Here is a 43,129-nt window from a genome sequence, read left to right as displayed (position 1 = left end):
AGAAATTAAATCCGCTACAGCTTCTGCCTGTGATAAATCTAATTTACCGTTTAAAAAAGCTCTTAAGGTAAATTCACCTGCTTGAGCCATTTTAGCTCCTTTACGAAGCAATAATTGAATGATTTGTTGTTGAATAAAGATTGATCCATGACAAGAAATCTCAACCACATCTTCTCCGGTGTAAGAATTTGGATTTTTAAAGATGGAAAGTAAGACTTGATCGTATATTTTACCAGCATCAACAATATGTCCCAAATGAATGGTATGTGTTTTTTGAGTAGCAATATTTTTTCCAGAAACGGATTCAAAAACGGAAGAAGCAATGGTTATGGCCTCGTTTCCAGATAATCGAATAATGGCAATGGCACCAGATCCTGATGGTGTAGCTAAGGCGACAATGGTTTCTTGTGGAATCATTTATAATGAATTGACTATTTAGTTTGCAAAGATAATAAGTTTTTTGGGTTATAATTTAATGGGAGCACAATGTTTCTCAAAGTTAAACACTAAGTTTCACAGTGCTTTTAGGTTTATTGTCCTTTTTGGAACACAGATTAAATAAATTAGAGAAATCTTTAAAATCTTCTTTATACTGTGCGAAAAACTTTGTGGGCTTTGCGTTAAAAAAATAGATGCTGAATCAAGTTCAGATGACAATAATCAAGAAAAAAAAGCCACAAATCAAATGACTCATGGCTTTATTATATTTTAGTTGCTTATAATTAACTATTCAACATTACTGGCATGACTAGCATTGTAACCGTTTCACCTTCATCTAATCCATCAATAGGAGTTAGGATTCCAGCTCTGTTTGGCATTGACATTTCTAATTGAATTTCATCTGATGTTAAGTTGGTTAACATTTCTGATAAAAATCTAGAATTAAAACCAATTTGTAGATCATCTCCTTGATAATCACAAGTCAAACGTTCATCTGCTTTATTAGAATAATCAATATCTTCGGCAGAAATATTTAATTCAGTACCTGCAATTTTTAATCGAATTTGATGCGTTGTTTTGTTCGCAAAAATAGCTACACGTCGCACAGAATTTAAAAATTGAGTTCTGTTGATCATTAGTTTATTTGGATTCTCTTTTGGAATAACAGCTTCGTAATTTGGATATTTTCCATCGATTAAACGACACATTAACACATAGTTTTCAATGGAAAATGTAGCATTAGAATCGTTATATTCAATTTTAACTTCGTTATCAGATGTTCCTAAAATACCTTTTAAAATATTTAAAGGTTTTTTAGGCATTATGAATTCAGCAACTTCAGAAGCTACTACATCAGTTCTTGTATATTTTACTAATTTGTGTGCATCGGTTGCCACGAAAATTAAGCTTTGTGGTGAAAATTGGAAGAAAACACCACTCATTACAGGTCTTAAATCGTCATTTCCAGCAGCAAAAATAGTTTTGTTAATAGCAGTTGATAATACTTCTGCAGGAACAAGAGTAACCGAAGGATCTTCTAATGCAATAGATTTTGGGAATTCTTCACCTGGTGCAAAAGCCAAGGCATATTTACCTGAATTAGAACTTATTTCTACAGTATTGTTATCTTCAACAGTAAATGTTAGAGGCTGCTCTGGAAATGTTTTTAATATTTCTAATAATAATTTCGCTGGAATAGCAACACTACCCACACTTTTTGATTCAATATCTAAAGTAGCAGTCATTGTAGTTTCTAAATCTGAAGCAGAAACTTTAAGCGCATTATTATCTAATTCAAATAAAAAATTATCTAATATTGGTAAGGTATTGCTGTTGTTAATTACACTTCCTAATACTTGTAATTGCTTTAATAAATAGGAACTTGATACTATAAAATTCATTTCGTTGTTTTTTTATTCAAAATTGATTGGACTACAAATATATATCTAAATTTTGAAATTTTTGTCTTTACTATAATTTAATTAGATTATTCTTGCATGCTGTGATATACGTTCATAACGTCATCATCTTCTTCAATTTTTTCTAATAATTTTTCAACATCAGCTACTTGATCAGGTGTTAATTCTTTGGTTACTTGGGGAATTCTTTCAAAACCTGAAGATAATATTTCCATATTTCGGCCTTCAAGTTCTTTTTGAATTGCTCCAAAACTTTCAAATGGGGCATACATTAAAATGCCGTCTTCATCTTCAAATATTTCTTCTACACCAAAATCTATCATTTCTAATTCTAATTCTTCTACATCAATTCCTTCTGCTGGAATTCTAAAATTACAAGTGTGATCAAACATAAATTCAACGGAACCTTGCGTTCCAAATGTTCCATTGCATTTGTTGAAATAACTTCTTATGTTGGCTACAGTTCTGTTGTTATTGTCGGTTGCTGTTTCAATTAAAACTGCAATTCCGTGAGGTGCATACCCTTCAAAAAGTACTTCTTTAAAGTTGGCAGTGTCTTTATCAGATGCTTTTTTTATGGCTCTTTCAACATTATCTTTAGGCATGTTGGCCGACTTTGCATTTTGAATAACTGCTCTTAATCGTGAATTGGTTTCTGGATTTGGTCCACCTTCTTTCACGGCCATTACAATATCTTTCCCAATTCTAGTAAACGTTTTTGCCATTGCTGACCAACGTTTCATTTTTCTAGCTTTTCTAAATTCGAATGCTCTTCCCATTTCTTATTTTTTTAATCGTTGCAAAAGTAAGAATTTTTAATTTTTTTACAACTAAAATGCGTAACCAAGTGAAATTCCTACACGTGGTTTTATTCCTTCCACATCATCAGTGTTTAAAGTTCTGGGTGCATTTACAAAATAATTGCTTAATCCCAAGTTTAAATCCAATAAAAACCCTTTGTTTTTTTTGTTTTGAAAAATCCATTGATAGCCTGTAATTGCCCCAAAACCTACAAGATTTACCCTTTCGCTTGTTGATTTTCTATCTGCCGTTGCATAAGTACCCACAGGAGCAATATAATACCCTTCAAAAGTTGTCCGGTCTTTTTTAAAGAAAAATTTATATTTAATTTCTAAACCCATCGATTTAAAATCATCTTTATTATCATTAACATCAAATTGACTGTAGGCAAATACAATTTCAAAACTATTGTTATTTTCAACCGCAGTTTCATAACTTGCCTCAAAACCTTTTAAAGCAAATCCAACAGGATTAATTTTAAAGGCATGCTCTTGGCCATAAAAGCTTGATGAGCAAACCATAACTAATAAAAAAAGACACTTTTTCATAATTTTAATTTCAAATTTAATATTTATGTTAGTTATCGATACAGTTAAGATTGTCTATAAAAAACAGACTTGGATTTACCGTTTTGTTTAAAATTTCTGATTTTAATTCAGTTCTAACGGCATAATCTTTAGTTTCACCTACATATTTTATTCGCATTAATGAAATTGGTGATGTTTTTAAATCTTGATAATTTTCGGAAACAAAAACAAAATAATTGGTGATGACTTTAATATTGTTTTTAGTTTCAGTATCGAATGAATTTGAAGCACAAGTATCTTCGCTAACGTTAAGTAAAGTAATGATTTTACCGTTATTTAATTGAAAGTAAATTTTAGAGCTTTTATCAAAACAAAACGCAGGAATAAATTCAGGACTTTTTTGAATCATTTGAAGACTTAATAGTACGGTTCCATTATTGTTTAAAATGGAAGCCATGACCAGTTCAGTAGCATTTCCAAAAACTTTTTCGTGCAACATAAAATCAGTTGTTTTTTTTATGTACGTTGAATCTGTTTTTTCTTCAAAATCTATAGAACAATCTTTGTTTTGAGCCAAAGAAACTAGGTTTAAACTAAAAACTAGAAGTACGACGATTTTTTTAATCATGATTTTTAAATTTTGGTGCAAAGTAAAACTATTTTTTCATTATTTAATTGTGTTGTGAAAAATGCAAAAACTATTCCACCATCATTAATTTTATATTTTTTCTTAATTTCATCAACCGTTAAAGGAAAATTTCGAGTGCTACAATTCATTTTTTGTTTGGCTATTTTTTTTAAAGCTTCTTTTTGAAAAGGAATAATTTCATCGATTGCAAATCGTCTTCCTGGAAAATCAATAAGTTTGTCAGATGTAAATAAATGCGAATGTTGGTGCAATTTATCCAAATTAAATGCCTTTGACAAAGCATCCATATTTCCTGATTTCATAATCGAACTATTGGGTTCGTACAAATACTTTTTTGGTGCTGCGAAAGTGCTTAGATATTCTTCTCTGTATTTGGTTTCGAAATGAGTAACCTTTTCATTTTCAATATTTACAGATGATATTTCAATAGTTTCAAGATGTCCTTTTTCAATTTCCCAAAGCAATTCTTTAATCTCATTTTTAACGGCTACAATGTGAATTTTTTTCACAAATTTTAATTCATTAAGACCTGAAGTTATGTCTAAAATAGGAGCTGTTTTAATCAAGATTTTGTGGCTGAATTTAAAATAATCTTCCAATAAATCCGGTACATTTGGAATACAATCTTTTAATAAAAAAACTTTCCCTTTGGTTTCACTTCTTCTGGAAGGATCAATAAAAATCCAATCTATTTTTTTATTTAATTGTTTTAAAATGACCAAGCTATCTCCTTGCAAACAAGTAATATTATCTTGTTGCAATACATTGAAATTGTGTGCTACTATTTCGGATAATTCGGCATTCATTTCACAATGAAAAACTTGTTTGAAATGCTTTGCAAAATAGAAAGTATCAATTCCAAAACCACCTGTTAAATCAATCAACGATTCACCATCAATTAAAGAAGCTTTATAGGCTGCTGTTGTTTCAGAAGAAGTTTGTTCAATTGAAATTTTAGCCGGAAAAATGATGTTTTTTGTTTCAAACCAAGTAGGTAATTTTTCTTTAGACTTTTTTTTAGCCACAACTTGATTCATCAAAAAAGGATAATCAATGCTAGGGAAAGGGTTTTTCTTTAAAGCTAATTGTGTGGTATTAACATCCAAGTTTTCTTGAATAAATTGCTGAACTTCAGGATTCAATAAGGCTTTAAAATCCAAAATTACGTTGTTTTGGTTAGTAATTTTACAAATGTATTGTTAGGAAAAAATTGTTTTGCCATCACTTTTAATATCGTGTAAGTAGGCACTGCGATTATCATTCCAATGATTCCAAATAACGATCCAATAATTAGAATGATAAGAAAAATTTCTAAAGGATGTGAATTGGTACTTTTTGAAAAAATTAGGGGTTGACTGATCATGTTGTCAATAAATTGTACAATAATAAATCCTATAATTACGTAAATAGTTGTAGGAATTATTTCTGTAGAAAAATCGCCATTTAAATTACTAATCATGGTTAAAATCGCCGCGAAAAGAATTCCGATAAGTGGTCCAATATAAGGAATGATGTTTAAAACAGCACATAACAAGGCAATAATGAAAGCATTGTCAACTCCAAAAATCAATAAAACGATGTAATACAAAATAAAAACAATCAATAATTGAAGAATTAAACCAATAAAATATTTTGATAATAATTCTTTACTTTCTTTAACAGAAGAAATGATTTTTGTTTTTTTAGATTTAGGTAAAATACTTTTGAAACTTTCAAAATAATACGTTTTATCTTTCAGTAAAAAGAAGGATATAAACAGAACAGAAATTAATCCAACACTGATGTTTCCTAAAATATTTATCAAGCCATTTACAAAACTAGGAATGAAATTAAAATCTATACTTTTGATTAAGCTTGAACTGTCTAAAAGGCTGGATAAATTGACATTATAGTTACTTAAATAAGTGGATAATTGCTCGATTACAGCAGCATAATTTTGTCTGAGTGAATCAATATCTAATAAGGATAATTTATCCACTTGATTGATTATTAATGGAACAAACAACAATACAAAACCAGTTATAAATAATAAAAAAACAAATAGAGTAGTGGAAACCGCAAGCGTGTTTTTGAATTTGAATTTTTCTTTCAAAAAACGAACTAATGGAGAAGCTATTAAAGTAAAAAGGATAGCAACTATTAAATAAACAATAACCGTTGAAATTTTAAATATAATGAATAATCCAATAGCAATTGAAGCTAAAATAGCTAAAGTTCTTAATATGCCGTTAGAGAGTTGTTTTGGAGTCATTTATTAATTTTTGAATACAAAATTTATAATATTTGCTCCCATTTTTAAGGCATTTTCCCTAACAGAATCGGGATCATTATGTACTTCTTTATCTTCCCAACCGTCACCCAAATCACATTCAAAAGTGTAAAGTAAAACTAGTTTATTTTCAATGAAAATTCCAAAAGCTTGTGGTTTTTTATTTTCATGTTCATGAATTTTAGGTAATCCGTTTGGAAAATTAAATGGTCCTTTAAATATGTCATGATTAGCAGGAATTTCAATTAAATCCTCATTAGGGAAAATTTTTTTGATTTCTTTTCTAACATATTCATCCATTCCAAAATTATCATCAACATGAAGAAATCCTCCAGAAGTTAAGTAACTGTTCAAATTTTCAACATCGTTTGGACTAAAAACAACATTTCCATGTCCAGTCATGTGAACAAATGGGTAAGAGAATATTTCAGCACTTCCAACTTCAACAGTAGGAATTTTTGTGTTTAGCTTTGTACCAATAGTTTGGTTACAATATTTCACCAAATTAGGTAGAGAAGTTGGATTTGCATACCAATCGCCTCCACCAGAATATTTAGCCAAAGCAATCTCTTGTGAAAACCCTAAAGTACAAAGTAAAAAAACACTAAAAATTACAATCTTTTTCATACTATTCGTTTATAAGTGCAACAGTATGACAGCCTACAATGCCCGCAGTTTCTGTTCGTAATCTATTGCTTCCCAAAGATACAGGAATAAAATTATTTTTCAAGGCTAATTGAATTTCTTTCACAGAAAAATCACCTTCTGGACCAATCAAAAGTAGAATGTTTTGATTGGCTTTTATACTTTTTTTCAATAAATCTTTCTGATTTTCTTCACAATGAGCAATAAACTTTTCGGTAGTATGTTCTTTTTTTAAAAACTCGTTATACGAAATAGGCTCATTTATCTTAGGTAAAAAATACTGATTGGATTGTTTCATAGCCGATTGCATAATTTTTTCGGCTCGATCAATTTTATAAACTTTTCTTTCTGAATGTTCGCAAATTATTGGAGTAATTTCATTGATTCCTATTTCGGTAGCTTTTTCTAAAAACCATTCAAACCGATCGTTGAGTTTTGTTGGAGCTATCGCAATATGTAGATGATACTTTTTAGCTTCAAATTTGGTGGTTTTTGTGATGGCTATTTCGCATTTTCTGTCGGATTCTACTTGTATTGTTGCTTCAAATAAATCGCCTTTTCCGTTGGTTATAAAAATGGTATCACCTTCTTTTTTTCGCAAGACTTTAATCATGTGTTTGCTTTCTTCTTTATCAAATTGAAAAGAAGTTAAAGAAGTCGTTATTTCTGAATTATAGAATAATTGCATGTTAGTGTTTTAAAATTCAATTCGTGCTTTAGAAACAATAGAAGCATCGCTAAAATTTTGTTCTAAAAAGTTGTAATAGCCAACAATACCAATCATTGCAGCGTTATCCGTAGTATATTCAAATTTTGGAATATAAGTCTTCCAACCGTATTTTTGTTCTGCTTCTTTTAATGTTTTTCGTATGCCAGAATTTGCCGAAACTCCACCACCAATTGCAATTTGATTAATTCCAGTTTGATGGACAGCCATCTTTATTTTTTCCATCAAGATGTTGATAATAGTATATTGAATGGAAGCGCAAATATCAGCTTTATTTTCTTCAATAAAATTAGGATTTAAAGCAACATTTTTTTGAATAAAATATAAAATTTGAGTTTTCAAACCGCTGAAACTAAAGTTTAAACCGTCCACTTTTGGTTTTGTAAAAGGAAAAGCTTTAGGATTTCCTTCTTGAGCAAATTTATCAATCAATGGTCCACCTGGATAAGGAAAGCCTAATATTTTGGCACTTTTGTCATAAGCTTCTCCAACAGCATCATCTGTAGTTTCGCCAATCACTTCTAAATCAAAAAAGCTATTTACTTTAATGATTTGTGTGTGTCCGCCACTAATAGTCATTGCTAAAAAAGGAAAAGTAGGCTTATCAAAACCCTCTTCCTCAATAAAATGAGCCAAGATATGCGCTTTCATGTGATTTACAGCAATCAAAGGAATGTTCAAAGCACTACTCATTGATTTAGCAAAAGAACCTCCAACTAAGAGTGAACCCATTAATCCAGGACCTTGCGTAAATGCTATGCAATTTAGTTCGTTTTTAGAGATTCCAGCTTTTTTTAAAGCTACATCAACCACTGGAACAATATTTTGTTGGTGTGCTCTTGAAGCTAATTCAGGAACCACTCCACCATATTCTTCATGAATAGCTTGACGCGCTACAATATTTGATAAAACTTTATCGTTTTTTAAAACAGCTGCAGACGTGTCATCACAGGAACTTTCAATAGCTAATGTAAAAATAGGTTTATTTATCATAAAAGAGGCACGAATTTTGATTTAATGTAAAGAATATCTTTCAAAAATAGTTATTTTTGTTTTTGAAATTTATCATTTGTAATTGATTTAGCAAATTTATAACATTTTTTCGTATCAAAAGATTTAAAAAAATAGTACTTCGAGCGTTATTGGCATTGGTTTTACTTTTGCTAGTTTCAGGTATCTTGTTATCCATGCCATCGGTACAAACAAAAATTGCTCATTATTTAACAGCTACAATTAATAAAGATTTTGGTACTAATATTTCAATTGAAAAAGTTGCTATTACTGTTTTTGGGAGTATAAAATTAAAAAATGTAACTGCAAAAGATAAAAATTATAAAAATATATTTGAAATCAAGCGTTTACAAACTTCAATTTTAGATTTCAATAAATTATACAATGAAGGTCATCCTTATTTAGGTGATTTAACTATTGATGGTTTACATCTTAATATGATTCAAGAAAAAGGAGAAACTTCAACCAATTTGGATGCTTTTATTGATGCTTTTGATGATGGAACTCCAGGTTCAGGAAAATTCAGAATGGTAATAAAATCAATGGAACTTAAAAACAGTAAGTTTTCTTACCATGATTATAATTTAGAAAATCCAAAAATAGTTGAATTTACATCGCTAAACGGTAAGGTTTCTAATTTTGCCATCAAAGGAAGTGATGTTACAACAAAAATACAGTCTTTAACTTTTACAGATCACAGAGGTATTAAAGTTAACGAGTTTGCTTCTGATTTTACGTACACAAAAAAGAATATTTTATTAGATAACTTAAAACTTAAAACTGAAAATTCTCAAGTGAATGGAAATGTAGCTTTACGTTATAAAATTGAAGATTTTAAAGATTTTAATAACAAAGTTGTTTTTGAAGTTCAGTTTGATAAAGCAAGTATTTCTTCTAACGACATGAATTATTTTTATAATGAGTTTGGAAAAAATAATATGTTTTATGTTGATACCTATCTCAAAGGAACTTTAAATAATTTTACTACTAAAAATTTAACTTTCACGGATAAGTTTGGAACAGAAGTCATTGGAACTGCTTCGTATAAAAATTTATTTTCTAAAACACCCAATTCGTATCAAATACTAGGAGATTTTGATCGAATTAACTCTAATTATCAAAGTTTAAAAAACATGATGCCAAGAGTTTTAGGAGATAGATTACCCAATAAATTAGCTGTTTTAGGAACTTTTGATTTAAATGGATCAATGGATTTGACTTATGAAGAAATCACTGTCGATGTGACTTTGATTTCAAAATTAGGTTATGTTAAATCCGATTTGTACATCAATAAATTGTATGACATTGATAAAGCTTCCTATAATGGTAATATTCAATTAGATCAATTTGATTTGGGTACATTAATTGGTGATGCTTCCTTTGGAACGGCAACTTTAAATTTAGATGTTAACGGAAAAGGTTTTAGTAAAAAGTATTTAGACACCAATATTGATGGAACAATTAGCGAATTTTATTTTAATGAGTATGTTTATCATGATATTGATGTTGATGGTGAGGTTAAAATGCCTTTCTTCAAAGGATATTTCAACAGTAATGATAAAAATCTTAAAATGGATTTTGATGGTTTAGTTGATTTGAGTTCTAAATCAAGAAAATATGATTTTAGCGCAACTATTGATTATGCCAATTTAAAAGCTTTAAAGTTATTTATTAATGACAGTATTTCAATTGTAAAAGGTAACATTAAAATTGATGCTATTGGAAATTCTTTTGATGAAATTTATGGTGATTTAACATTGAAAAATTTGTATTATCAAAATCATAAAAAAGAGTATTTCTTTGAAGATTTTAATCTGCAATCTTCCTTTGATATCAATAAAGAAAGAACCATTAAAGTTAATTCTACCGACATTATTGATGGTAAAGTTGTTGGAAAATACCGCTTTAATCAAGTCATAAAGTTAGTAGAAAATGCCGTTGGAAGTTTGTATGCCAATTATGCTCCAAATAAACTGCAACCCAATCAATACATGAATTTTGATTTTAACATTTACAATAAAGTTGTGAGTGCTCTTTTACCTGACATTGAAATTGCTGAAAACACAAGAGTTAAAGGTAAAATAATTGCTGATGAAGAATTATTTACTTTAGATGTAAAATCACCTTTTTTAAAAATTAATGCAAATAAAATCAGTGGCATTACACTTGATATAGATAATAAAAATCCTCTTTATAACACTTATATTGAATTGGATAGCATCTCTACAAAGTTTTACAATGTTTCTGAATTTAATTTAATTAATGTTACACAAAATGACACCTTATTTTTTAGAACAGAATTTAAAGGTGGAAAAAAACAAGAAGATAAATATGATTTAAACCTTTTTCATACCATCAATGAAGATAAAAATTCGGTAGTTGGATTTAAAAAATCAGAAGTCTTTTTTAAAGATAATTTATGGTTTATTAATGAAAATGAAAATTTCAAGAATAAAGTAGTTTTTGATAAATTCTTAAAAAACTTTGATATTGAAGAATTGTCATTTTCAAATAATGACGAGTCTTTTGCTTTTAAAGGACAAATTAAAGGAGATAATTACAAAGATTTACAGCTAAATTTTAATGATTTAGATTTGAATAAAGTCACACCAGCTTTAAATAATTTGACTTTTGATGGTAAAATTAACGGACTTATTGATTACAAGCAAGACGGCGAAATTTACAAACCCATTTCCGATTTAAAAGTAGCTGATTTAAAAATAAATAAGTTTGCGCTTGGCGATTTAAATGTAAAAGTTTCTAGTGATGAATTTTTTAGAAAATTCAATGTCAATACCAATATAGTTAAAGATGGTGTTGAAAATTTTTATACCAAGGGAATTATTGAATTTGTAAACAAAAAACCTATTTTATCTTTAGATACCAAATTTGAAAATTTCGATATTCAGGCACTTGGCCCTTTGTTAAGTTCTGTTTTTTCTGACATGAGAGGAAATGCAACCGGTAGAGCTAATATTGTTGGTAACGCCTCAAATCCAGAAATTGATGGTGTCATTTATCTTGAAGATGCAGGAATGAAAGTTCCTTATTTAAATGTGGATTATGATTTAGAAGATAGAGCTAGAATTGATCTTACTGAAAATCAGTTTTTCTTTAGAAATTTTCAAATTGAAGACACAAAATACAAAACAAAAGGAATAGTTTCTGGAACCATTAAACACAAAAATCTTGATAAATGGGTTTTAGATGTTAAAATAGAATCAGATAATATTTTAGGATTAGATACACCACCATCAGAGGATTCTTATTATTATGGCACTGCTTTTATGGATGGATATGCTACAATCAAAGGACCAGTTGAAGCTTTGTCCATCAATGTTAAAGGAGAATCAAAAAATGGAACAGTGATTAAAATTCCTGTAAAAGAAACAGACGATTATGGTGCCGTTTCTTACATTAATTTAATTGATGAAAATGCTCCTATAAATGAAGTTCAGCAAGATGTTACAACTAACGGAATTAAATTAGCTTTAGATTTTGATATAAAACAAAATGCCGAAATTGAAGTAATCCTCAATAAGGAAACAGGTCATGCCATGAAAGGTAAAGGAGAAGGAATTTTGTTTATGGATATAAATACCAACGGAACTTTTCAAATGTTTGGAGATTATACCATTTATGAAGGAGAGTACAATTTTAAATATGGAGGCATTATATCAAAAAAATTCAATGTTGAAAAATTAGGAACTATTGTTTGGAGAGGCGATCCTTTGAAAGCAGAATTAGATTTAAGAGCGATTTATACAGCACAAACTAATCCTTCAGTTTTACTTGAAAGCTCTTCTATTTCCAACAGAAAAGTAGAAACACAGGTTATAATTGACATTACAGGAGATTTAGAAAATCCAAACACAGAATTTTCATTAGATTATCCTAATGTTGGATCAGTTTATAAGTCAGAAATTCAGTATAAATTATCAGATAGAGATACCAAACAACGTCAAGCATTATCTGTTTTAGCAACCGGTAGTTACATTGCAGCAGGTGGAGCAGCAAGTGATTACTATGCTACAACTTTATCTGAAACAGCACAAAGTTTATTAGACGGAATCATTTCAAGTGAAGATGATAAGGTTAAATTTAATTTATCATATAATTCGGGTTCAAGAGCCAATGAAATATCAGATCAATTGGGTTTTAATATTAGCTCTCAAATCAATGAAAAGTTATCTATAAATGGTAAAGTTGGAGTTCCTGTTGGAGGTTTAAGTCAATCGGGTATTGTTGGTAATGTAGAACTTCAATATCAGTTAAATAAAGATAATTCATTGAGAGCTAGAGCTTTTAATAAAGAAAATGAAATTAGTTATATAGGTATTGGAACGGGATACACTCAAGGAATTGGATTGTCTTACAATGTAGATTTTGATAATTTTAATGAATTGTGGAGAAAAATATTCACACCAAATCAGATTGAAAAAGACAAAAATAACGATCCTTATAAAGAAAATATACCACCAGATTCTGAACTAAATCCTGAGTATATTTATCTAAATTCGAATGATAGAAAAAAGAAAGAAGAATCCAAAAAAACGGAAAGTAAAAAACCAATTGAAGTTCCAGAGGTTGAATAAATTTTATTCAACCTTTTTTTTGATAGAATAGCAATTAATGTCCACTTTTACTATTATTTATCAACGAAAACGTTTGAAAAATTAAATATTCAATAATTTTTTATCAAAAAAACGGATATAAACTAACAAATAATATAATTTTACATTTAAATAATCATAATATGTCAAAAAACATTGTAAAGATAGGAGTGCTAACTTCAGGTGGTGATTCTCCAGGAATGAATGCTGCAATACGATCAGTGGTTAGAACTTGTGCTTTTCATAAAATCGAATGTATTGGTATTTACAGAGGATATCAAGGAATGATAGAAGGTGATTTTAAAGAAATGGGACCTCGTTCTGTAAACAATATAGTTAATAAAGGGGGTACCATTTTAAAATCGGCCCGTTCTGCAGAATTTAGAACTCCTGAAGGAAGAAAAAAAGCTTTTGATAAATTAAAAGAAGCCGAAATCGATGCTTTAGTGGTTATTGGTGGAGATGGAACTTTTACTGGAGCTGAAATTTTTAATGCGGAATATCATTTTCCTGTAATGGGAATTCCTGGAACAATTGATAACGATATTTTTGGAACAAGCCATACTCTTGGATATGATACTGCTTTAAATACTGTAGTTGAAGTTATTGATAAAATTCGTGATACGGCAAGTTCGCACAACCGATTATTTTTTGTTGAAGTAATGGGAAGAGATGCTGGTCATATAGCTTTAAATGCCGGAATTGGAGCAGGAGCAGAGGAAATACTTATTCCTGAAGAAGATTTAGGTTTAGAGCGTTTGTTAGAATCACTTCAAAAAAGTAAAGCTTCAGGAAAATCTTCAAGTATTGTTGTGGTTTCTGAAGGCGATAAAATAGGTAAAAGCGTATTCGAATTAAAAGATTATGTAGAAGAGCATATGCCAGAGTATGATGTTCGTGTATCTGTTTTAGGTCACATGCAAAGAGGAGGATCACCGTCATGTTTTGATAGGGTTTTGGCTTCCAGATTAGGAGTTAAAGCCGTTGAATCTTTATTGGAAGGAAAATCTAACTTTATGGTTGGAATTTTAAATGATAAAATAGAATTAACACCTCTAGAACAAGCCATTAAAGGAGAATCAGAAATTGATTTAGAATTAGTTAGAGTTTCCGATATAATGTCAACTTAAAATAAAAATGGGTTGGTAATAAATGGGTAATGGTTTATTCTATTATCAAAAAGTAACTAACCTTAAACATAAACTATAAACAATTAACATAAAGAAAATGTCAAAAGTAAAATTAGGAATAAACGGTTTTGGTAGAATTGGTAGAATCGTATTTAGAGAATCTTTCAACAGAGATAATGTAGAAGTTGTAGCAATTAATGATTTATTAGATGTAGATCATTTGGCTTATTTATTAAAATATGATTCAGTTCACGGTCGTTTTGATGGTAAAGTAGAAGTTAAAGAAGGTAAATTATTCGTTAACGATAAATTTATTCGTGTAACTGCTGAGCGCGATCCAAAATTAATTCAATGGGATGATAAAGAAGTTGATGTAGATATCGTTGCTGAATGTACTGGTATTTTTACAACTTTAGAAACCGCTCAAGCTCACATTGATGGTGGTGCTAAAAAAGTGGTAATTTCTGCTCCATCTGCAGATGCTCCCATGTTTGTTATGGGTGTAAATCACGATAAAGTTACTGCTGCTGATACCATTGTTTCTAACGCTTCATGTACTACAAATTGTTTAGCTCCTTTAGCAAAAGTAATCAATGATAATTTTGGAATTGTAGAAGGTTTAATGACAACTATTCACGCAACAACTGCTACTCAATTAACAGTTGATGGTCCTTCTCGTAAAGATTTCCGTGGTGGTCGTTCAGCATTATTAAACATGATTCCTTCTTCAACGGGTGCTGCTAAGGCTGTAGGAAAAGTTATTCCAGAATTAAATGGAAAATTAACTGGAATGTCAATGCGTGTTCCAACGGCTGACGTTTCTGCGGTTGATTTAACAGTTAAAGTTGCTAAAGAAACTTCTTACGAAGAAATTATGGCAGTTTTAAAGAAAGCTTCTGAAAATGAATTAAAAGGAATTTTAGGTTATACTGAAGATGATGTAGTTTCTCAAGATTTTGTTTCGGATTCTAGAACTTCAATCATTGATGCTAAAGCTGGAATTGGATTGAACAGTACGTTCTTCAAAATCATGTCTTGGTATGATAATGAATATGGTTATTCAAGTAAATTAATTGATTTAGCTGTACATATTTCTAAAGTATAATTTGGATTTTGGATATTGGATTTTCAGGTAATGGATTATAATTAATCTTTAAAATCTGAAAATCCAGTTTCTAAAAATCTAAAAATCTAAAAAAAATGAAATTACTTGTAGATAGTGGTTCCACTAAAGCCGATTGGATGGCAATTGATGAAAACGGTAAAGTTTTGTTTACTACACAATCATTGGGTTTAAACCCAGAAGTGCTAACAAAAGAAGAAATTATTCAGCGTTTAGATGATAAATTTGATATTTATCAAAACAAAAAAAACGCTACGCATTTATATTTTTACGGAGCAGGTTGTGGTACAGATAGAATGAAAATCTTTTTAAAAGAAATTTTTAAAGACTATTTTTCGAATGCTAGTATTACTGTAGAAGAAGATACTTACGCAGCAGTTTATGCAACAACACCAAAAAATGAAAAAGCAATAGTTTGCATTTTAGGAACAGGTTCTAATTGTAGTTATTACGATGGAGAAGTTTTACATCAAAAAGTACAATCGTTAGGTTATATCGCCATGGATGATGGTTCAGGAAATCGTTTTGGTCGTCATTTGTTAAGAGGTTATTATTTTAATAAAATGCCAGCTGCTTTGGCTAAAGAATTTGAAACTGAATTTAATCTTGATGCCGATTTCATAAAGAATAAGTTATACAAAGAGCCCAATCCAAATGCATATTTAGCAACTTTTGCCAAGTTTTTAATCAAAAATAAAGACAACGAGTTTTGCAAAAAAATAATTAAAAAAGAACTGAAATCTTTCGTAAAAAACTATGTAATGCAATTTGAAGAACACAAAGATGTTCCTGTAAATTTTGTGGGTTCTATAGCTTTTTATTTAAAAGATGAATTAAAAGTAGTTTTAGAAAAATACGGTTACAAAATGGGCAATGCACTTAGAAGACCAGCCGATGGTTTAATTGCTTTCCATTCCAATTAATACCTTTGAAAATGAATCCTGATATTTTTGTCAGGATTTTTTTTTACATTTGAACTACTAAAAAACAATGATGGAAATAGCAATTATTGCTCATGATGGAAAAAAAGCCGATATGGTTCAATTCATCAATAAAAATAAAGACATTTTAATTCGTGAAAACATCAAACTAATTGCCACTGGAACAACAGGTAGAAAAGTGGAATCGGTTGGCTTAAAAGTAAAAAAAATGCTTTCTGGACCTTTAGGAGGAGATGCTCAAATTGCGGCAAGAGTTGCAGAAGGCAAAACAAAAATGGTCTTGTTTTTTAAAGATCCAAATTCAAGTCACCCACACGAACCCGATATTTCAATGTTAATTCGTATTTGTGATGTTCACAATGTACCTTTAGCTACCAATGAAGCTACTGCCCAAATGCTTTTATTAGCGTTAGACGATTTGCATTAAACCCCAAATTGTTTTAAATGATGATCTAAATGCATGGTTTGCAGCCGACTCCATTCAGAATAAGTTAATTTACCAAAAAAAGGATGTTTGAAATTTTTAATAGCCGTTTCTTTTTGAAGCGAGAAGGTATTTATTTTTTGAATTAATTCTCGTCTTGCCAAATCAAAAGAAACAGTTTCTTCGGAAATAAATTCTTTGACAGTTGGACTATTCTTTTTAAACTCGTTACTTTTTATAATTGAATTTTTAAATAGTTTTCCCATTAAACTCATTACAAAATTCATTTTAAGTTCTAAGGTTCCAAAGGCCACATCCATTGGTCCTTGGCAATGCATCAACATTTGTTCCACAGTCATTTTTCCCCATAAAGGCTTCGAGTTTGGAGTTAAATGGTTAATTCTGTCAATCAACTCGTTGTTATCAGTAGCGTTAAAAATGCTTTTCATTATTAATAAATTGTAATGTAAATTTATATTTTTTTGGCTTTCAAGCTGTACATCATTGGAATTTTATTTTCTAAATGTTTAATTCTGAATTTATTTGGTTCAAATTCAATCATTTCATTAAAACAATTGTAATTAGAATAATCGTATTCCTCAAAATGTTCTAATTGCAAACCATTATTCATCAAAGCTTGAAAAACTTCAGACAAAGAATGATTCCAACCGATATAATCTGTTTTTAAATCAGCATCTTTTTCAGCATATGTTCCAGAATATTCTTCTACAATTGGTTTTTCGTTGTGGTAATGGTATTTGATTTTAGTAAAATCATCATCAAACATCCAAACTACAGGATGAAACTCTATAAAAACTAATTTTCCGTTAGGTTTTAAAAAATGAGAAATCACTTTTGCCCACATATCCAAATCAGGCAACCAACCAATTGTTCCGTAACTTGTGTAAACAATATCAAATTTTTTGTCTAAATGGTCTGGAGTATCATACACGTCGCAACAAATAAATCTAGTTTCTAAACCCAATTGTTTATTTAATTCTTGGGCTTTTTCTATAGCTATATCTGACAAATCAATTCCAGTACAATTAGCTCCAAGTCTTGCTAATGATAAAGTATCTACTCCAAAATGACATTGTAAATGCAAAATACTTTTGCCTTGAATATCTCCTAAAAGATTTAAGTCAATTTCAGGAATAGAATTTTTACCATTTAAAAAACCGGAAACATTGTAAAAATCAGAATTTAAATGAACTGGAACTTGTTTATTCCATGTTTCCTTGTTGATTTGAAGGTAGTTTTCTGATTTCATTTGCTTTTGGTATGACATTGTTTTCAAAAATAGTAAAAAAAGTAGTAATTTTGCACAACAATAAAAAAACATAAAAAAATGCAAGACGGAATCTACGCAAAATTTAATACTTCAAAAGGAAGCATTGTTGTTAAATTAACACACGATAAAACTCCAGGAACTGTTGGAAACTTTGTGGGTTTGGCTGAAGGTCAATTGGAAAATAACGTTAAAAAAATGGGCGAACCTTACTATAACGGTATTAAATTTCACAGAGTTATTCCTGATTTCATGATTCAAGCAGGTTGTCCATTAGGAACTGGAACTGGTGATGCAGGTTACAAATTTGATGATGAATTTCATCCAGAATTAAAGCACGATGCACCAGGAGTTTTGTCAATGGCAAATGCTGGTCCAGGCACTAATGGCTCTCAATTTTTCATTACACACATTCCAACAAATTGGTTGGATAATAAACATACTGTATTTGGTCATGTTGTGGAAGGTCAAGATGTTGTTGATGCTGTTGCTCAAGGAGATGTAATTGAAACTTTAGAAATTATTAGAGTAGGAGACGAAGCTCAAAAATGGAATGCTATTGAAGCGTTTAGAACATTTGAAGGTTCTCGTGAAAAAAGAATAGCGGAACAAAAAAGAAGGGCTGAAGAAGCTATGGAAAAATTAGCTGCGGGATTTAATAAAACTGAAAGTGGATTGCGTTACCAAATGATTCAAAATGGAAATGGAACACAAGCTGAGAAAGGAAAAACAGTTTCGGTACATTATGAAGGTTCTTTAGAAAACGGACAAGTTTTTGATTCGTCTTTCAAAAGAAAACAACCTATTGAATTCAAATTAGGAGTTGGGCAAGTAATTTCGGGATGGGATGAAGGTATTGCTTTATTAAAAGTAGGAGATAAGGCTCGTTTTGTAATTCCTTCTCATTTAGGATATGGTTCACAAGGAGCAGGAGGCGTTATTCCACCAGATGCAACCCTGATTTTTGATGTGGAGTTGATGCAGGTTAAATAGAGTTCAGTGTTCAGTCATTAGTATTCAGTAGAATCGTTAATTGACAATTATTTTATAGAAATCCCGAAAGATATAATTTTTCGGGATTTTTTGTTATATTTGGTTAAATATTGGATAAAAATGAAACTTAAATCTTTTCTATTGCTATTAAGCATTGCGTTTGTTTACTCTTGTGCAACAAAAACGGCTCCACAACCAAAAAAAAAGGTTGTAAATGAAATTATTGTAACTGAAGAAAAAGAAACCTCTTTTAATTTTTCTAATACAGTTTTAACTGAAAATCAAATTCAAGGGAAACAACTTTATGAAGTTAAATGTGCTAATTGTCATAAATTATATGCTACAACAGATTTTTCTAACGAAAAGTGGATAAAAATTCTTAAACGAATGCAACCAAAAGCTAAAATTAATGATGCACAAAGAGCACAAATTTATGATTACATTACAAGTGGTATGTAATTTGTAATTAGTTTTAAAATGAAATCAAAAATGAGAAACCTAATTGTAACCACCTTTTTATTATTGGCTCTATTTTCAAATGCTCAACAGCATTGTGGATTTGATTTTACGTCTTATTTAGTGGTAGATGTTCATGAAAATGGAAAACAAACTAATTTAGATAATATTAAAGTAGTTTTAATTGATAGTCTTCAAAACGAAGTCATCAACACCAATAATTCACTAAGTTGGAATAATGGAAATAAACCAATGATTTTTACAAAGAATCATTTAATAAATAAAGAAGGAGAAAAAGAACGCTGGTTTTTTCCATACGCTAAAGATAATTATTTACTTTCCGTTACAAATACCTTTCCAGCTGAAAAATACAGCATTAAAATTGAGGATTTGTCGGGTAAATTTAAAACTCAAATCATAGCCTTACAAAGTTTTAATCTTTACATTTTATGTTCTACCGAAAATGAAAAACAATCTCGAAAATTTGGACCTAGAAGTAATAGTCCAATTGAAGTTGTAATGGAAGAGTAGCTTTATTAAAATTAAAATTGAATTTATACAAACATGCTTAGTCAAAAATAACTTAGATTAGTTGTATTGGTTTTATTTTTTTTGTTCAATTATTTTGGAAGTAATTTTCAAAATGAAACTACAGACACCCTGCAATGGTTAAGTTATAAATTCAAATTTTCAATGATGACAAAAATTACAGGTTTCTTATTTTTGATATCAGTTTTTTTATTTTTTAAATCAAAAAAAGCTAATTGAAATCATTTCCACTTAATACCACAACCCATACTTGGTTTTTGAACATCGTTTAAATGTCGGTTATAAATAACACTATCAATAGCATTTCTCAAATCACTTCCACTTACAGGAATTCCGTTTTCGGGTCTAGAATCGTCTAATTGACCTCTATAAACTAATTTGTTTTGTGGATTAAATAAGTAAAAATCTGGTGTGCATGCCGCATCATACTTTTTGGCTACTTGTTGAGATTCATCATATAAATAAGGAAAATCAACTTTATGTTTTAAGGTAAAATCAGCCATTTTATCTGGTGCATCTTGCGGATATTTTACAATATCATTACTGGAAATTGCAACTATTCCAATACCTTGAACTCTGTAATCATTAGCTATCATTACAATTTCATCTATCACATGCAAAACATAGGGACAATGATTGCACATAAAAACAACTAAAGTTCCTAATTTACCTTTACAATCTTCAAAATTAAAATTAGTATTAAAGTTAGAAGCTGGTAATAAAAAGTCTGGTGCTATTGTTCCTAAAGGAAGCATATTGGATGGAGTTAATGACATGTTTTATTGAGGTTGTTATATATTTGATAGTTATACGCTGAAATATATAAAAGGTTACATAAAAGTATTACTTTTGAACTTATTTGAATTAATATATGCAAAACGAAATATCTTGGACAGATTTTGAAAAAGTGGAAATGCGAATAGGAACCATCATTGAAGTGCATGATTTTCCTGAAGCGAGAAATTCTTCCTATAAATTAACTATTGATTTCGGAAATGAAATTGGTTATAAAAAATCTTCTGCTCAAATTACAAAAGAATATTTCAAAGAAGATTTAATAGGTAAACAAATAGTTGCCGTAATAAATTTCCCTAAAAAACAAATTGGCCCTTTTATGAGTGAATGTTTAGTATTGGGTTCATTAGGTGATGATAAATCAGTTGTTTTGCTCACATCAGATAAAAAAGTACCTAATGGACTTAGAATAGGTTAGAATAAATTTAAATTTCTAACTTTTCAAAATACTGTATTTTCTTTTTCTTAAATAGGTAAATATAATTCCAAAAAGAGCCAAAACAACCAAAGGCAATCCAATGGTAATCATTTGTGCTTGTGTGTAGTTGTTATGCACTTTCTCTTTATCTAACAAAGGTAAATTGACATCTTTTGATCTAATATTCATTAATCCAATATCGTCTAATAAATAATTAGTACAATTCATTAAAAATTCTTTGTTTCCAAATAAATTTTGTGTGAATTTATCAAAACCTAATTCAATTGGTGTTCCATTTTTATCTAATTGGTTTTTAATAATATCACCATCAGAAATTACTATCATCTTTGAAGATTTGTTACTGCTTTTAAAATTAGAATCCTGAAAAGGTAATATTCTATTTTCGTATGCAGATCTAAACTTACCTTCCAATAAGACCGAAACGGGTATAAAACCTTTCCCTTGATAATCTGTTTCATTAACTTCATCTAAAACCATTTTTAATGAAACTTCAACGGGAGTTCCAATAGGTCTAGATTGTTCAGAACTTGATAACAAAACTGTTTTTTTGATGTCTTTATTTTTCAGAATTTCAATTGGATTTGTAAACTCAAATTTAACACCTTCAATATTTTTTACTATAGGATGATTACTTGCTGGATAAACAAATGGTGCGTATTTCCAAAGAAATTGTTCTTTTTGCGCATTGCTCCCTTCTTGACCCGATTCTAGTATTAATGGAGTTGCTAATTCATCTTTAATCAGTAAACTATTCAATCGAATTCCGTATTTGAAAAATTGATCCGTTAAATTTAAATCTTGTGGATAAGCTAAAATACTTCCAGTTTCATTATAGAGACTGTCCATATCGGCTTTTACAGCATCAATCAACCACATCGAATTGCCACCATTAACAATGTATTGATCTAAAACTTGCTTTTCGGCTTCTGTAAAAACTTCTGTAGGTTTAGCAATTATTGCCAAATCATATTTTTCTAATGCTTTTAATGTTTCTAAAGGTTTGTTGGTTACCGAATCCAAAGTAAAAGGAGCAATAAAATAACTTTCCTTAACGCTTCTTAAAAAATCAGCAATGTACTTATCTTCTAATTCACCATTACCTTTTATTATGGCAATTTTCTTTTGTTTTTCTTTAACAATTTTATTTAATCCATCTGCAAATGCGTATTCTAAATGTTGCACAGAACTGATTATTTTATCTTCTGTTGAGGCACCCATAAGGTTTTTTAGCAATCCTATTTTGCTATCTTTTTCTTTATAAGTGGCCACAGCCCAAGGAAAAACTACTTCTTGTGTTTGTTTTCCTTTGTCTTCAACAGTAATATTTAAAGGTGTTAATCCATTTTGATAAAACTGTTGCATGATTTGATATCGCTCACTTTCTTTTTCAATCGGATTGGCAAATTCAAATATTATATTGGAATTGTAAGCTGAAAATTCTTCTAAAAGTTGACGTGTTTCGTTTTGAAGTCTTTTAAATTCTGGAGGAAAATTTCCTTCTAGAAAAACATCAATGTATAAAGGTTCTGTTACATTTTTAATGATGTTTAAAGTAGTTTCCGATAAAGTGTATCTTTTATCTTGCGTTAGATCAAATCGTTTGAAGAAATAATTTCCAACAAAATTTAATGCCAGTAACACAACAGCAAGTAATCCAAGTTGTTTTAAAGCTATTTTTTTATTTGATTCCATTACCATTTTAAGGATTTAAGTTGATAAACCGTTGCAGCTAAAAAGAAAATAGTTACACTTACAAAATATAAAATATCTCTGGTATCTAAAACACCACGACTCATACTTTTATAATGATAATCCATTCCTAAAGAAGCAAATAAATCTCTAAAATCGCCCATTAATGTTGCAATACCATCAAAACCAAAATAAAAGAAAAAGCAAACAAAAACGGCAATGATAAAAGCAACGATTTGATTTTCAGATAATGTAGAAGTAAATATTCCAATAGCACAATAAGCAGCAATTAAAAATAAAAGCCCAAAATACGAACCCAAAGTACTTCCTAAATCTATATTTCCAGAAGGATTTCCTAAATCACTAATTACAAAAACATAAATAATGGAAGGCAAAATAGCAATGATAATCAAAATAAAAGCACCCAAAAATTTACCATTCACAATTTGCCAAATCGACATGGGTTTGGTAAAAAGCAATTCAATGGTGCCTTGCTTTTTTTCATCAGAAAAACATTTCATTGTTACTGCTGGAATCAAAAAAATTAAAATCCATGGTGCTAATTTGAAAAAAGGACTCATATCGGCAAAACCTGAATTCAAAATATTAAAATCCCCTTCAAAAACCCAAAGAAATAAACCGTTTAGTACTAAAAAAATGGCTATGACTAAATATCCAATAGGTGAACCAAAAAAGGATTTTATTTCTCTTAAAAGTAATGCTTTCATATGTGTGCTAAACTTGTTTCAGAATCTTTTATTGTTGAACTGTTTATGTAATTAATTTTCTAAACGGTTAATTTTTTGTGGTTCAAATGTACAATAGTTATAAATAACTCCCAACTATTAACTCAAAACTACTAATTTATCTACACTCCAAGCTTCCGGTTTATCGCTAAAAAGTGATTTGGTGAATTTCCAAACTTTCCCAAACAGTTCCGATTTTCGATAATTTTCTAAATCATTTTCGGTTTCCCAATAACTGTAAGTAAAAAAGGTTTGAGGATCATTCTTATCTTGGTACAATTCTAATAAACGATTTCCTTCAAAATTTCGTATATTTTCTTTCACAGAATTGAAATTTTCTAAAAATAATTCAATGTTTTCTTTATGAAAACGCATTTTAACAATTCGTACAAACATATTTATAGCTGATAATAATTATTTGAATGTGATGGTAATAAAATCCCAAATTTTTAATCCTAGCAATGAGTTTGCCGTTCCAGTTGCATTGGGAATTCCATAATAAACAGCAATTTCTAAATAACCTGCTTCATTAAATAAAGCCAATGCATCGCCTTCAAAATCTTTTAAACTTTTTGTTTCACTCACTTTAAAGTCGGCATAATGCGTACTTATTTTATGAATAGTTCTGTTTTTTGCTTTTATTTCAAAAGATCTACCATTAACATATTCATTAAATATTTTTTTAGAAATATTACTAACACAATTTCCAAAAGAATCAATGTAAATAATATTTCCTTTGAGTTCTTTAGTATCCATGGATAAGGTCGGAACAAACGTTTTAAAATCAATTAAATCCTCTTTTTCAATCCTACTTCCAAGTGCAATGATGGAATTTCCATTTATTATATGGTTCGCAATTGCAACAAAGGCATCGGCATCAGAACCTTTTATAATTGGATTATCATTGGAAATTTTTATAATTTGCGTTGCTTTTTTATCCTTTAAAAGCATATTCATAACACCATTGTCTGAACAAATAAAAAATTGATCTTCCAATTGTACCACTAAAAACTGGCTTGAATTATTTATTTCCGTATTAATTAAGATGAGATGAACGGTGTTTTTAGGAAAATTTTTATAAGCGGATTCAATGATATAACTGGCTTCAAATACATTATAATGAGCAATTTTATGAGATATGTCAACAATGTTGCAACCAATCATTTTACCCAATATTTTACCTTTCAAAGCACCTACAAAGTAGTCTTTGTTTCCATAATCAGAAGTTAAGGTAATAATTGGCATAAATTTGTTTGTAATTTAAAATAATTCAAACATTATTTTTATTAAATTTGAATGCAAAGCTAATGTATTTTTAGCGTATTTAAAATAATCAATAAAACAAAGCCTTTGAACGAAATTAGTATCGAATTAATAGACATTGCTCCAAAAGAATTCTGGGGAACGCATGATGTACACTTGGAAGCCATTAAAAAATATTACCCAAAACTTAAAATAGTAGCTAGAGGAACTTTATTAAAAGCCTATGGTGAACAAGAAGTTTTAGAAGAATTTGAAAAAAGGTTTAGGCGATTAATGCAACATTTTACTCGATACAACAGAATTGATGATAATGTAATTTTAAGAGTTTTAGAAAGTGATACGCAAGAAACCCAAGTAATGGATGCCAAAGATAAAATTTTGGTACATGGTTTAGGTGGAAAACTTATTAAAGCCATGACTCCAAATCAGCAAAAATTGGTCGATAATATCATTAAAAACGACATGGTTTTTGCTATTGGTCCAGCAGGAACAGGTAAAACATATACAGGAGTAGCCATGGCTGTTAAAGCCCTAAAAGAAAAACAAGTTAAGCGAATTATATTAACAAGACCAGCAGTAGAAGCAGGAGAAAATTTAGGTTTTCTTCCAGGTGATATGAAAGAAAAACTAGATCCTTACATGCAACCTCTTTACGATGCTTTGCGCGACATGATTCCACCTCAAACTCTTGAAGATTATATTTTTAAAGGAATAATTCAAATTGCACCTTTAGCATTCATGCGAGGAAGAACCCTAGACAATGCTTTTGTAATCTTAGATGAAGCTCAAAATACTACTCATAATCAAATGAAAATGTTTTTGACTCGAATGGGTAAAAATGCCAAATTTTTAATTACTGGTGATCCTGGACAAGTAGATTTACCTAGAAGAACTATTTCAGGTCTTAAAGAAGCGGTTTTAGTCCTTAAAGATATCGATGGCATTGGAATCATCTATTTAGATGATAAAGATATTGTACGTCACAAATTAGTAAAAAAAGTTATTGATGCTTACAAAAGCATTGAAAATCATGATTAAACAGTAATTTTAATTAAAATTTTGATTTATTTTAAGCCATTTCTGTATTGAAATGGTTTTTTTATGTTTAAAGTAATTTTTTATTGTATTTTGCAAACTTTTAAAAATAAAAACAATTGAAAACTGTACTTATAACAGGTTCTTCAGGCGGATTAGGCAGTCAAACAGCATTGTATTTTGCAAATAAAGGTTGGCAAGTAATTGCAACAGTTTACCATTTGGACTTAATTACCGATGCAGAACAACACCCCAATATAAAACATTATCCTTTAGATGTAACTTCCACTGAAAGCATAGAAAATGCAAAAACAGCAATATTAAATGATTTTAAAGTCATTGATGTAATTATTAACAATGCTGGAAAAGGGTACAGAAGTTTTGTAGAACTTTCTTGTGATAAGGAAATTGAATCCATAGTAAATGTAAATTGGTTGGGTGTTGTTAAAATATGTAGAGCTTTTATTCCTATATTTAGAAATCAAAAATTTGGACAATTCATCAATATAACTTCGGTTGCTGGATTAGTTAATTTACCATTAGGGAACTTTTATCATTCCACAAAACAAGCAGTAGAAAGCTTTTCAGAATGCATGTCTTATGAACTCATGGATTTTAACATAAGTGTTTGCACGGTTCAATTTGGAAATGCACCAACTAATTTTCAAAAAAATGTAACAAAATGTCAAACAACTAAAATTGAAAATTATAAAGAAATCATGCATAAAATAGATGCTATTTTGGCTAAAAAAACTTGCAAAAATCACGATTTAATTGAAACTATTTTAGATAAATTATACCATATAGCAGAAAACCCAAATAAAAATTTTAGAAAATACACCATTGGTTTTGATGCAAAATTCATGAAATATTTAAGAAGATTTTTAGGTTATAAAGCGTTCAATTTTGTGATAAAAAAGAAGATTTTATAATTTATTATTCCTATTAAGAAATTTTTTTAAAAGTTAGTTTTTCATTGAACTGACTTTTTTGTTTGTAAATCAATTGATTACGTTAATTGTGTGTTGATTTATCTTTTAATTCTGTAAATTATAATTAAAATAATGTAATTTTTTTTATTCCATTGTAAACGAAATTTGCTTCATAAACATTTAAATAAAAAGTTATGAAAAAATTATTTTTAATTATCGGATTTTTAGGATTAAGTCCAATTTTTGCTCAACAAAATGACATTGATATTACACCACAAAACTCTTGGTTAAAAGCAGGTTTAACAGCTTCAATTCCTATTGGTGATGCCAATGACATTTCGTCCTTTAATTTAGGGTTAGATCTTCGAGCTCAATATTTATTCAATCCAAATTTTGCTATTGGTTTGGCTTCAGGTTACAGTCATTTTTTTGGGAAAGATGGTTTTGACGATTTTGGAGTTATTCCAGCAGCTGGTTTTGCTCGTTATTATTTTACTCCTAGTGGATTATTTTTAGGAGCAGATTTAGGATACGGATTTTTAACTAATGTAGATAATAATTCCGGTGGATTATATGTAAATCCTCAAATTGGTTACCATAATAGAGATTGGAATATATATGCTTTTTACCAAAATACTTTTGCAGAAAATGATGTTTATTTGCAAAATGTTGGAGTAGGTGTTACTTATAATATTCGTTTTAAATAAACGAATTTGTTTTGTTTTGGTTGAAAAGGAGAAAGTTTATTTCTCCTTTTTTTATTTTGATATTGTTTGGCATTGGTAAACAAATTACATTTGCAATTGAAACAACACACTACTAAATGAACACAATTACTACTACCAATTTCAATTTTCCCAATCAAAAATCGGTCTATCACGGAAAAGTTAGAGAAGTTTACAACATCAATGACGACTTATTAGTCATGGTTGCAACCGATAGACTTTCAGCTTTTGATGTAGTTATGCCTAAAGGAATTCCTTATAAAGGTCAAATCTTAAACCAAATTGCTACAAAATTCATGGAGTTGACTTCAGATATTGTACCTAATTGGTTGATTGCAACACCTGATCCAAGTGTCGCAGTCGGGCATTTATGCGAACCTTTTAAAGTTGAAATGGTTATTCGTGGTTATTTGGCCGGACATTCAGCTAGAGAATATGCTTTAGGAAAAAGAGAACTTTGTGGAGTAACTTTACCAGAAGGATTGAAAGAAAATGACAAGTTTCCAACACCAATTATTACACCTTCCACAAAAGCTGATAATGGTGCTCATGATGAAGATATTTCTCGAGAAGACATCTTAGCTAAAGGAATAGTTAGTGAAGAAGATTATTTGGTTTTAGAAAAATACACAAGAGCTTTATACCAAAGAGGAACTGAAATTGCTGCATCTCGTGGATTAATTTTAGTTGATACAAAATACGAATTTGGAAAAACTAAAGAAGGAAAAATCGTTTTGATTGATGAAATTCACACGCCTGATTCTTCACGTTATTTTTATTCGGAAGGTTACCAAGAACGACAAGATAGAGGAGAAGCTCAAAAACAATTATCTAAAGAATTTGTTCGTCAATGGTTAATTGCTAATGGTTTTCAAGGGAAAGACGGACAACAAATTCCAGAAATGACTGATGAATACATTGCAACGGTCTCTGAAAGATACATAGAGTTGTACGAAAATATTATTGGAGAAAAATTCGTAAAAGCCGATATTTCAAACATCAATGATCGTATTGAAAAAAATGTTTTGGCTTATTTGAAGAAATAAGTTGATACACTTTTACATTTAAACCATTAAGATATATAGAAAGTTAAGTTTAGCTTAATGAAACTTAATTTCTTAATGGTTTAACTTATCTAAATTCTTATCCTGAACTTTACTAAAAAACATTAAAGCACAAATGGCACCAATCGTTGCAAAAAGCATATCGGATTGCGTATCCCAAATATACCCTTGTGTTCCCAAAAAAGCATCTCCACCTTCGCCAGTCATTAAGGAAACTGCCCATTCAATCCATTCATAAGCAGCACTTATAGCTAAACAAATACTAACAATTATAAAGTTGAAAAAACTTTTGTTAGCAATCACATTTTTTCGAATAAACAATTCACGAATAATTAAAGCAGGAACGAAACCTTGTGCAAAATGTCCGACTTTATCATAATTATTTCGACTTTGATCCAATACTTCTTTAATCCAATCAAATAAAGGAACTTCTGCATAAGTATAATGTCCTCCAATGAAAAGAATTATACAATGAATTAAGATGAAAAAATAAGTAAAATCAGTAAATCTGAACTTTCTAAAAGTGAATACCAAAATTACTAATCCAATTACAGCTGGAATAATTTCCAAAAAACAAGTAAAACCTTCTTTTGGATTTATAATAGACCAAATTAGTGTTCCAAAAAACACAACCAACATTATATAGATGTTTTTCATTGTGAGGTTAAAAGGTTATGAGGTTAAAAGGTTATGAGGTTATAATTTTAAAAGGGACTTTTAAAAACTAGTTTCAAAAATCCCTTTAATTTTTTGTCTAAATATCCGGTATCTGAATATTCGAAAATCTCAATTATTTAAAATAAGAAAACGTTTCGTTATTTTCTATTTTTAACAAAGATTCATAAATCAATTTGATTACATTTTCCACATCATCTCTGTGAACCATTTCTACAGTGGTGTGCATGTAACGCAATGGCAAAGAAATCAATGCCGAAGCAACTCCACCGTTACTATAAGCAAAAGCATCGGTATCAGTTCCAGTAACTCTTGATGAAGCGTGTCTTTGAAACGGAATTTCATTTTCAACAGCTGTATCCACAATCATTTCTCTAAGTACGTTTTGAGTTGCTGGAGCATAGGCAATAACTGGACCTTTACCCATTTTCAAATCTCCTTCAATTTTTTTATCAATCATTGGAGTAGTAGTATCGTGACAAACATCGGTAACGATGGCTACATTGGGTTTGATGCTTTGTGTAATCATTTCGGCACCACGAAGACCAATTTCTTCTTGAACTGAATTTACAATATACAATCCAAAAGGTAAGGTTTTATTATTTTCTTTAAGTAAACGAGCCACTTCAGCAATCATAAATCCACCCATTCGGTTATCTATGGCACGACAAATGAATTTATTTTCATTTAAAATTTCAAATCCATCGGGATAAGTAATAACACAACCTACATGTACACCTAAAGCTTCTACTTGTTCTTTTGTTTCGCAACCACAATCAATAAATATATTACTAATTTTAGCAGGTTCTTCTTTATCTCTATTTCTTGTATGAATGGCTGGCCAACCAAAAACCCCTTTTACAATGCCTTTTTTGGTATGAATATGAACACGTTTTGAAGGAGCAATCATGTGGTCACTTCCACCATTTCTAATCACATAAATCAATCCGTCATCAGTAATATAATTTACATACCATGAAATTTCGTCAGAATGTCCTTCGATAACAACTTTGTATTTTGCATCTGGATTAATAATTCCAACCGCAGTCCCATAAGTGTCAGTTGTAAAAGTGTCTACATAAGGTTTTAAATAATCCATCCAAATTTTTTGTCCTTCAGATTCATAACCTGTTGGTGAAGCATTATTTAAATATTTTTCAAGAAATTCTAATGAAGATTTTTTTAATATTGATTTTGTACTCATAAAATTATTTTTTTGCTAATTTAAGAATATCTAAACATTTAATCACAATAAAAAACACTAAATTTGGTTCACTATTTGTAGTATTTTTTGAAAAAGAATCGCATGAAAAATTTAATTATAACCGTTTTTATTTTTTGGTTTGGAACAGCTATTTCGCAAGAAAATGACAGTATTCCTAAAGTTGAAAATGATTCATTGCCAAGAATTATTTTTGAGTTAGAAGAAATTGTTGTCACAGATTCAGGAGTTTATACGATGTCTGAACTTGAAAAGCAAAAATTAATTTTAAAACGAAGAGTGTATAGAGTATATCCTTATGCTAAAGCAGCTGCAGAAAAACTAACTGCCATGAATGAAACCATGAGTCAACTTAAAACTCAAAGAGAAAAGAAAAAATATTTTAAAATTGTTGAAAATTATTTAACCGATGAGTTTGAAGCCAAACTAAAAAAACTATCCATGAAAGATGGTCAAATTTTAGTGAAATTAATTAATAGACAAACTGGTAGAAATACTTTTGAATTAATCAAAGATTTGAAAAGTGGTTGGAAAGCCTTTTGGGCCAACAGCACCGCTAAATTATTCAACATCAATCTTAAAACAGAATACAAACCCTATGATGTTCTTGAAGATTTTAATATAGAAAGTATTTTAATCACTGCATTCAGTAGTGGATATTTAGCTCGACAAGAAGCACAAGTTCCAATAGATTTAGAAAAATTACTCACAACATGGGAAAAAAGAAATGCAGAAAGTAAAGCATTAAGAGAAGCCAAAGAAGAAGATTAAATTCGGTTTGAAAACTCAATAATTTTATCCACAACTACATCACTTCCTACTATTTTTCTGTGACCTAATTCATTAGTGATAAATAATTCACTATTTAAAGCATGTTTATGAATGTTATCGGCACAAAATCGTTGAACTTCAACATCATCATTATCGTGTATGATTAAAAGAGGGGTTTTCAAATCTTTTATCACATGATGTGAATCATAATCCGACATTTTTTCGTTCAATTTATTTTCAAAATGCCCAATCAATTTTGATTCTAGGCTAGCTTTTAGTTGTAATTGAGCAATAAAATCTTTTACAATGTCTGCTGTTTTATCAGCACTTCCAATGGTAACAATTTTTTGAGTTTTAAAACCTTTCTTTGTTGCGTTCAATATAGAAATTCCTCCTAAAGAATGACCAATTGCCATTTCAAAAGGACCAAATTTTGAATCTAATTCAAGAATACTTTCAATAAATTCAGGCATTAATGAAGTCTTACTTTCACTTTTTCCATGTGCTGGCGCATCAAAGCTAATTATTCCGTAGTTTTTTTCAAGAAAAGCATCTGCAATTTTAAACATTTGAGTTCCTCTACCAGACCAACCGTGAACTAATAAAATCTTTTTATCACCAGTTCCATAGTGATATACATTTATCCTTTTTTTGATTTTAGGAATTAATAACATCTCTTGTTGGCTGTTATTTTCCATATTAAATTCTCTTTTAGGAGATTTATATTTTATTGGAGTGGTAAACAATTTTGCGACAAATTTTAGGACTAATTTTGTAGAACTAATTTCTAAAAATTTAGCTGTAAATAATATAAATTTTGGAATTTCAACCCCTTGTTTACTTTTCTTAGATTTTTTTGACATTTAAATGATGTAATTAAAATACAAATTTACTATTATAAATTACTTCAAGATAATATTTAACAAGGTTTTCTAAATATTAAAGAGTATTAAATGAGATTAAAAAAAATAAAAGAACATTTGTTTAAATTTTGTATTTTTATAGTCTCAAAACAAAATACAATGAATAATAAAATCAAATTTAGTTTACTGGTAATACTTGCTGTTATTATTTCGTGCGCTAAAAATCCTTTTACAGGAAAAAGAACTTTGGCTTTGCCTGGTACTGAAAATAGTTCATTATTTCCTATGGTTTTTACACAGTATGATCAATTTTTATCAGAAAATAAGGTGGTTACAGGAACTGCTGATGCTAAAAGAATTGCAACTATTGGAGAAAAAATTAAAGTAGCTGCAGAAAGATATTTAAATGCAAATGGTAATGCAGGTTACTTAAAAGATTATCAATGGGAATACAATTTAGTAGATGATCCAACAGTCAATGCTTGGTGTATGCCAGGCGGAAAAATTGTTTTTTACACAGGAATTTTACCTATTTGTAAAGATGATGCAGGAATTGCTGCAGTAATGGGTCATGAAGTGGCTCACGCTTTGGCCAATCACGGGCAACAAAGAATGAGTGCTGGTTTGTTGCAACAAATCGGTCAAGTTGGTGTTGCGGTTGCAGTTGGTGATAAAGATCCTCAAACTCAAAATGCTATAATGCAAGCCTACGGAATTGGTTCTCAATTAGGTGGAATGTTACCTTTTAGTCGTGCTCATGAAAGTGAAGCAGATATGATTGGAATCTATTTAATGGCAATAGCAGGATATGAACCATCAAATGCAGTAGGTGTTTGGGAAAGAATGTCGGCAATGTCAAACGGTCAAGCACCACCAGAAATTTTAAGTACACATCCAAGTAACGAAACCAGAATTAAAAACTTAACAGCTTTAGTACCACAAGCAAAAGTAGAAGCTGCAAAATTTGGAGTGACTTTCAAATAAGATTAAAAAAATAAATGTATATTCGAAGTCCTGTTATTTTGCAGGACTTTTTAATTTTATAGCATGAAAAATTTAGAAAAAGGAAGCATCAAATTAGGTAACGCTTGGGCTTTTTATGATTGGTCCAATTCAGTATATAACTTAGTAATTTCGTCTGCTATTTTTCCTATATATTATGGAGCACTTTTTAAAATAAAAGGAATTGATCAATTGACTTTTTTAGGAATCAATTTTGAACAAAATGCACTTATTAGTTATGTTACAGCATTTGCATTTTTAATTGTAGCTCTAATTTCGCCCTTACTTTCTGGAATTGCAGATTATGTTGGAAACAAAAAAAAATTCATGCAGTTTTTTTGTTATTTAGGAGCAACATCGTGTATTGGCTTGTCTTTTTTTAGTATCGAAAATATTTATTTTGGAATCACTTGTTTCTTTTTTGGATTAATTGGTTTTTGGGGAAGTTTGGTGTTTTATAATTCATATTTGCCAGATATTGCTTTTCCCGAACAACAAGATAAGTTGAGTGCCAAAGGATATTCATTGGGTTATGTTGGAAGTGTAATTTTGTTGTTAATCAACCTTTTTATGATAATGGGTGCTAGCGATTCAAAAGCTTCGATGCGAGCCATGCAAAATTCTTTCATATCGGTAGGTATTTGGTGGATTGTTTTTAGTCAATACACGTTTTACTATATGCCAGTTACTAAAAATAACAACAAATTGACTTCAAACATTATTTTCAATGGATTTAAGGAATTAAAAAAAGTTTGGCATCAACTATCAGAAAATTTAGTTCTTAAAAAATATTTGGGCAGTTTTTTCGTTTATAGTATGGCTGTTCAAACGGTTATGCTGGTAGCAGTATATTTTGGGGAACAAGAAATTTCTTGGAGTGATGATGAAGCAAAAACAAAAGGATTAATAGTTAGCATACTATTAATTCAAATTATAGCCATTTTAGGCGCCGTTATAACATCAAAAACTTCTTCAAAAATTGGTAATATAAAAACATTAATTATCATCAATTCCATTTGGATTGTAATTTGTGTTTATGCTTATTTTGTTAAAAGTCCTTCACAATTTTATGTGACAGCTGGTTTTGTAGGTTTAGTAATGGGCGGAATTCAATCGCTTTCGCGTTCAACTTATTCAAAACTTTTACCAGTTACTAATGATACGACCTCTTTTTTTAGTTTTTATGATGTAGCCGAAAAGATAGGAATTGTTATTGGTATGGTAATTTTTGCCACATTCAATCAATTGACGGGTTCTATGCGAAATGCAATATTGTTTTTAGCCTTATTTTTTATTATTGGTGTGTTTTTATTACTTAGAGTTCAAATCCAACTTGCAAAAAAATAAAATAATAGTATATTTACAAAAATTTATAATATTTATGAAAAGTTTATTGAAATTTAGAGTATTGATTTTATTCTTAACAACTGTTTTTATGGTTTCATGTGACGATATTGAACCAATAGATTCGGATTTACAAATTCCAGTTAACAATCCAAATAACCCAAACAATCCAACTGATCCAGTTGCAACAGCTTCTTTCAAAGCGAAAATTGATGGGGTACTTTGGACTGCGGAATCTTCAGCAGCATTAATTGGTGGAAATTTAATGGCTATTAATGCAACTATTGGTGGTGATAATGGAGAAAGTTTTAGTTTCTTGATTGATGGAGTTGCCACAGGAACTTATCCAGCTAATGACAACTTACTAACCTATTCACCTGCGGGTACCGATTTTGGTTGGACGTCATCCAACTTTGATAATCCTACAGAAAATACAGGTTCTATAACTATTACAAACATTAATACAGTTGCAAAAACTATTTCCGGTACATTCACTTTTAAAGGTTACTGGTCAGAATATCCAAATACAATTGCACCAAAAAACATTACCGAAGGAGTATTTGAAAATGTTCCTTATGAAGATTATGTAGATCCTGCAAATGATACGTTTTTCGCTAAAGTTAATGGAGTAGAGTTTGTTGAAACGGATATTTTAGCCGTTACTGTAAATGAGGTAATCGGAATTGGTGCTGCAAATACAAACGATCAAAGCATATCTGTTGGTGTAAAGGAAACAATCACACCAGGAACTTATCCAATAACTGGAAACATAGCTACTGATATGGTTCAAGCGACATATAAACTAAATGCAACAACTTCATTAGCATCCAATTCTGGTACAGTAACTGTAACGAGTATTACAGCGGACAGAGTAATAGGGACTTTTAGTTTTACAGTTGTTGACGGTACAACTACTTATACCATTTCAGAAGGTGCTTTTGATGTAGAATATTAATCTTTTTTTATAGATTTATTTCAAATCCGTTAAGTATTTAACTTGACGGATTTTTTATGGCATAAAACTTGAAATAATTTAAGAAGCTTCTAACAATATAATTCATTTTGTATTGATTTTCATTAGGTTACATTTTAAAATGAAATAAGAAAGGCTTAAAAGAAAAAGAATTTTAATGACAAAATGACTTAAATACAACTATGTCAAATCAAAAAATATTTACAATAGACAATATGTCACTACAAGAATTAGACTCAGATGCTGATTTAATTCCATTAATGACTCCAGAAGACGAAGAAGAAATGAACAACGAGGTGTTGCCTGATGATTTAGCCATTCTTCCTTTACGAAATACCGTACTTTTTCCTGGTGTTGTAATTCCAATTACTGCTGGTAGAGACAAATCAATTAAATTAATTAATGATGCCAATAAAAAAGGGAAAGTTATTGGTGTAGTTTCTCAAATTGATGAAGACATTGAAGAACCAACAACAAATGATGTGCATAGGGTAGGAACTGTTGCACAAATTATGCGTGTTCTAAAAATGCCTGACGGAAATATAACCGTGATTCTTCAAGGAAAAAAACGTTTCGAAATTGATCAGTTTACTCAAGAAGAACCGTATTTAAAAGCTACGATTAAGGAAGTTGTAGAAAAGCGTCCGAAAGCAAATGACAACGAATTCAACAGCATAGTTGAGTCAATCAAAGAGTTAGCGATTCAAATTATTAATGAAAGTCCAAATATTCCTTCAGAAGCTACTTTCGCAATTAAAAATATCGATAGCAATCCATTTTTAATCAATTTTGTATCTTCTAATATGAACTTAAATGTTCAAGAAAAACAAGATTTGCTTCAAATTGGAAATTTAAAAGAAAGAGCTTTAGCAACTTTAAAGTTCATGAATATTGAGCTTCAAAAATTAGAATTAAAAAATGATATTCAATCTAAAGTTCGTTCCGATTTAGATCAGCAACAACGCGAATATTTCTTGCAACAACAAATGAAAACCATCCAAGAAGAATTAGGTGGTGTTTCCTATGAGCAAGAAATTGAAGAAATGAAATTGAAAGCTAAAGACAAAAAATGGAACGAAAAAGTAGCCAAACATTTTGAAAAAGAGCTTTCTAAAATGCAACGAACCAATCCAAATTCTCCAGATTTTGGAATTCAACGCAATTATTTAGAATTGTATTTGGAATTGCCTTGGGACGAATTTACTAAAGATAACTTTGACTTAAAAAGAGCTCAGAAAATCTTAAATAGAGATCATTTTGGTTTGGACGATGTTAAAAAACGTATCATTGAGCATTTGGCTGTTTTGAAACTGCGAAACGACATGAAATCTCCAATATTATGTCTTTATGGGCCTCCAGGGGTTGGTAAAACTTCAATTGGAAAATCTATTGCCGAAGCTCTAGGAAGAGAATATGTAAGAATTTCATTAGGCGGTTTGCGTGACGAAGCAGAAATTCGTGGACACCGAAAAACCTATATTGGGGCAATGCCTGGAAGAATTATTCAATCCATTAAGAAAGCCAAAACATCCAATCCCGTTTTTGTTTTAGATGAAATTGATAAACTAAGCTCAAGTCATAACGGTGATCCATCTTCTGCATTATTAGAAGTACTTGATCCAGAACAAAACAGCGATTTTTATGATAATTTCTTAGAAATGGGTTATGATTTATCAAAAGTGATGTTCATCGCTACTTCTAACAGTTTATCAACCATTCAACCAGCTTTGAGAGATAGAATGGAAATCATCAATATGTCGGGTTATACTATTGAAGAAAAAGTAGAAATTGCACACAAACATCTAGTTCCTAAACAAATAAAGGAACATGGTTTAAAAGCCAAAGATATTTCAATAGGTAAAAAAGAATTAGAAAAAATTGTCGTTGGCTACACAAGAGAATCTGGTGTTAGAGGTTTAGAAAAGAAAATTGCTGAAGTAGTAAGATATGCAGCAAAATCAATAGCTTTAGAAGAAGTTTATAACGTTAAAATTACCGAAGCAGATTTAATTGCTATTTTAAAATCGCCTAGATTAGAACGCGATAAGTACGAAAATAACGATGTTGCTGGAGTAGTAACGGGTTTAGCTTGGACTTCTGTTGGTGGTGATATTTTGTTCATAGAATCTTTAATTTCTAAAGGAAAAGGTGTAATGACCATGACCGGAAGTTTAGGTACAGTCATGAAAGAATCTATTACAATTGCTTTGGAATATATTAAAGCAAATGCAGAACGCATTGGTGTAAATCCAGAAGTAATTACTTCAAACAACATTCACATGCACGTGCCAAGTGGTGCAACTCCAAAAGATGGACCAAGTGCCGGAATAGCCATGTTAACGTCAATGGTTTCTTCTTACACTCAAAATAGAGTTAAGAAAAGTTTAGCCATGACTGGAGAAATCACTTTAAGAGGTAAAGTTTTGCCTGTTGGAGGAATCAAAGAAAAAATTCTTGCTGCAAAACGTGCCAACATCAAAGAAATTATTCTTTGCAATGAAAATAAAAGAGATATTGATGAAATCAATCAAGACTACTTAAAAGGATTGACCTTTCATTTTGTAGATACTATGAAAGAAGTTCTAGATATTGCTATTTTAGATAAAAAGGTGAAAAATCCTAAAAAATTAATCTAAAAATCGCCTCCATTTAACCATTGAATTTTATTGAAATTAATCACATTTAGTTTCCATAAAATTCGATGGTTTTCTTTTTTAAAAATTTAAATTAAACTTAATAATTAAAACAATTTTGTTTATTGAAATTTATAATTTTATCTTCGCAATTGCGTTATCCTTTAGGTTACAACAAATGCTATGAATCTTAAACGACTGCTTTTTATCTTACTATTTTTACCCTTTATTTCTATGGCTCAAATAGGAGGTAAGTACGTTTATCAATTTCTAAATTTAGCTCAATCTCCAAGACAAGCAGCATTAGGTGGAAAAACCGTTACTGTTGTAGATTATGATGTAAATCAAGCTTTTTACAATCCAGCCACAATAAACGATCAAATGCACAACCGTCTTTCAGCCAATTACGGAAATTATTTTGGGGAAGTTTCCTATGGAACAGCCGCTTATGCTTATACTTACGACAGACATTTACTGACATTTCACGGTGGTGTGAGTTATGTAAATTATGGCAATTTTGAGGGTAGAGACGAATTAGGAAATGAAACAGGAACTTTTTCTGGAAGTGAAATTGCACTTTCTTTAGGGTATGCACAAAATATTCCTTGGACAGATATTTATGTTGGAGCAAATGCTAAAATAATTTCTTCCTCATTAGAATCTTACACTTCATACGGTGCAGCGGTTGATTTGGGCTTTTTGTATATTGAAGAACAAAATGACATCAACTACGGATTATCTATACGGAATTTAGGAGTTCAATTGAAACCTTATGAAACTACAAATGAAAAATTACCTTTATCCATAGATTTTGGAATTTCTCAATTGATGGAATATGTACCTATCAGATGGCATTTTACCATGGAAAATTTACAACAATGGAACATTTCTTTTTCAAATCCAAACAGAGCAGAAGTTTCGTTAGACGGAACAGTTACGGAAGAAAAAGTATCTTTTTTTAACAATGCATTACGTCACATGATTTTTGGTGCAGAATTGTTTCCTGATAAATCATTCAGCATTCGATTGGGCTATAATTTCAGAAGAGGTGAAGAATTAAAAATAGTAGATCAACGAAACTTTTCTGGAATTTCAGCAGGTTTTGGACTTCGTTTTAACAACATTAGATTCGATTATTCCTATTCTCGTTATACAATTGCAGGAAACACCAGTTTTTTTGGAATGATGATTAACTTACAATAGCATTAACAACAATAAAAGTTTGAAAGATATTACAATAGCAATCGACGGATTTTCGTCCACAGGAAAAAGTACTTTAGCCAAGCAATTAGCCAAACAGTTAGGCTACGTTTATGTAGATACTGGTGCCATGTACAGAGCGGTTACATTTTTTGCAATGCAAAAGGGTTTTGTTTCAGAAAATCATTTGGATAAAGAGTTGTTGATTAATGAATTAAATAATGTTACATTAAACTTTACTTTCAATAAAGAATTAGGTTTTGCAGAAGTATATTTGAACGGTACAAATGTAGAAAATGAAATCAGAAATTTAGAAGTTTCAAGATGTGTTAGTCAAGTGGCCGAAATTTCTGAGGTGCGTTCTAAACTAGTAGAACAACAACAAGAAATGGGAAAAAATAAAGCCATTGTTATGGATGGAAGAGATATTGGTACTGTTGTTTTTCCGAATGCTGAATTGAAAATCTTCATGAATTCAAGTGCAACAACTCGCGCAGAAAGAAGGTTTAAAGAACTTTCAGACAAAGGACAACAAGTGACTTACGAAGAAGTGCTTCAAAATGTTCAAGAACGCGATTACATTGACACACATAGAGAAGATTCTCCACTAGTAAAAGCAACCGATGCTATTGAAATTGATAATTCTTCCTTAACCAAAGAAGAACAATTTAATTTAGTCTTAAATTTAGTAAAACAAAAATTATAAACTTTAACGAATATTATTTGATTGTCCAGAATTTAATAAACTCGAAATAGATTTTTCTTATTTTTCTTCAATTTCAATCTCAAATTTTATAGCATCTTCATCTGATTCCCAATTTTCTGTAGGTCCAGCAGTTTTATGAAAATTTAAAATTTCTTCGGTCATATCAAGGTTATCAGAAGAGTATTTTTTTTCAAAACGCATTTTCAAAGACTTTTTGTCTAATGCAAGTATTGAAAAGGCATAGCGACTTTTATTATCACAAAGATTTTTTAAAACCAAAACAGGATATTCCAAATCTTCTTCTTTTTCAAAAATTTTGAAGGCCAAGTCTAAATTCATTTCATTTTTTGGCTCGTCTTTTTTGTTTGCTTTTAGTATTGAAATTCCTGAAGTAAATTCATCACTACTAAAATAAAATCTTTTCAATAAAAATTCTTCTTTATTAATTTCTATTATCTTCATTTCATTATTTAGAAATTCCCAATTTCCAACAATTAAATGAGGTTTTGTTTGGTCTGTAAATGAAGTCAGTCCAATTAAAACTAGTAAAGTAAAAGAGTAGTATAATATTTTTTTCATGGTTTATTTAAAGTGATTTATAATTTTATGGTGCTTTAGAAAGGAACCACTGTTGGCAGTAGTTGTTCTATTTAATATCATTTTCACATATCAATTTTTATAATTCCAAATATTTGCCCAATTGCAATTCCAGAGAAAATTAAGCCACCAAAAATCATAAAAATTACACTTCCATAATTAAAATTTTTTTCTTTTTCCATAATAAACATTTCAGGCTTTTTTGGACTATACAATATTTCAATATTTTTGTTTATGTTATTTTGATTAGTTTTTACTATACTTAAATCAGTTGAAGCGTAATAATGTGGTTTTTTTGCTATAAGGTTTCCCTCTAAGGTTTTGAATTCAATAATTGGTGTTTTATGACCATCTTCGTCTTTTTCGTATGATAATATTTTGCCATTAGTTTTTATTCCTTTTTTGTTAATGTAGTCAAAAAAAATTAAGCTATCTACAGAATAGTACATCAAAAGTATTCCTAAAATTAAAAAGCAAAATATTGGTTTATAAAACAGAAAGAAGGCAAATAAAGTAACAATAAAATACCCATAAATTTTTTTCTGTTCCATTTCAATTATTTTTCTTAGCGTTAATTTTTTCACGGTCTGAGATACAATTAATGCCAACGTTTGACTGTGAAAAAACCCCACAATCTTCCTAACAAATATAGTAAAAAATTTGTGAGAAAAGCAGCTATTTTGTGTTTTTAAAGATGCAACATATACAAGAAATTTCCCGCCATCAGCTACAAATGAGTAGTTTAGAAGATAAGATAATTGCATAGTGAAAGTTTAGTAACAGGTTCCTTTCAAGAATAGGTTCATTGTTGGCTTTCCTAGTCCAGCGAAACTCTAGCCTGTTGGTGGATGGTGCTTTTATTCGTTTAACAGAATTTCCACTTCTTTTTGTAAAACTGGTAGATTTTTTATTACTATTCCCCAAATTACATCATCAGAAACTGAATCATATCCGTGAATTATTCTATTTCTTACATCAACAATTTTTCTTGAGTTTGAAATTTCAATAGCACTATTTTCTTTAAGAATTCGACCCATTGCTTCTCCAATGATTTCGATATTTCTTTCAACAGCTCTTTTGGTTCTTAAATCATTTTGATAAATTTCAAACATTTTAGGAGTTTCAATAAAGTAACTTTCAATTTCATTTATTGAACTTAAAATATCATAAAGCCAAGTTTTATTTTTGTCATCCATAAATCAATACTTTATTTTGATTTAAAGTCTTTCTAAAATATGGATTTTTAATAGCTTTTTCTTCTAATAAATCAATACTTCTTTTTAAAATATTTTCAAGTGAAAACTTTAAGTTGTAATAATTATCTCCATAATCTAATACATCCAAATTTTCAAAATCAACAATCAAATCAACATCACTTTCGCTGTTAAATTTGTCAGTTAAAACAGAACCAAAAGCATATAAAGATTTCACTTTATGCGTTTTGCATAAATTAAATATGTCTTTATTATGATATTCTATTAAGTTCATATTATTATTAATTTTACTCAAAAATACATAAAAAAATTTTATGTTTCAATTTTCTACTATTTTTAGTATTTCAAGTTGGCTCTTCGAGCCCAACGAAACTCTAGCTGTTGCCAGTAGTTTTTATTCATAAGTGACTTAAATTCAATTCCATTTTATTGTTTAAAGTATCTACTTTAAAATAAAACGGTTCCGCTCTATTTATTTCGTTGTATTTATGTTCAAAATCAAATCCGTTGTCATATTTTTTCCACGAACCTTTATCCGATTTCAATTCCGCACTTTTGAGAATTTGCTCTACAATATTTTTTTCGTCAGATTCTTTATATTCAATTTTCAATGCGATAGAATAATCAGAATCAAAAGCTCCTTCTGTGTGTTCAATAAGATTTTCTAAAACCTCAAAATCCGTTGGGATAGTCAAGTCCGTTTTTTCTTTAATTAACGGTTCAATTCTATCTAAAGCTAATTCTTCATCAAGTTTGTTCATAATTCCAGTAAACAGAAAAGCCATAAATCCCAAGAATATAAACGGTACTGCCAAAATTGATAATTGAAAAAATCCAATTACTATTTTTCCATTGAATAGTTGCCAAACCGATGAAATGAACAGTATAGTTCCAGAAAATACAAGAGAGTAAAACCCAAAATCAGTATTTGGTAGAATTGCTCCGCTAATGAATAGAATTATCGAAATTCCAAAAAGTAATATCGGAATCCACCATTTTGTAACTAAATATTTCTTTAAAATTTCGGTCATTTCAAATTACTTACAACGTCAGACTGTTAAAAAACCGCACAATCTTTCAAACAAAAATAGTAAAAAATGTAAGAAAATCAGATTTTTTGTATTTTTAAAGATGCAACATATCCAAGGAATATCAAGCAATCAGCTACAAATGAGTAGTTTAGAAGATAAAATATCGGCTGATAATTCAGTTCGGTTTATTGACGTTTTTGTGAAT

The 43,129-nt window shown here is 29.8% G+C and carries 44 protein-coding genes and 1 pseudogene; 20 read left to right on the top strand and 25 right to left on the bottom strand.

The annotated features are described in order from the left end of the window. From ACTF56_RS03170 to tsaD, 10 genes and pseudogenes are all read right to left on the bottom strand, one after another. Positions 1–417: pseudogene (locus tag ACTF56_RS03170) on the bottom strand (tRNA uridine-5-carboxymethylaminomethyl(34) synthesis GTPase MnmE); the annotation flags it as partial. Between the two features lie 305 nt (positions 418–722). Continuing rightward, positions 723–1,841, bottom strand: a complete 1,119-nt coding sequence (gene dnaN, locus ACTF56_RS03165; protein ID WP_438965465.1) for a DNA polymerase III subunit beta — start codon at positions 1,839–1,841, stop codon at positions 723–725. An 86-nt stretch (positions 1,842–1,927) separates the two neighbouring features. Continuing rightward, the gene (locus tag ACTF56_RS03160) at positions 1,928–2,638 is read right to left on the bottom strand and encodes a YebC/PmpR family DNA-binding transcriptional regulator (RefSeq protein WP_438965464.1); all 711 of its coding nucleotides are present in this window, start codon (positions 2,636–2,638) and stop codon (positions 1,928–1,930) included. Between the two features lie 51 nt (positions 2,639–2,689). Then, entirely contained in the window at positions 2,690–3,208 is a 519-nt protein-coding gene (locus ACTF56_RS03155; protein ID WP_438965463.1) for a DUF3575 domain-containing protein, read from the bottom strand. A gap of 28 nt (positions 3,209–3,236) precedes the next feature. Beyond that, positions 3,237–3,815, bottom strand: coding sequence for a hypothetical protein (locus ACTF56_RS03150; protein WP_438965462.1), 579 nt, complete (start codon positions 3,813–3,815; stop codon positions 3,237–3,239). Between the two features lie 5 nt (positions 3,816–3,820). After that, positions 3,821–4,996, bottom strand: coding sequence for a THUMP-like domain-containing protein (locus ACTF56_RS03145; RefSeq protein ID WP_438965461.1), 1,176 nt, complete (start codon positions 4,994–4,996; stop codon positions 3,821–3,823). A 2-nt stretch (positions 4,997–4,998) separates the two neighbouring features. Further along, positions 4,999–6,087 carry an AI-2E family transporter gene (locus tag ACTF56_RS03140; protein ID WP_438965460.1) on the bottom strand — a complete coding sequence of 363 codons (1,089 nt, stop codon included), beginning with the start codon at positions 6,085–6,087 and terminating at the stop codon, positions 4,999–5,001. A gap of 3 nt (positions 6,088–6,090) precedes the next feature. Continuing rightward, positions 6,091–6,732 (bottom strand): DUF4159 domain-containing protein, encoded by a 642-nt coding sequence (locus tag ACTF56_RS03135; RefSeq protein WP_438965459.1) that lies wholly within the window; start codon positions 6,730–6,732, stop codon positions 6,091–6,093. Position 6,733: 1 nt separating this feature from the next. Beyond that, a complete protein-coding gene (locus ACTF56_RS03130; protein WP_438965458.1) occupies positions 6,734–7,438 on the bottom strand; it encodes a 16S rRNA (uracil(1498)-N(3))-methyltransferase in 705 nt (234 codons plus the stop codon). A gap of 9 nt (positions 7,439–7,447) precedes the next feature. Further along, positions 7,448–8,470: a tRNA (adenosine(37)-N6)-threonylcarbamoyltransferase complex transferase subunit TsaD gene (gene tsaD, locus ACTF56_RS03125; RefSeq protein ID WP_438965457.1), complete on the bottom strand. Its 1,023-nt coding sequence runs from the start codon at positions 8,468–8,470 to the stop codon at positions 7,448–7,450. 194 nt (positions 8,471–8,664) lie between these two features. Between tsaD and ACTF56_RS03120 the strand changes: the two genes are divergently transcribed. From ACTF56_RS03120 to ACTF56_RS03100, 5 genes are all read left to right on the top strand, one after another. Then, the gene (locus ACTF56_RS03120) at positions 8,665–13,083 is read left to right on the top strand and encodes a translocation/assembly module TamB domain-containing protein (protein WP_438965456.1); all 4,419 of its coding nucleotides are present in this window, start codon (positions 8,665–8,667) and stop codon (positions 13,081–13,083) included. Between the two features lie 161 nt (positions 13,084–13,244). Continuing rightward, on the top strand, positions 13,245–14,231 hold the full coding sequence (pfkA, locus tag ACTF56_RS03115; RefSeq protein WP_438965455.1) for a 6-phosphofructokinase: 987 nt from the start codon (positions 13,245–13,247) through the stop codon (positions 14,229–14,231). Positions 14,232–14,328: 97 nt separating this feature from the next. Next, positions 14,329–15,336, top strand: a complete 1,008-nt coding sequence (gene gap, locus ACTF56_RS03110; protein ID WP_438965454.1) for a type I glyceraldehyde-3-phosphate dehydrogenase — start codon at positions 14,329–14,331, stop codon at positions 15,334–15,336. A 95-nt stretch (positions 15,337–15,431) separates the two neighbouring features. Next, the gene (locus ACTF56_RS03105) at positions 15,432–16,277 is read left to right on the top strand and encodes a BadF/BadG/BcrA/BcrD ATPase family protein (protein ID WP_438965453.1); all 846 of its coding nucleotides are present in this window, start codon (positions 15,432–15,434) and stop codon (positions 16,275–16,277) included. Positions 16,278–16,347: 70 nt separating this feature from the next. Further along, positions 16,348–16,722 carry a methylglyoxal synthase gene (locus ACTF56_RS03100; RefSeq protein ID WP_438965605.1) on the top strand — a complete coding sequence of 125 codons (375 nt, stop codon included), beginning with the start codon at positions 16,348–16,350 and terminating at the stop codon, positions 16,720–16,722. Here ACTF56_RS03100 and ACTF56_RS03095 read toward each other — a convergent pair. Both ACTF56_RS03095 and ACTF56_RS03090 read right to left on the bottom strand, forming a co-directional pair. Beyond that, the gene (locus ACTF56_RS03095; RefSeq protein WP_438965452.1) at positions 16,719–17,168 is read right to left on the bottom strand and encodes a DUF1569 domain-containing protein; all 450 of its coding nucleotides are present in this window, start codon (positions 17,166–17,168) and stop codon (positions 16,719–16,721) included. The two genes, ACTF56_RS03100 and ACTF56_RS03095, sit on opposite strands and share 4 nt — an antisense overlap. Positions 17,169–17,191: 23 nt before the next feature. After that, positions 17,192–17,989, bottom strand: coding sequence for a class I SAM-dependent methyltransferase (locus ACTF56_RS03090; protein WP_438965451.1), 798 nt, complete (start codon positions 17,987–17,989; stop codon positions 17,192–17,194). Positions 17,990–18,067: 78 nt separating this feature from the next. Between ACTF56_RS03090 and ACTF56_RS03085 the strand changes: the two genes are divergently transcribed. The 3 genes from ACTF56_RS03085 (at position 18,068) to ACTF56_RS03075 (ending at position 19,987) form a co-directional block, all read left to right on the top strand. Beyond that, positions 18,068–19,000 (top strand): peptidylprolyl isomerase, encoded by a 933-nt coding sequence (locus ACTF56_RS03085; protein WP_438965450.1) that lies wholly within the window; start codon positions 18,068–18,070, stop codon positions 18,998–19,000. 120 nt (positions 19,001–19,120) lie between these two features. Beyond that, a complete protein-coding gene (locus tag ACTF56_RS03080) occupies positions 19,121–19,459 on the top strand; it encodes a c-type cytochrome (protein ID WP_438965449.1) in 339 nt (112 codons plus the stop codon). Between the two features lie 30 nt (positions 19,460–19,489). Further along, positions 19,490–19,987, top strand: coding sequence for a hypothetical protein (locus ACTF56_RS03075; RefSeq protein WP_438965448.1), 498 nt, complete (start codon positions 19,490–19,492; stop codon positions 19,985–19,987). A 239-nt stretch (positions 19,988–20,226) separates the two neighbouring features. Here ACTF56_RS03075 and ACTF56_RS03070 read toward each other — a convergent pair whose 3' ends face one another. Then, on the bottom strand, positions 20,227–20,781 hold the full coding sequence (locus ACTF56_RS03070) for a thioredoxin family protein (RefSeq protein ID WP_438965447.1): 555 nt from the start codon (positions 20,779–20,781) through the stop codon (positions 20,227–20,229). A gap of 95 nt (positions 20,782–20,876) precedes the next feature. Here ACTF56_RS03070 and ACTF56_RS03065 point away from each other — a divergent pair, with 95 nt between their 5' ends. Continuing rightward, positions 20,877–21,218 (top strand): tRNA-binding protein, encoded by a 342-nt coding sequence (locus ACTF56_RS03065; protein ID WP_438965446.1) that lies wholly within the window; start codon positions 20,877–20,879, stop codon positions 21,216–21,218. A gap of 15 nt (positions 21,219–21,233) precedes the next feature. On the opposite strand, the gene gldG is transcribed toward ACTF56_RS03065, so the two are convergent. The 4 genes from gldG to ACTF56_RS03045 form a co-directional block, all read right to left on the bottom strand. Continuing rightward, entirely contained in the window at positions 21,234–22,931 is a 1,698-nt protein-coding gene (gldG, locus tag ACTF56_RS03060) for a gliding motility-associated ABC transporter substrate-binding protein GldG (RefSeq protein ID WP_438965445.1), read from the bottom strand. Next, complete coding sequence (gldF, locus tag ACTF56_RS03055) at positions 22,931–23,656, bottom strand: gliding motility-associated ABC transporter permease subunit GldF (RefSeq protein ID WP_438965444.1); 726 nt, start codon at positions 23,654–23,656, stop codon at positions 22,931–22,933. Before gldF ends, gldG begins: the two co-directional genes overlap by 1 nt. A 117-nt stretch (positions 23,657–23,773) precedes the next feature. After that, a complete protein-coding gene (locus ACTF56_RS03050; RefSeq protein ID WP_438965443.1) occupies positions 23,774–24,070 on the bottom strand; it encodes a putative quinol monooxygenase in 297 nt (98 codons plus the stop codon). Positions 24,071–24,088: 18 nt separating this feature from the next. Beyond that, positions 24,089–24,919, bottom strand: a complete 831-nt coding sequence (locus ACTF56_RS03045; protein ID WP_438965442.1) for an SAM hydrolase/SAM-dependent halogenase family protein — start codon at positions 24,917–24,919, stop codon at positions 24,089–24,091. A gap of 105 nt (positions 24,920–25,024) precedes the next feature. Here ACTF56_RS03045 and ACTF56_RS03040 point away from each other — a divergent pair, with 105 nt between their 5' ends. From ACTF56_RS03040 to ACTF56_RS03025, 4 genes are all read left to right on the top strand, one after another. Next, positions 25,025–25,975, top strand: a complete 951-nt coding sequence (locus ACTF56_RS03040) for a PhoH family protein (protein WP_438965441.1) — start codon at positions 25,025–25,027, stop codon at positions 25,973–25,975. A gap of 116 nt (positions 25,976–26,091) precedes the next feature. Beyond that, on the top strand, positions 26,092–26,904 hold the full coding sequence (locus tag ACTF56_RS03035) for an SDR family NAD(P)-dependent oxidoreductase (protein WP_438965440.1): 813 nt from the start codon (positions 26,092–26,094) through the stop codon (positions 26,902–26,904). A 194-nt stretch (positions 26,905–27,098) separates the two neighbouring features. Then, on the top strand, positions 27,099–27,611 hold the full coding sequence (locus ACTF56_RS03030) for a hypothetical protein (protein ID WP_438965439.1): 513 nt from the start codon (positions 27,099–27,101) through the stop codon (positions 27,609–27,611). Between the two features lie 116 nt (positions 27,612–27,727). After that, entirely contained in the window at positions 27,728–28,675 is a 948-nt protein-coding gene (locus tag ACTF56_RS03025) for a phosphoribosylaminoimidazolesuccinocarboxamide synthase (RefSeq protein ID WP_438965438.1), read from the top strand. A 72-nt stretch (positions 28,676–28,747) separates the two neighbouring features. On the opposite strand, the gene ACTF56_RS03020 is transcribed toward ACTF56_RS03025, so the two are convergent. Both ACTF56_RS03020 and ACTF56_RS03015 read right to left on the bottom strand, forming a co-directional pair. Beyond that, a complete protein-coding gene (locus ACTF56_RS03020) occupies positions 28,748–29,350 on the bottom strand; it encodes a DUF2238 domain-containing protein (RefSeq protein WP_438965437.1) in 603 nt (200 codons plus the stop codon). A gap of 133 nt (positions 29,351–29,483) precedes the next feature. After that, complete coding sequence (locus ACTF56_RS03015) at positions 29,484–30,572, bottom strand: M42 family metallopeptidase (protein WP_438965436.1); 1,089 nt, start codon at positions 30,570–30,572, stop codon at positions 29,484–29,486. A 102-nt stretch (positions 30,573–30,674) separates the two neighbouring features. On the opposite strand from ACTF56_RS03015, the gene ACTF56_RS03010 reads away from it, so the two are divergent. Next, on the top strand, positions 30,675–31,361 hold the full coding sequence (locus tag ACTF56_RS03010; protein WP_438965435.1) for a DUF4294 domain-containing protein: 687 nt from the start codon (positions 30,675–30,677) through the stop codon (positions 31,359–31,361). On the opposite strand, the gene ACTF56_RS03005 is transcribed toward ACTF56_RS03010, so the two are convergent. Continuing rightward, positions 31,358–32,224 (bottom strand): alpha/beta fold hydrolase, encoded by an 867-nt coding sequence (locus tag ACTF56_RS03005; RefSeq protein ID WP_438965434.1) that lies wholly within the window; start codon positions 32,222–32,224, stop codon positions 31,358–31,360. The genes ACTF56_RS03010 and ACTF56_RS03005 overlap by 4 nt on opposite strands. A 159-nt stretch (positions 32,225–32,383) precedes the next feature. Between ACTF56_RS03005 and ACTF56_RS03000 the strand changes: the two genes are divergently transcribed. The 6 genes from ACTF56_RS03000 (at position 32,384) to cmk (ending at position 40,082) form a co-directional block, all read left to right on the top strand. Next, positions 32,384–33,208, top strand: coding sequence for a M48 family metallopeptidase (locus tag ACTF56_RS03000; protein ID WP_438965433.1), 825 nt, complete (start codon positions 32,384–32,386; stop codon positions 33,206–33,208). A gap of 63 nt (positions 33,209–33,271) precedes the next feature. Next, positions 33,272–34,573: an MFS transporter gene (locus ACTF56_RS02995; RefSeq protein WP_438965432.1), complete on the top strand. Its 1,302-nt coding sequence runs from the start codon at positions 33,272–33,274 to the stop codon at positions 34,571–34,573. A 34-nt stretch (positions 34,574–34,607) separates the two neighbouring features. After that, positions 34,608–35,525, top strand: coding sequence for a DUF6252 family protein (locus tag ACTF56_RS02990; RefSeq protein WP_438965431.1), 918 nt, complete (start codon positions 34,608–34,610; stop codon positions 35,523–35,525). Positions 35,526–35,725: 200 nt separating this feature from the next. Further along, positions 35,726–38,179: an endopeptidase La gene (gene lon, locus ACTF56_RS02985; RefSeq protein ID WP_438965430.1), complete on the top strand. Its 2,454-nt coding sequence runs from the start codon at positions 35,726–35,728 to the stop codon at positions 38,177–38,179. Between the two features lie 180 nt (positions 38,180–38,359). After that, the gene (gene porQ, locus ACTF56_RS02980; RefSeq protein ID WP_438965429.1) at positions 38,360–39,379 is read left to right on the top strand and encodes a type IX secretion system protein PorQ; all 1,020 of its coding nucleotides are present in this window, start codon (positions 38,360–38,362) and stop codon (positions 39,377–39,379) included. 19 nt (positions 39,380–39,398) lie between these two features. Further along, positions 39,399–40,082, top strand: a complete 684-nt coding sequence (gene cmk / locus ACTF56_RS02975; RefSeq protein ID WP_438965428.1) for a (d)CMP kinase — start codon at positions 39,399–39,401, stop codon at positions 40,080–40,082. A 57-nt stretch (positions 40,083–40,139) separates the two neighbouring features. Here cmk and ACTF56_RS02970 read toward each other — a convergent pair whose 3' ends face one another. From ACTF56_RS02970 to ACTF56_RS02950, 5 genes are all read right to left on the bottom strand, one after another. Continuing rightward, entirely contained in the window at positions 40,140–40,661 is a 522-nt protein-coding gene (locus ACTF56_RS02970; protein WP_438965427.1) for a hypothetical protein, read from the bottom strand. Positions 40,662–40,744: 83 nt separating this feature from the next. Continuing rightward, the gene (locus ACTF56_RS02965; protein WP_438965426.1) at positions 40,745–41,230 is read right to left on the bottom strand and encodes a hypothetical protein; all 486 of its coding nucleotides are present in this window, start codon (positions 41,228–41,230) and stop codon (positions 40,745–40,747) included. A 306-nt stretch (positions 41,231–41,536) separates the two neighbouring features. Continuing rightward, positions 41,537–41,875: a HepT-like ribonuclease domain-containing protein gene (locus ACTF56_RS02960; protein WP_438965425.1), complete on the bottom strand. Its 339-nt coding sequence runs from the start codon at positions 41,873–41,875 to the stop codon at positions 41,537–41,539. Continuing rightward, positions 41,868–42,167, bottom strand: coding sequence for a nucleotidyltransferase family protein (locus tag ACTF56_RS02955; protein ID WP_438965424.1), 300 nt, complete (start codon positions 42,165–42,167; stop codon positions 41,868–41,870). The genes ACTF56_RS02960 and ACTF56_RS02955 overlap by 8 nt, the downstream gene beginning before the upstream one ends. Before the next feature lie 124 nt (positions 42,168–42,291). Further along, positions 42,292–42,924 (bottom strand): hypothetical protein, encoded by a 633-nt coding sequence (locus ACTF56_RS02950; protein ID WP_438965423.1) that lies wholly within the window; start codon positions 42,922–42,924, stop codon positions 42,292–42,294. Positions 42,925–43,129: the final 205 nt, after the last annotated feature.

It is taken from the genome of Flavobacterium sp. (genome assembly GCF_965657075.1).
Lineage (GTDB): Bacteria > Bacteroidota > Bacteroidia > Flavobacteriales > Flavobacteriaceae > Flavobacterium.
This window is presented reverse-complemented; position numbering and strand designations above follow the sequence as displayed.

Coding starts and splice junctions, on each gene's coding strand:
- dnaN (WP_438965465.1), bottom strand. CDS start 1,841: ATGAATTTTATAGTATCAAGTTCCTATTTATTAAAGCAATTACAAGTA.
- ACTF56_RS03160 (WP_438965464.1), bottom strand. CDS start 2,638: ATGGGAAGAGCATTCGAATTTAGAAAAGCTAGAAAAATGAAACGTTGG.
- ACTF56_RS03155 (WP_438965463.1), bottom strand. CDS start 3,208: ATGAAAAAGTGTCTTTTTTTATTAGTTATGGTTTGCTCATCAAGCTTT.
- ACTF56_RS03150 (WP_438965462.1), bottom strand. CDS start 3,815: ATGATTAAAAAAATCGTCGTACTTCTAGTTTTTAGTTTAAACCTAGTT.
- ACTF56_RS03140 (WP_438965460.1), bottom strand. CDS start 6,087: ATGACTCCAAAACAACTCTCTAACGGCATATTAAGAACTTTAGCTATT.
- ACTF56_RS03135 (WP_438965459.1), bottom strand. CDS start 6,732: ATGAAAAAGATTGTAATTTTTAGTGTTTTTTTACTTTGTACTTTAGGG.
- ACTF56_RS03130 (WP_438965458.1), bottom strand. CDS start 7,438: ATGCAATTATTCTATAATTCAGAAATAACGACTTCTTTAACTTCTTTT.
- tsaD (WP_438965457.1), bottom strand. CDS start 8,470: ATGATAAATAAACCTATTTTTACATTAGCTATTGAAAGTTCCTGTGAT.
- ACTF56_RS03120 (WP_438965456.1), top strand. CDS start 8,665: ATGCCATCGGTACAAACAAAAATTGCTCATTATTTAACAGCTACAATT.
- pfkA (WP_438965455.1), top strand. CDS start 13,245: ATGTCAAAAAACATTGTAAAGATAGGAGTGCTAACTTCAGGTGGTGAT.
- gap (WP_438965454.1), top strand. CDS start 14,329: ATGTCAAAAGTAAAATTAGGAATAAACGGTTTTGGTAGAATTGGTAGA.
- ACTF56_RS03105 (WP_438965453.1), top strand. CDS start 15,432: ATGAAATTACTTGTAGATAGTGGTTCCACTAAAGCCGATTGGATGGCA.
- ACTF56_RS03100 (WP_438965605.1), top strand. CDS start 16,348: ATGGAAATAGCAATTATTGCTCATGATGGAAAAAAAGCCGATATGGTT.
- ACTF56_RS03095 (WP_438965452.1), bottom strand. CDS start 17,168: ATGAAAAGCATTTTTAACGCTACTGATAACAACGAGTTGATTGACAGA.
- ACTF56_RS03090 (WP_438965451.1), bottom strand. CDS start 17,989: ATGAAATCAGAAAACTACCTTCAAATCAACAAGGAAACATGGAATAAA.
- ACTF56_RS03085 (WP_438965450.1), top strand. CDS start 18,068: ATGCAAGACGGAATCTACGCAAAATTTAATACTTCAAAAGGAAGCATT.
- ACTF56_RS03080 (WP_438965449.1), top strand. CDS start 19,121: ATGAAACTTAAATCTTTTCTATTGCTATTAAGCATTGCGTTTGTTTAC.
- ACTF56_RS03075 (WP_438965448.1), top strand. CDS start 19,490: ATGAGAAACCTAATTGTAACCACCTTTTTATTATTGGCTCTATTTTCA.
- ACTF56_RS03070 (WP_438965447.1), bottom strand. CDS start 20,781: ATGTCATTAACTCCATCCAATATGCTTCCTTTAGGAACAATAGCACCA.
- ACTF56_RS03065 (WP_438965446.1), top strand. CDS start 20,877: ATGCAAAACGAAATATCTTGGACAGATTTTGAAAAAGTGGAAATGCGA.
- gldG (WP_438965445.1), bottom strand. CDS start 22,931: ATGGAATCAAATAAAAAAATAGCTTTAAAACAACTTGGATTACTTGCT.
- gldF (WP_438965444.1), bottom strand. CDS start 23,656: ATGAAAGCATTACTTTTAAGAGAAATAAAATCCTTTTTTGGTTCACCT.
- ACTF56_RS03050 (WP_438965443.1), bottom strand. CDS start 24,070: ATGTTTGTACGAATTGTTAAAATGCGTTTTCATAAAGAAAACATTGAA.
- ACTF56_RS03045 (WP_438965442.1), bottom strand. CDS start 24,919: ATGCCAATTATTACCTTAACTTCTGATTATGGAAACAAAGACTACTTT.
- ACTF56_RS03030 (WP_438965439.1), top strand. CDS start 27,099: ATGAAAAAATTATTTTTAATTATCGGATTTTTAGGATTAAGTCCAATT.
- ACTF56_RS03025 (WP_438965438.1), top strand. CDS start 27,728: ATGAACACAATTACTACTACCAATTTCAATTTTCCCAATCAAAAATCG.
- ACTF56_RS03020 (WP_438965437.1), bottom strand. CDS start 29,350: ATGAAAAACATCTATATAATGTTGGTTGTGTTTTTTGGAACACTAATT.
- ACTF56_RS03015 (WP_438965436.1), bottom strand. CDS start 30,572: ATGAGTACAAAATCAATATTAAAAAAATCTTCATTAGAATTTCTTGAA.
- ACTF56_RS03010 (WP_438965435.1), top strand. CDS start 30,675: ATGAAAAATTTAATTATAACCGTTTTTATTTTTTGGTTTGGAACAGCT.
- ACTF56_RS03005 (WP_438965434.1), bottom strand. CDS start 32,224: ATGTCAAAAAAATCTAAGAAAAGTAAACAAGGGGTTGAAATTCCAAAA.
- ACTF56_RS03000 (WP_438965433.1), top strand. CDS start 32,384: ATGAATAATAAAATCAAATTTAGTTTACTGGTAATACTTGCTGTTATT.
- ACTF56_RS02995 (WP_438965432.1), top strand. CDS start 33,272: ATGAAAAATTTAGAAAAAGGAAGCATCAAATTAGGTAACGCTTGGGCT.
- ACTF56_RS02990 (WP_438965431.1), top strand. CDS start 34,608: ATGAAAAGTTTATTGAAATTTAGAGTATTGATTTTATTCTTAACAACT.
- lon (WP_438965430.1), top strand. CDS start 35,726: ATGTCAAATCAAAAAATATTTACAATAGACAATATGTCACTACAAGAA.
- porQ (WP_438965429.1), top strand. CDS start 38,360: ATGAATCTTAAACGACTGCTTTTTATCTTACTATTTTTACCCTTTATT.
- ACTF56_RS02970 (WP_438965427.1), bottom strand. CDS start 40,661: ATGAAAAAAATATTATACTACTCTTTTACTTTACTAGTTTTAATTGGA.
- ACTF56_RS02965 (WP_438965426.1), bottom strand. CDS start 41,230: ATGGAACAGAAAAAAATTTATGGGTATTTTATTGTTACTTTATTTGCC.
- ACTF56_RS02960 (WP_438965425.1), bottom strand. CDS start 41,875: ATGGATGACAAAAATAAAACTTGGCTTTATGATATTTTAAGTTCAATA.
- ACTF56_RS02955 (WP_438965424.1), bottom strand. CDS start 42,167: ATGAACTTAATAGAATATCATAATAAAGACATATTTAATTTATGCAAA.
- ACTF56_RS02950 (WP_438965423.1), bottom strand. CDS start 42,924: ATGACCGAAATTTTAAAGAAATATTTAGTTACAAAATGGTGGATTCCG.